This is a genomic window from Croceicoccus sp., assembly GCF_983967925.1.
In genome coordinates, this window is sequence record NZ_CFETID010000003.1 from 1 (window position 1) to 56289 (window position 56289).

The window sequence follows — 56289 nt, forward strand, 5'->3', positions numbered from 1 at the left end:
TGCTAGATCATTGATCTGGTGTTGTCAAAAGCCTTACGCGAACAGTCTGCCTTGCCCTTGGAGAATGTCGGCTTTCGAAATCTGGATCTGTATCTTCAATTTCCGGAATGAGGGCGCGTAGCTGCCGGGGCTTGCTACTTGCCTCGACGGCGGCTTTCGCGGCTTAGCCTCCTGAAAGCGGACCGGAAGCTTTCCACCCCGTTGCGGACATTCGCCTGGGCAGAATTCCTTACCGCAAGCTGCCGTCAATTAGGCTCATCCTGATCGAATTCGCTGGCATCCGAGCTCGAGTAGACTTCCTTGGCGGCTTGCATCCCGTTCAACGCTGCTGGAAATCCGGCATACACGCTCATCTGGATGATAATTTCCTCGATCTCGCTCTTCGTAAGACCGACATTGAGTCCGGCTTGGATGTGGACCTTCAACTGGGGCTGTGCCGTGCCCATCGCCGTAAGGGCTGCGATCGTCGCGATCTCTCGTTCGCGGAGGCCAAGACCGGGCCGTGCGTAGATATCGGCGAACGGGTATTCGATGGTGTAGCGGGCAAGATCCGGCGATATGTCCTTTAAGCTTTCAACCACCTTCTCTCCGGCTTCACCGTCGATTCTGCGAAGATTCTCGAGGCCTCTTTCGAACCTGTCAGTCATGACCATTCCTTCATTAAGCGAGTTGCCAGCGAATGCATCGCTGGAGCAAGCAGCAGACTGATGAGGGGAACAAGGATTGCCGTCAGAATGAGTGTCTGAAATCCAAGCGCCATATCGCTCGCGATGAACCTCAGCAGCTTGAGCATCCCGGTCACAAGCGGCCATACGACGAGCCAGACGAGCATGGTCCGCAATATAACGATCCGGAATGTCATTTGTCGGCTGCTGGATCGGGACGGTGAAGGATGGCGAAGTATCCCGGCAGAACCTCGTCGAGCTTGGCTTTCCCCGAGAGAGTAAGGGTCACGTTCCGGGAGCGAGCATCTTCTGAGTTTTCCGAAATCGCGATCAGGCCAGCCCGTTCCAAGCCCTGCAAGGTGCGCGTGACGACGGGCCGCGATACGTCCAGCCTTTCGGCAATTTCACTTGCAGCGAGGCAGTTTCGCTCGGGTTCGCGGTCGATAAGGATCATCATCAAAAAGCGAAGCTGCGAGAGGTCATGGCGCGCGAAGTATGCTTCCAGCTCGCGGATCAGCAGGCTCGCGCGTCGCATCAACCGAAGCGCGTCGAGCACTCTGTCGACATCGACATCGGCGAATTGGTCGGCATAACCGTCGACCATTTGTCGGCTGGGAAGTTCTTTAAGAAAGAACATCAGCCTTACCGAACCGGACGGAGATGAAGGATTTGCGGCTCTTCTGCCAGCCAGTCCCGGTAGGCTTCAAAGACGGCCCGGGTGTATGGTTGATCGTGGTGCGATGCCAGTGCCGCCTCGTCTCGCCATTCCTCATAGAGATACAGTGTTCCGTCCTGTGCATTTTCGCTGAGACGAAACTCCATGCAGCCGGGTTCGGCGCGCGTCTGTTCGATGATCTCGCAGATGGCCTCGCGCGCCTTGTTGTAGTGCGTTGGATGCGGCGCGATCCGTGCGATGATGTTCAACTGATGGATCATGACATTCCTTTAGTTATCATGCTAACTATATAATTCAGGGTGATGGCTGGTCAAGTCCAGAACTTCCTGAAAGCAGACCGTCCGCTAACACCCAATTCACGACATTAAAGCGTCACGATTATTGACCCAAAAGCTGACACAAAGGCCGTCCACGAGCGTGGCTGCAACCAATCGTCGAACATCCAGTGTGCGCTCGCAATGCGAATATCTGGCTCTTGGTGTGCGATGACCGCGTCGTTTTGCTGCCATGGCGTTGCATCATTCAGCGACGCTCTTAGACACTGCCGCTCCAGAAATTTTGCCGCTTGGTTGCAGATCAGAAGCACACCCGCGACCCTATCACGGCAGGTCGCTGGCAGCGCCGGATGCAGTCGCGATGCATTCCGCTTGCAGGCGTAATCGGAGTAATTATTCGTCCGTAAGCGTCTGATTTGAAGCGAGAAAATGAGGGCGAGATAAAAGCGCCGCCGTCGGTCGGGGCGCAGGTGGTTGGTTTCGTTCAGTAATATGCGACGGCACCCGTAGTGCTCCTGCGGCGCTCCTTTCGAAAAGTTCTTTTTTATCAAACAGATTGGCGACGGCGCTTGGCGTTCTGTGCTGTTTTCGTTCGGAAACCCGCTTTCGCCCGGACGTCCTTTGCCGTCCAGATGAGCATCGGTGCATTTGACTGGAGTGCTTGCCCCAGGCCTCTGCGCTGCGGCGAAAGAACGGCAGCTGCAGCGTAGGAACGTCATGTGGCCCAGGGTGCCCTAATCGGCCGATACTCGGTGCCGATGGCGGGCCGGCCTGTCCCCTCCATGCTCCCCAAGGTCGGTCCGTCATCACCCGACAGATGAAAGGATCGACCGCTATGCCATCTGCAAGCACGACAGAGCATCTTCGCGAGCAATGCGGGCCCCAGGCCATCGAACCGATCGCCATGCGCGTACCCGAAGCCTGTCGCTATCTCGGGATCGGACGCAGCACACTCTATGTGCTCATTTCCAGAGACGAGATCGAGATCATCAAGATGGGGAGCGCAACCCTCGTGCTCACCGCCAGCCTGCGCTCGCTGGTTGAGCGGCTGCGTCGTCCTGCCGATCAGGTAACGGGGACCACTTTATGATTACGGCGCATCCTGACTTGCTGAAAGCTGTGGTGCTTGCCGCAATCGTGAGCATGCCAGATCATTCCAAACGTCAGCTGGTCTCGAAGATGAAAGAGCGGCGTGCAAACGCAGAAGAAACACTGGCCGCCAGATTGGTGATTGCGCTTTCGCAGCGGTCCTAGGCTTTCTGACTATGGCAGCTACGCGCCCCATCTCGGTCATTCAACGTTCTGTGATCGCTGCCCGATAGCTGCCTTTCGAACGCGCGGACGATGCCACTGCACCCTTCGCACTTGCAACATTTTTGCTTAGCCGCTAAGTGCCCGCAATCCACCGGACCCGGCCGCGCCGGGTGGCTCGGCCCGGCGCCTATCCCCGGGACAACCTTTCAGACCGGCATTCTGGCCGCACAAAGTGTTCGCAGCTGAGCGATGCTTCCGCGCATCGTGCCGGTCGTGTGAGTCGTGTTAGGGTTCACATGTTCGATATTCCCACGCTTAGGCGTGAATGGCTTTCCAATCCCCGGCGCGACATTCTCGCCGGCATCGTCGTCGCGCTTGCGCTCATTCCCGAGGCAATCGGCTTCTCCATCATTGCCGGGGTCGATCCGAGGGTCGGCCTTTACGCGTCGTTCTCGATCGCGGTCATCATCTCGCTCGTAGGCGGGCGACCGGGCATGATCTCGGCAGCCACCGCAGCTATCGCCGTTCTCGTTCTGCCGCTCATCCAACAATACGGCGTCGAATACCTCTTCGCAGCAACGATCCTGATGGGCGTCATTCAGGTCATCGCAGGTTTCCTACGGCTGCACCTGCTGATGCAATATGTGTCGCGCTCGGTCATCACAGGGTTTGTCAACGCATTGGCGATCCTGATCTTCATCGCACAGCTGCCGGAACTCACCGGCGTGCCGATGCTGACCTACGTGCTGGTCGCCGCGGGACTGGCGGTCATCTACATCCTTCCGCGCCTCACGAAGGCCATTCCCTCGCCGCTGGTCGCGATCATCATCCTGACGACGGTAGTCTACTACATGGGCATGGATGTGCGCACGGTGGGCGATATGGGTGAGTTGCCCTCGTCGCTGCCTTCGTGGCTCATTCCCGACGTTCCGTTCACGCTTGAGACGTTGCAGATCATCCTGCCCTACTCGGCAACGATGGCGGCGGTCGGCCTGCTCGAGTCCATGCTGACCGCGCAGATCGTCGACGACCTGACCGATACGGGGTCCGACAAGCGGCAGGAGATGAAGGGCCAGGGCATCGCAAACTTCTTCACCGGCTTCCTCGGCGGGATGGGCGGCTGCGCCATGATCGGCCAGTCGGTCATCAACGTGAAGTCGGGCGGCGAAACGAGACTTTCGACCTTCGTATCGGGCGTCTTCCTGCTGTTTCTTCTCCTGGTGCTCGGCCCGCTGGTCGCGATCATTCCGATGGCATCACTGGTTGCGGTCATGATTATGGTATCGATCGGCACCTTCTCGTGGCGCTCGATCAAGGACATCCGCACCAATCCCTGGCAGTCGTCGGTGGTCATGATCGTCACGGTAGTCGTGGTCGTGTGGACGCATGACCTGGCGCAGGGCGTGCTCGCTGGTGTGATCCTTTCGGGCCTGTTCTTCGCCAGCAAGGTGAAGCGGTTGTTCACGGTCGATACCGACCTGTCCGCCGACGGCACGACGCGGACCTATCGCATTGGGGGCCAGGTCTTCTTCGCTTCTTCCGATCGCTTCGTCGAAGCGTTCGACTACAAGGAAGTGCTCGACCGGGTGGTGATCGACGTCAGCCGCGCGCACTTCTGGGACATCTCGGCGGTGGGCACGCTCGACAAGGCGATCCTCAAGTTCCGCCGCGAGGGCACCGCGGTAGAGGTCCGCGGCCTGAACGAGGAGAGCGCCGGGATGATCGAGCGCTATGCTATCCATGACAAGCCCGGCGCCGATGCGCAGCTGGGAGGACACTGATGGGAGATACAGCAATGGAAAACGTCCTCGCGGCGATAGATGCCTCGGCCTACGCCACCAGCGTTTGCGGTTATGCCGGGTGGGCGGCAAAGCGGCTGTCGCTTCCGGTCGAACTGCTCCACGTCGTCCAGAGACAGGACGCCATCACGGCGCGCAAGGACCTGTCCGGTGCCATTGGCTTGGGCGTCAAGAGCGACCTCATGGAAGAGCTTGTCCGCCTTTCCGAAGAAGGCAGTCGGACCGAGATCGAGAAAGGCCGCGTCATGCTAAAAGCGGGCGAACAGTTGCTGCGTGAATCGGGCATTACGGACATCTCGACGCTTCATCGCCACGGCGGGGTGGTCGAGACCATTCTCGAGCGCGAAGATCACGCCCGCGTGGTTGTCATGGGCAAGCGCGGCGTCGGCCACGAATATGCCTCGGACCATATCGGCTCGATGATCGAGCGCGTGGTGAGGTCGAGTGAAAAGCCGGTGCTGGTCGCATCGCGCGAATATGCAGAACCGGAGCACGTCGTCTTCGCCTATGATGCCAGTCCCGCCGCGGAACGCGCGCTGGAGCGTCTGGCCAACTCACCGCTGTTCGACGGTCTGCCGGTCACCATCGTCATGGCAGAGGCGGATGGCGAAGCGCAGCGTGAGATGCTGACCAGGGCAGAAGCGGGATTCGCTTCCGACCACCCCGTTACCGTCGTGATGGAGCGGGACAAGGCCGAAAAGGTCATTCCCGGCGTCGTTGCCGCCACCGAGCATTCGCTGCTGCTTATGGGTGCCTATGGGCATTCGCCAATACGTCGCATGATTGTGGGCAGCACGACCACTGAAATGGTTCGCACCGTCAAGGCTCCGGTGCTGATGGTGCGCTGACGTGTCGATCGATCCTGCAACGTTCCGCAATCCTTTGCTGCAAAGGCTCGCCGAACTGGACGAGCAGGATCGCATCTCCGCGAAGGATCGCGATCCGGTGACGCTGGACCAGGAGAGCGTGGGCCGACTTTCTCGCATCGATGCGATGCAGGTGCAGGCAATGGCGCTGGCGCAGAAGCGGCGGCGGAAGGCCGAACGTGCAGGCATCGCGGCAGCTCTCCAGCGGATCGAGGAAGGGGAGTTCGGCTATTGCATCGAATGCGGCGACCAGATTGCCGAGGGTCGGCTGCGGAATAATCCGACGGTGATAAAGTGTCTGGAGTGCGCTGCCGGGAGTGCCTGAGACGAGCGGTTTACGGTAGGTTTACCCGAGCCTGTCAGGTTCTCCAACCATGACAGCCTATATCGAAAGCGACGGATTACGGCTGCGCCGCAAGGTGCGGGCCCTTGTATTGAACGAGAACGACGAGGTGCTCCTCGTGCGGCCGCATGGATATCGCGATGGGGAATGGACCCTTGCGGGCGGCGGCGTGGAAGAGGGCGAATCTCCCGTCGAGGCTATGCGCCGAGAGCTAGCGGAAGAATTAGGCGTCGGGCTGGAGGCCGAGTTATCGGAACTGCCGGTAACCAACCGGTTCATTTACTCGGCAGAGCACAAGGTGAAACGCAACCTTGACCATGACGGGCAGGACGCGGTGATGTTCGCGTGCCGTATTGATCGCAGCCACCCGCTCCACTTGCAGGCTGAAGAGATAGCCGACGCCCGCTGGTTTCCCGCAGATGATGCTCTTGCAGCGTTTCCCGTGCAAAAGCAGCGCGACATTTACATCCGCTGCCTCAGCGAGCTTTCTCGCTCTGCTTAACGGTCGGTCGGCTTAATCTTCGGACTGTGAATGTGGAGCGCATGCTCGCCGCGGATACTGGTCCTGATCTCCGAGCAACTCTTGAGCCGGAGCAATTCCTTCATCGCCGTCAGATTGGCTGCTTCCACAGGCGTGGCGCGAAGGTCTTGAAAACCAGCCCCGCGCCAATCAATCCGAGGCCCAGCACCCAGATATCGACCGGAACCCAGAAGGCGAGAAAAAGGCACGAAGCGAGGCCCAGGACGGAGATCCATCTCGGATATAGCCGCTGATCGTCGGGCAGGCGCAGCGCCGCGAGGTTGGAGATCGCGTAATAGATCAGGACCGTGAAGGCGCTGAACGCCCAGACCGTCTCGACGCTGCCAATTGCTGCCAGCCCGGTTACGAGCACACCAACCAGTATGACTGCAGAAGCTGGTTCCTTTTCCGCTTCGGTCAATCGGCCGAAGACTGGCGGAATATCGCCTCGTCGCCCCATGGCGAGCACCACGCGCGACAGTCCGAGGATCAGGTTCAGCAACACGCCAAGCATCGCAGTGATAGCGCCTATTGCCACCAACAAGGCAAGCGAACGCGACCCCATGGCGGTGGCGGCGGTCTGGAGGGTAGTTGCCTGCCGGTCCGGCGCGTCCGCAAAAACGGCAGTTCCAACGATGCCCACGACCACCGCCGCCACGCATATGTAGAGGGCCGCCGTCACCGCAACCGTGACGATGATGGCCCGGGGGATCGTCCGATGCGGCTCCCGCACCTCCTCGCCAAGAGTGGCAATGCGACCGTAGCCCGTGAAGGCAACGAACATTAGCGCTGACGCATAGAGGAACGCCGATGCTGGAGATTCTTCACGGTCCGAGAAAAAGGGCGTCCAATTTGAACTACCGGTTGCGAACGCACTCGGAGAACCGAAGAGGATGAAGCCGCCCAGCGCCGCGAGCGTCACCGAAACGATTGCGATATTCACCCAGCTTGAGCGCTTGATTCCAGCGAGCACCAAAAGCGTGAAAAACAAGACCGAACCCATCGCGACCCAAGGCATTGCCGCCGCACCTCCGCCTGCCATCGGCAGCGCATAGCCTGCGAAACCCAGCGCTGCGGTGGCGGCGGAAGCCGATTTCGCACAGAGGAACATCCAGCCTGCGGTGAGCCCGAGGCGCGGGTTGAGGTAGCGATAACCGTATTCATAAGTGCCACCACTCACGGGGTGACTGGCGGCGAGCTGCGCGCTCGACAGGGCGTTGCAGGTCGCAACCAGCGCGGCAAGCGCGATCGCCAGGAGGACCGATGGGCCAGCAACCCCAGCGGCGATACCGATGCTGACGAATACGCCGGTTCCGACCATCGAGCCGAGGCCCATCATGATCGCGCCTCCTATGCCGAGGTCACGCGATAGTCGGTGGCTCGATTCGTTCATCTATATAACCTTGGTATCGTGTGCGAACTCCCAACGGGAGCCCGCGCAGAGAGCGTTGGGTAACTGAAATGGGCGGCGGGATTTCGGTAAACCGCCGGGCCTATGTTACATGATGTCTAGCGGTATTGGCAGCGCACCACTCATCGAACTCCATCAAGATGAGGGGTTCAAGGCAATCGCCGATATGTCCTTTTGTGGATCGATGGCGCGACCTGCTTCCTTGCGTTCCGAGTAGCGGTCGACCAACTGTTCGGCGTGCGGCCGCAGCAGCACCGTGAAGCGGACGAGCTCCTCCATGACGTCCACGATGCGGTCGTAGAGCGGCGAGGGTTTCATCCTGCCCGCCCCGTCGAACTCCTCGTATGCCTTAGGCACGCTGGACTGGTTTGGAATGGTGAACATCCGCATCCAGCGGCCGAGCAGACGCAGCGTGTTGACGGTGTTGAAGGACTGTGAGCCCGCCGACACCTGCATGACTGCCAGCGTCCGCCCTTGGGTAGGGCGCATTCCCCCGATGCTGAGCGGCAGGTGATCGATCTGGGTCTTCATGATGCCGGTGATCTGGCCGTGCCGCTCCGGGCTGCACCACACCATGCCGTCGGACCAGAAGGCGTGCTCGCGCAGTTCGTGGACGGCAGGATGGTCGTCACCGCCGATCTGGTCAGGCAGCGGCAGATCGGAGGGATCGAAGATGCGCGTCTCAGCGCCAAACAGCTGGAGCAGTCGCGCGGCTTCCTCGACCGCGAGACGCGAATACGAGCGCTCCCGCAGGGAGCCGTAGAGCAGCAGGATTCGCGGCGGCGGCTGGTCGGCGCCAAGACCAACGGCAGGGCGGGCATGGATGAAGGCGGGGTCGAGCGACGGGAAGGTGTCGGGATCGGTGAGTGGGCGTAAACGGGACATGAGCGAGCTCCGTAGATCAGGCCAGCGTCAGGCGAAGAGCTAGCGCGGCCAAGGTCACCAGCAGGATCGGCGTGGTCAGCGTGATGCCGACGCGGAAGTAATAGCCCCAGCCGATTTTCACGCCCTTCTGTCCCAGCACATGCAGCCATAGCAGGGTCGCGAGCGAACCGATCGGGGTGATCTTCGGCCCGAGGTCGCAGCCGATTACGTTGGCGTAGATCATCGCGTCGCGAACGGGGCCGGTGGCGCCCGTAGCGTCGATCGACAGCGCGCCGACGAGGACGGTTGGCATGTTGTTCATCCCTGAGGAAAGCACGGCCGCCAGGATGCCCGTCCCGAAGGTAGCGCCCCACACACCGCCCTCTGCCGAGCGTTCGAGCAGTTCCGCTATAGCGGCGGCGAGCCCGGCGTTGCTCATGCCGTAAACGACCAGATACATGCCGAGTGAGAAGATCACGACCTGCCAGGGGGCCTCGCGGATCACCTGGCCGGTCGGAATGACTCGTCCGCGCGCGGCGATCGCGATCAGCGCCAGCGCGCCGACGGCGGCGACCGCGCTGATCGGAACGCCGAGCGGATCGAGGACGAAGAAGCCGACCAGCAGCAATGCCAGCACCACCCATCCGGCGCGGAAGGTCGCTCGGTCGCGGATCGCCTCTGCAGGAAGGCGAAGCTGGGCGACATGGTAGCTGGCGGGAATGTCCTTCCGGAAGAACAGCATCAAAGCCACTAGCGTGGCCGCGATGGCGGCAAGATCGACCGGCACCATGACCAGCGCATACTCGCCGAACCCAATGTCGAAGAAGTCGGCCGACACGATATTGACAAGGTTCGAGACGACCAACGGTAGGCTGGCAGTATCGGAGATGAATCCCGCTGCCATGACGAAGGCCAATGTCGCCTTGGCATTGTAGCCCAGCGCCCGGAGCATCGCGATCACGATGGGGGTTAGAATCAGCGCGGCCCCATCGTTGGCGAAGATGGACGCAACGCCTGCACCGAGCAGCACCACGAGCACGAACAGCATGCGCCCGTTTCCGCGGCCCCATCGTGCGACATGGAGCGCGGCCCACTCGAAGAATCCCGCCCGGTCGAGGATGAGGCTGATGAGGATGATCGCAACGAAGGCGCCGGTCGCATTCCAGATGATGTTCCACACCACTGGAATGTCGGCGAGTGAGATGACGCCGGTGGCAAGCGCCAGCAGTGCTCCGCCGATCGCGCTCCACCCGATGCCGAGCCCACGCGGCTGCCAGATCACCAGCGTGATGGTGGCAATGAAGATCGCGATCGCGAGCAGCATCAGGCGATACGCTTGCCCGCTACGTCCGCGACCTGCTCGCCGTCCTCCTTGGTGAAGGCGCCCTGCTGTGGGCTTGGCAAAATGTCGAGCACCGCCTCGGACGGACGGCACAGGCGGACGCCGAGCGGGGAGACGACGAGTGGTCTGTTGATGAGGATCGGGTGCTCCATCATCGCGTCCACCAGCGCTGTATCGCCCAGGCTCTCATCGCCGAGCCCCAGTTCGGCAAAAGGCGTGCCCTTTTCGCGCAGCACCTCCCTCGGACTTAGCCCGGCGCGCTCCATCAGGCTTTCCAGCATCGCTCGCGATGGCGGTGTCTTCACATAATCGACCACATGCGGCTCGATTCCGGCATTGCGGATCATCGCCAGCGTGTTGCGCGAGGTGCCGCAGTCGGGATTATGATAGACGACGATGTCGGTGGTCATTCAGGATTCCTTGGCCTTGGCGCTCGCGCCTTCTTCGCGGCCGATGGCGGCCAATTTGCTGCGCACAGACATTTCGTCGATGCTCGGGAGCGGCAGCATCAGGAACAGCTCGATCCGGCGTTTGAGATAGCTGAGCGCATCGACGAAAGCCTGCCGCTGGCCATCGCCCTCGACCGTGGCGGGATCTTCTACGCCCCAATGCGCGGTGAGCGGCTTGCCTGGCCATATCGGACAGCTCTCGCCCGCTGCGTTGTCGCAGACGGTGAAGATGAAATCGAACTCGGGTGCGCCGGGCTTGGTGAACTCGCTCCAGTTCTTCGAGTGCAGGCCATCGGTCGGATAGCCGAAGCTCTCCAGCACATCGAGCGACATCGGATGCACCTCGCCCTTGGGTTGGCTACCCGCGCTGTAGGCACGAAAACGACCTCCGCCCATTTTGTTCATCAACGCTTCGCCCAGGATCGAGCGGGCTGAGTTGCCCGTGCACAGGAACAGGACATTGTAAGGTTGGTCAGGCACTGTCGGCTCCATCAGCAGCAATGGGAGAGTTCGGCCACGAGCGGCTCGCAAAGCTCTGCGCGGCCCTCACAACAATCCTTGGCGAGGAACAGCATCAGGTCGCGCAGGACCTCGATGTTCGCGCGCTGGATCATCTGCCGCCCCCGCTTTTCCGGCAAGACGAGACCAGCGCCGACGAGGATCGCGAGGTGACTTGAGAAGGTGCTCTGGGTCAGACCCGAGGCGTCTACGAGCTGGCCTGTGGAGAGCCCGTCGGGCTCGCTGCGCACGAGACGGCGGAACGCATCAAGCCGCGTTGGGTGCGCCAGAGCAGAGAGTACATCGAGTGCCGAGGTCGACTTCATACATCGGCAATTATCGATGGATTGATCGGCCGTCAATTCCCATCGATATTTGCCGATGAATAGAGGGTGGATTCGACGGAACTGCGCAATGACACTTCGCGGTCCGGACGACCGGATGCGGCTTTCTAAATCCCATAACCAGACTGTCTGCTGCCGGCCCCGTTCCAGCCATTTCGCGTATCGACGTTGCACCGAGAAACAAACCTGTTCGAAGCTTGCTCATCCTTGCAATCGACGACGGATAGCGGTGGAAAATTCTGGACATTCAGTGCCGCAATGAGGCATTGTTTAACCGTCGAACATCAATGACGACTTGGACGTGTGGTAACGACTGTGGGTACGGGCTAGGCGGCTGAAGGATAAGAAAAAGATTTCAATTCATTAGGTTGAGACCTAAGAAATCCTCCGTCTCCGCCATCGCGCCTTGATTTGATTGAAAGTTTTTCAAGATCGGCGCGGCGTTCCTCTAAACCTCCCCCGTAGTGCATGGCATAACGAGCGTTTCACCCGCCGCTTCCTCTCTTCAAAACTGCTTCAAAGCGGCAGAAAAACGCTGGTCACACGAGAGAAGTGGTCGCTCATCCGGCACCGCTTCCGCCCCTTCACCGCTGGCGCTTGGCATCTCGACCCATTGCGCGTTTTCGCTAGGCCGCGAGGCGCTTGGGCCAGCCGCAGCGCTTGCATGGGACTGTCCGCCGCCTTTATCGTTTCGGCGTCGATCGGCATCAAAGCGGAATTGACCCGCATGGAAATGGCCCTATGGCCCGTTGCAGCTACTCTCGCTCAGCGACACTAAAATGGCATGGGGTAATTTGATGGATTGCGCTGATCGGGCATTCCGCATGGCGGCATCCTTCATCATCGATGCCGACCCGGTTTTTGCATACACTGGCTGGAACCTTGTCCATTCGATCCTGAAGCACACCGCGCTCGCGCCTTCGGATATTCACGTCCAGTGTACGCCTGAGGTCGCAGATCGAGTTTTGGAACGGTTCCAAAGCCTGGGTTGTCAAACCCATCGGCTCACCCGTTTCGGAGATGGCAGGTACTGCAACAAGCTGGCCGCATGGGAGAATCTGCGGGATCAGGACATAGATCATGTCGTATTCTTGGATACCGACATGATTTGCATCTCTGACTTCACTGCTTTCCTCCCGAAAGATGCGATTGGCGGCAAGGTTGTGGATCATCCCAACCCTGAGCTGGACCTGCTTGATGATCTCTTCAATCGCGCGGGTTTCGCTGACCGGCCTCCCATCATTCAGGTGGAAGCGTCAGAAGGCACGACTTACCAGGGCAACTGCAATGGCGGCTTCTATTCCGTCCCATCACGATTTGCCGACACGCTCTTCGATGTTTGGCGAAAGCGGGCTGAGCAACTGCTTGCAGACATCGAGCCGCTTCGCGCAGTCGGCAAGGAAAAGCATGTAGACCAGATCTCGTTCTGCATGGCCTTGCATGAAACCGCGCTGCCGTATGTGAGCCTGCCGTCGAACGTGAATTACTATCTGCATTTCCCTGGCCCGCATACCCAGTTCGACCCCGGTCGCCCCCTCGCGCTCATTCATTATCACAACCAATCGTTGAACGTCCTCGGCTTGCTTGAGCCTCTCGGCGCGGTCGAACCCCATGAGGTCGAAGGGACGCGGCTGGCAAACGCGCTGATCAGAGAGCATTTCGATACCCAGCTGTTCTGGGACCTCAGATATGATCTATTCCCTGAACGGGGTTCCGGCATAGGCTCTCGCGGCGACAATCTTGCTTACAAGCGAGATCTCCTGGTCGCGGAAGGCATTGAAAATGCTTCCTCGGTTCTGGACGTCGGTTGTGGCGACCTCGAGGTGGTCGGCAGCCTGGATCTGCATGACTACCTGGGTCTCGACCAATCCCGGCAGAGCCTCGACGTCGCTCGGACGAAACGCCCGGACTGGCAATTCATGCTGGCCCCTTGTGACGCGCCCGCTGCCGAGTTTGTGATTTGTTTCGAGGTCTTGATCCACCAGCGTTCACTGGACGAGTACCGGCAGCTGGTCGAGTACGTGGCCCAAAGGACCCTGAAGCGCCTGATAATCTCTGGGTACGATGCCCAGGACGATCATGTTGCAGCGAACCATATGATCTACTTCCACGAGCCTTTGCGCCTGAGCCTTGAAGCGACCGGGCGCTTCTCCTCGATCCAGCAGATCGGCGGCCATTCCGATGTCGTCATATATCGCTGCGATGTAGGCTGATCGCGAAGTTACCATCGGCATTGCTGGACGTGATTGCTCGTCCTTCCCGATCCAAAGGACAATCCCGAGCGGATTGCGCCGGCTCCTTGGCACTATGGCTCCCTGCGGGGCATCGAACTGGCCAGAGCCTTGGCCGGTTTGTCCGCCATTCCCTGAAACATTCCCGGCTCTTCCCGCACGCCTAGGCGAACAGGCGCGCCAGAAACAGCGCCGCGCAGATCAGGCAGCCCAGCGCGGGTATGACCGCGGGATAGGTGCGAACGCCCGGCGGCACAGGATCGCCCCGCGCCTTCATGGCCAGAAGTGCCCCGCAAGCGGCGGTGAAGATCAACAGCATCAGCAGGCTGGTGCCGGCGGCAAGCTGTTCGGTGGGAAACGCGGCGGCCAGCAGAGCGACGACCGTTCCGCCCAGCATGGTGGCGGCCACCGGCGTGGCGGTGCGCGGATGGACCCTGGCCAGCCACAGGGGCGCCGACCCGCGCCTGCTGCCCAGATCGTGGATCACCCGCGCCGCCATGACGATCTGCGCCAATGCGCCGTTCAGGATCGTGAGGAGCCCGATCATCGCGATTATGTCGGCGGGGCCGCCATGCCTTGCAAGAACATCGCTGAGCGGCGCGCCGCTTTGCGCCAGCCTTTCGGCGGGCATCGCCGATACCGCCACCGCCGCGACCAGAAGGTAGAGGATCGATGCTCCCGTCAGCGAAGCGATGATCGCAAAGGGGATGGATCGCCTGGTGTCCCTCGCCTCTTCGGAAAGGGTGGCGAGGTCCTCGAAACCGACGAAAGCGTAGAACGATAGCACGGCGCCCGAAAGGACGCCTGCTGCCAGCGGCCATCCCGGCCCGCTCGACAAAGCGGCCGAGAAAGCGGGTGGGAAATGAATCAGCTGGGGGCCAAGATACACGATGACCAGCAACAGCCCGGCAATCTGAAGCGCAGTGGTCAGCATCATGAACCATGCCGCCTGCCGCACGCCAATCGCGGCCACCGCAGTCAAAAGCGCCGCCGCAAGCACGATAGCCACTGTCCTCGGCACCGGCAGGAACACGCCCAGATAGCCGACGAACCCGGTGGTGATCGTTGCCGCCGATACCAGGCCTGTCGCGATCAGGGCCCATCCGGCAATGCCGGTGAGCCAGCGCCGGTCGAAACCGCGCGCGATGAAGGCAGCAGAGCCGCCGCTTTCCGGAACCCGCGCGCTGAGTTCGGCATAGGAAAGGCCCGTCATGGCCGCTGCGATCGCCGCCGCCAGAAAGGACAGCGGCGTCAGCGCGCCGGCTTCGCCCGCGACCTTGCCGATGACGACATAGATGCCTGCGCCCACGATGGTCCCAAGGCCATAGGTGGCCAGTACCCAGCGGGAAAGGGCGGGCTGCAGACCGGTTTCGTGATCGTTCATGGCGTCCCCCTGCCTTTGCCCCTGTTCACCGATGGAGGAGTATGGCACCCACCCCGGTATAACAGAACAAACCAAAGGCCGATCGCATGAAACTTGCATCCATCGACAATGGCAGCCGTGACGGACAGCTTGTCGTCGTCTCCAGCGATCTGACCCGCTATTGCGCGGCGGACAATATCGTACCGACGCTTCAGGCGGCGCTCGACGACTGGGACCGCATCGCGCCGCGGCTGGAGCTGCTCTATACCGATGTGCAGCACGAGGCGGTGCCCTGCCTGCGCTTTCGCGAGCATGATGCGCTGCCCCCCCTGCCCCGCGCCTATCAATGGGCCGACGGATCGGCCTATCTGAACCATGTCGAACTGGTGCGAAAGGCGCGCGGGGCCGAAGTGCCGGACAGCTTCTACAGCGATCCGCTGATGTATCAGGGCGGGTCCGACGATTTTCTGCCCCCGCGCGCCGATATCCCCCTGGGCCATCCCGATTGGGGCTGCGACATGGAGGGCGAGATTGCCTGCATTACGGACGACGTGCCGATGGGCACCACAGCGCAGCAGGCCGCCGGGCATATCAAGCTGCTGATGCTGGTGAACGACGTGTCGCTGCGCGGGCTGATCCCCGGCGAACTGGCCAAGGGGTTCGGATTCTACCAGTCCAAGCCCGCCACCGCCTTTTCCCCCGTCGCGGTAACGCCTGACGAGCTCGGCGACGCGTGGCAGGACAATGTGATCAGGCGTCCCCTGATGGTCGACTTCAATGGCGAGCCATTCGGCAGGGCCGATGTGGCGACCGATGCGACCTTTACGCTGGCAGATCTGGTTTCGCATGCCGCGCGGACGCGCAATCTGGGGGCCGGGGCGATCATCGGGTCGGGAACGATCAGCAACAAGGACGAAGGCGGCGGTCCGGGGCGCCCCGTCGATCAGGGCGGCGTCGGCTATTCCTGCATCGCTGAACTGCGCACGATCGAAACGATCCGCGACGGCAACCCCTCGACCCCGTTCCTGAAACCGGGCGATGTCGTGCGGATCGAAATGCGTGACGAGGCAGGGCATTCGATCTTCGGCGCGATCGAACAGACGGTGACCGCACCTGCCGAGGGGCTTCGATAAGGCCCGGCGGATATAACGATACGTAATTGGGGGGAATGCTGACGATGTCCGATGACGATGCCGAGGCCGCGGGCGGCCACGAAGGCGCCTATTGGAAGGCGAATATCCGGCTGCTGCTGACGCTGATGACGATCTGGTTCACCGTGTCTTTCGGCTTTGGCATTCTTCTGCGCGATTTTCTCGACCAATTCATGCTCGGCGGCTTCCCGCTGGGTTTCTGGTTTGCGCAGCAGGGATCGATCTATGTCTTCATCGCGCTGGTGTTCTTCTACGCCTGGCGGATGAAGAAGATCGAACAGCGCTACGACCTCGACGATTGAGCGGGTGGCGGACATGTCGACACAGACGCTGATCTATATCTTCGTCGCGGCCAGCTTCGCGCTCTATATCGGCATCGCCGTCTGGACGCGTGCAGGCTCGACCAAGGAATTCTATGTCGCGGGCGGCGGCGTGCACCCTGTCGTCAACGGAATGGCCACCGCCGCCGACTGGATGAGCGCGGCCAGCTTCATCTCCATGGCGGGGCTGATCGCTTTCATGGGCTATGACGGATCGGTCTATCTGATGGGCTGGACCGGCGGCTATGTGGTGCTGGCGCTGCTGCTGGCGCCCTATCTGCGCAAGTTCGGGCAGTTCACCGTGCCGGATTTCATCGGCACGCGTTACTATTCCAAAGTCGCGCGCACCGTCGCGGTGATCTGCCTGATCTTCATCTCGTTCACCTATATCGCCGGGCAGATGCGCGGGGTGGGGATCGTATTCAGCCGGTTCCTCGACGTGTCGGTCGAACTGGGGGTCATCATCGGCATGGGCATCGTGTTCTTCTACGCGGTGCTGGGGGGGATGAAGGGCATTACCTATACGCAGGTGGCGCAGTATTGCGTGCTGATCTTTGCCTATATGGTGCCGGCCTTCTTCATCTCGATGCTGGTCACCGGCAATCCGATCCCGCAGATCGGGCTGGGTTCGACGGTCAATGACGGGTCTGGGATGTATGTGCTCGAAAAGCTCGACCAGTCGCTGCAGATGATGGGTTTCGGCCCCTATACCGACGGCAGTAAGTCGATGATCGACGTGTTCTGCATCACCGCCGCTCTGATGATCGGCACGGCGGGTCTGCCGCATGTCATCGTGCGATTTTTCACCGTGCCCAAGGCATCCGACGCGCGCAAATCGGCGGGCTGGGCGTTGGTCTTCATCGCGCTGCTTTACACGACGGCCCCCGCGGTCGCGGCCTTTGCGCGTTTGAACTTCAACGAGACGGTAAACGGCACCGCCTACGCCGAAGCTCCGGGCTGGTTCACCAACTGGGAGGCCAACAATCTCATCGCCTTTGACGACAAGAACGGCGACGGGGTGATGACCGTGGCGGCCGGCGATCCGTTCAAGGGCGCGCCCGAATACACGGGTGAGCGCGGGCCTGCAGGCAACCGGCTGGTCAGCAATGAAAGCGTTACGACCAATCCCAACGAGGTCTATCTCGACCGCGACATCATCGTGCTGGCCAATCCGGAAATCGCCAACCTGCCGGGCTGGGTCATCGCGCTGGTCGCGGCAGGCGGACTGGCGGCGGCGCTGTCGACGGCGGCGGGGCTGCTGCTGGTGATCTCGACCGCGGTCAGCCACGATCTGCTGAAATCGACCTTCCGGCCCGATATCTCGGAAAAGGGTGAGCTGCTGGCAGCGCGGCTGGCGGCCACGGCGGCCATCGTGGTGGCGGGCGTGCTGGGGATCTATCCGCCGGGATGGGTGGCGCAGGTCGTCGCGTTCGCCTTCGGCCTTGCGGCGGCATCGCTGTTTCCGGCGATTTTCATGGGCATCTTTACCAAGTCCATGAACAAGGAAGGCGCGATCTGCGGCATGGTGTCGGGGCTTGTCTTCACCTTCCTGTACATTGCCTATTTCAAGCTGTGGAATCCCGACGCCAATATGGCCGAGAACTGGCTGCTGGGCATTTCGCCCGAAGGGATCGGGGTGATCGGCATGGTGATCAATTTCGCCGTGGCGGTCGCGGTCATGAAGCTGACCGCAAGCCCCCCGGCGGAGATCGCCCGGCTCGTCGATTCGATCCGCGTGCCGCGCGGCGCGGCATCGGCGCAGGATCACTGATCCAGCAGATCAAGATGGCGGATTGCCAGACGGCCCGCGTCGGCGCAGGATAAAGCGGGCCGCGAAAATTGGAGGGATGCTGGAATGTCGGCAACACGATCCTTTTCGCTTGCAGCCGCGGCGATTGCCGCCTGCGGTCTATGGCCATCCGCCCATGCACTGGCGCAGGACGCGGCCGAAACGGCAATCATCCTGTCGGGCACGGCGCAGACCGGTGCGGCCCAGCGCTCGCTGGGCCGGGCGGTCGGCGGCAGCGTCGGCAATGCCGCCAATGCCGTCGGCGGCGTGCGGTCCACCAGCCGGCAACCCAGCACCGCACCCGCGCGCCGTCACTCCGCGCAGCGCAGCCAGGGCGCGATCCCGGCGGGCGTCGATCCGCTCGCGAATACGGATGCGGCGACCTATGCACTGGACAATGGGGCGACCATCAAGGTCAGCGGGCGGTTCAATCCCGCGACATCCGCGCAGTGCGAGCGCAATTGCCCCGCCCCGCAGGGAAAACGTGCCCCTCAGGGAAAGCCCGCCCCGCCGCAGGATTGATACGCCCGGCGGCGCGACGTCAGCGGTTCTGCCGCCCCTCGATCAGCCCGTCGACCAGTGACGGATCGGCCAGCGTGGAGGTATCGCCCAGCGAACCGAAATCGTTTTCGGCGATCTTGCGCAATATGCGGCGCATGATCTTGCCCGAACGGGTCTTGGGTAGCGCGGGGGTGAACTGCAGATGGTTGGGGGTCGCGATGGGCCCGATCTCGGTCCGCACCCATTGGCGCAATTCGGCCTTCAGCGCGTCGCTGTCCTCGACCCCTGCGTTCAGCGTGACATAGCAATAGATGCCCTGCCCCTTGATGTCGTGCGGATAGCCCACGACCGCGGCCTCGGCGACCTTTTCGTGCAGCACCAACGCGCTCTCGACCTCGGCGGTGCCCATGCGGTGGCCCGAGACATTGATGACGTCGTCGACCCGGCCTGTGATCCAGTAATAGCCATCCTCGTCGCGGCGGCAGCCGTCGCCGGTGAAATACTTGCCGCGATAGGTGGTGAAATAGGTCTGGATGAAGCGGTCGTGATCGCCATAGACGGTGCGCGCCTGCCCCGGCCAGCTATGGGTGATGCACAAGTTCCCCTCTGCCGCGCCGCCGGTGTCTTCATCGGCCAGCACCGCGCCTTCATTGTCGACCAGCTGCGGCGCGATGCCGAAGAACGGGCGCCCCGCGCTGCCCGGCTTCATCGCATGCGCGCCCGGCAGGGTGGTGATCATCACGCCGCCGGTTTCGGTCTGCCACCATGTGTCGACGATCGGCGCGTCGCCGTGTCCGACATGATCGTGATACCAGCGCCACGCCTCGGGATTGATCGGCTCGCCCACGCTGCCCAGCAGGCGCAGCGAGGACAGATCGTGGTCGTCGACATATTTGTCGCCCTCGCGCATCAGGGCACGGATCGCGGTGGGCGCGGTGTAGAAGATATTGACCTTGTGCTTGTCGATGATCTGCCAGAACCGGCTGTGATCGGGATAGTTCGGCACGCCCTCGAACATCAGCGCCGTCGCTCCGGCCTGCAGCGGGCCATAGACGATGTAGGAATGGCCGGTGACCCAGCCGATATCGGCGGTGCACCAGTATATCTCGCCCTCGCGGTAATCGAAGACATAGCGGAAGGTCGTCTCGGTCCAGACCGCATAGCCGCCGACCGTGTGCACCACGCCCTTGGGCTTGCCGGTGGAGCCGGAGGTGTAGAGGATGAACAGCGGATCTTCCGCCTTCATCACCTCACACGCGCATTCGTCGGACACGCCTTCGCTCAGCTCGTGATACCAGCGGTCGCGGCCTTCGGTCATGTCGACCTTGCCGCCGGTGTGGCGGATGACGAGGACCTGCTTGACGGACAACTTCTTCAAGGCGGCATCGACATTGGCCTTCAGCGGAATGGTCTTAGACCCGCGCAGGCCTTCGTCGGCGCAGATCACGAAGTCGGAGCGGCAATCCTCGATGCGTCCGGCGATAGCGTCGGGCGAGAAGCCGCCGAACACCACCGAATGCACCGCACCGATGCGCGCGCAGGCCAGCATGGCGAAGGCGCCTTCGGGGATCATCGGCATGTAGATCGTGACGCGGTCGCCCTTGGCCACGCCCATTTTCCTGAGCGTGTTCGCCATGCGCACGACTTCGCGCTGCAATTCGGCATAGGTAAAGCGCCGGACCGGATCGTCGGGGCTGTCGGGCTCGAAGATCAGCGCGGTGCGATCGCCGCGCCCCGCCTCGACATGACGGTCCACGGCATTGTGGCAGATATTGATCTCGCCATCCTCGAACCATTTTATGTCGACCGGGTCGAAGCTCCAGCCAGCGATCTTGGAGGGATTTGTGAACCAGTCGAGCCGCTTGGCCTGTTCAAGCCAGAAGCCGTCCGGATCGTCCATGCTGCGGGCGTAAAGATCGCGGTACTGGTCCAGCGTGCAGCGCGTTCCCTGCGCGGCCTGTTCGGGCACGGGGATCGTCGAATTCGCGGACTGGCTGGTCTGTGGCATGCTGTCTCCCGTATCGCCTTATCGGCCGCGCCCTGCCTGCCGGTGGGCAGGCGGCGCGCCGTCACGATGCGGGCATAGAAAGCCCGACGCGGCATGCCAAGCCCTTACGCTGTACGCGCATCGGACAGGCTGCGGCGGGGATGCATGCGGCTAGTGGCGGCCAGACAATCATCATGCCGGCCTGGCGGTATGTCGCGGTTTTTGGGGGGCCGGTGTTCGCCATGAACACCGGTGAAAGGCGTTACCGGCCTTCGTCGCCGGAAGACTGCATTTCCAGCTCGGCGGCTTCCGCCTCTGCCTCGGCTTCGGCTTCCGCCTCGGCCAGGCGGCGGTCGGCGCGTTGCTGTTCGGCCTTGTTGCGTTCGGCCACGACCCGGCGGGCCTGGTCGGCAAGGCCGCGCCATGTCTTGGCGGCGCGCAGATTGCGATCGCGGACGTTGTCGAGGGTGGCCTTTTCGGCTTCGGCTGCGGCCTCGCGGGCGCGCGCATCATAGAATTCGAAAGTCTGGCTCACGAAGCCTCCCGTCCAGTGGGTGGGTAAAGTAATCGCCCCGCGCCAGCCATCGGGCGGCGCGGGGCAATTCGAAAATCAGTCGGCAGCCGACAGATTGACGGCGCTGGCCTTGCCATTGCGGCCCATTTCGACTTCGTAGTTCAGGCGCTGTTCCTTATCGAGCGTCTGCATGCCAGCCGCCTGAACGGCCGAGATGTGAACGAAGCTGTCAGCCGAGCCATCGTCGGGCTGGATGAAACCATAACCCTTGTCGGAATTGAAGAATTTCACGGTGCCGGTCTTCGACATAAGATGTTCCTTTCAAGAACGTAGTAAGTGCTGCCGCGAAATGCAGCAGCGGTCGTGCGTAAAGTCGTCCAAGAAGAGGAAGTCGCCGTCTAATTTGCGCCAGGCTGCGATGGCAGTTTCTGGCGGTCGTCAAATGCCGAAGTCCGTCGCAATTTTCGACGTCAGCGCAGCGGCAATAGCAGAGATTGCCGCGATGCCCTAATTTATAATGCCCCAATCATCGGCGTGCCCGGATCATTCATCGGCAAAGGCGAACGGCACACCCGATTGGCGGTAATGGTCAAAGCGCAATTCGCGCCCCATCGGCGGGGCGGAGCGCGCGATGCATTGCGGGCGGTGGCAAAAGCGGCAGGCGATGCCGATGGGGGTCGCCTCCGCCGGATCGAACCGGTCCGCATAGGTAAGCTCGCCCGCGCGCGAATCGGCGCAGCACAGCGCCACCGCGCGGGTGATGCGCGGCGCGTCGAAGCTGCCCCCGCCCGAGATCACCGTGCGCGCAACCGAGACATAGCGTTCGCCGTCCGGCAGCTCGATGCGCTGGACCAGCACGTCGCCGGGGCGGTCGAACGCCTTGTGCACGTTCCACAGCGGACAGGCCCCGCCATGGCGGGCGAAGGGGAAACCCGCCCCGTCCAGCCGCTTCGACACATTGCCCGCGCGGTCGACACGGATGAAGAAGAAGGGCACGCCCTCCGCCCCCGGTTTCTGCAGCGTGGTCAGCCGGTGCGCGACCTGCTCATAGCTGACCTGAAATTCATAGGTCAGCGCATCGATGTCATAGCGCAGCCTTTTTGCGGCATCGAGGAACGGGCGATAGGGCATCAGCAGCGCGGCGGCCCAATACGATTCGAGCGCGCGGCGGGCCAGCACCTTGCCATTGTCGGTCTCGAACCGGCCCTCGGCAATGGCGGCCTCGATCTCCTTGCCGCATTCCAGCAGCGCGATCTGCAGCGCGAGCTGATAGCGCCGCGCCTTGTGGTCAAGCTGGCGCGAGAACAGCACGCGGCGGCGGTGATAATCGTACCAGCGGGTCGCGCCCATCAGCGTCTCGGGCGGCGCGAAGGATACCTCGATGCGGTGACGCTCGCGGATTCGCTCGATCATCGACGATACGTTGGGCAGATCCTGCGCGGCCAGCGCGGCGCTGTCGTCGAGCGCGGGGAAACAATTGCGCCGGGCGGCGAGGAAATTGCGGGCTTCCGCCACCGGGTCGGGCGCGGCGGCTCCGCCCTCACCGCCGCCCTCCCTGCGAGCCGCCAGCGCCAGTTGCTCCTCGCCATAGGCGGTGTGCAGCCGCAGCAGCGCCTCGGCGAAACCGGGGAAGCTGGTGGCGACATCGGCGACGTCGAGCGCGGGCAGGTCGATGTCGGCAAAGATCGGATCGCGCAGCACCGCCTGTAACCGCGTCGTCGTCTCCTCGCTGTCGTCATTGGCAAGGTCGGCGATGTCGATACGGTAGGTGGTCGCGATATTGAGCAGCAACTCGGCCGTGACGGGACGCTGGTTGCGCTCCATCAGCGCGATATAGCTGGGCGAGATGTCAAGATCGGCGGCCATGTTGGCCTGCGTCAGCCCCAGTTCGCGCCGCATGCGCTTGAGCCTGGGGCCGAGATAGATCGCCTTGCGCGCCATATGTTCCGATCCGCGTGTGTACAGCTTTACAACTATACAAGCAAATCCAGTAAAGTTTGACAAGGGCACACCGTGCGCGGTGTCCGGCATGCGTTTGGCATTTCACAACACTGGTCATGCCCCCGGACGATTCGGGGCCGACGAACAAATTGCATGAGGGCCAAGAACGCATGACCTACGCCGCCGAAATTCAGCGCCAGCGCGCCACCATCGCCAGCCTTGGCGAGAAATGGGCCGCGATCGATCCCGACATGGCCGCGCGCATGGCGGTGCAGAACCGCTTCCGCACCGGGCTCGACATCGCGCGTTACACTGCAAAGATCATGCGCGAGGACATGGCCGCCTATGACGCCGATCCCGCCAACTACACCCAGTCGCTGGGCTGCTGGCACGGGTTCATCGGGCAGCAGAAGATGATCTCGATCAAGAAGCATTTCGGCACCACCAAGGGGCGGTATCTGTACCTGTCCGGCTGGATGGTCGCGGCGCTTCGCAGCGAGTTCGGCCCCCTGCCCGACCAGTCGATGCACGAGAAGACCAGCGTTCCCGCGCTGATCGAGGAACTCTACACCTTCCTGCGGCAGGCCGATGCGCGCGAGCTGGGCATGATGTTCCGCGATCTGGACGCCGCCAAGGATGCGGGCGATGCGGTCACCACTCACCGCCTGCTGCGCGAGATCGACGAGCACCAGACCCATGTCGTGCCGATCATCGCCGACATCGACGCAGGCTTCGGCAATGCCGAAGCGACCTATCTGCTCGCCAAGAAGATGATCGAGGCCGGCGCCTGCGCCCTGCAGATCGAGAACCAGGTGTCGGACGAGAAGCAGTGCGGCCATCAGGACGGCAAGGTCACCGTTCCGCACGAGGACTTCTTGCAGAAGATCCGCGCGATCCGTTACGCGTTTCTTGAACTGGGGGTCGAGGACGGCATCATCGTCGCCCGCACCGACTCGCTGGGCGCGGGGCTGACCAAGCAGATCGCCTTCAGCAAGGAACCGGGCGATCTGGGCGACCAGTACAACGCGTTCCTCGATTGCGAGGAAGTCGATCCCTCGGACATCACCAACGGACAGGTCTTCATCAGCCGCGACGGCAAGCTGCTGGCGCCCAAGCGCCTGCCCTCGAACCTCTATCAGTTCCGCGCCGGGACCGGCGAGGATCGCTGCGTGCTCGACTGCATCACCGCGCTGGAGAACGGGGCGGACCTGCTGTGGATCGAGACCGAGAAGCCGCATATCGGCCAGATCGGCGGCATGGTGAACCGCATCCGCGAGGTCATTCCGAACGCCAAGCTGGTCTATAACAACTCGCCCAGCTTCAACTGGACGCTGAACTTCCGCCAGCAGGTGTTCGATGCCTGGGAGGCCGAGGGACGCGACGTGTCCGCCTATGACAGGGCAAGGCTGATGAGCGTGGATTACGACGGCACCGATCTGGCGGACGAAGCCGACGAGCGCATCCGAACCTTCCAGAAGGACGCGGCGCGGGAAGCCGGGATCTTCCACCACCTCATCACCCTGCCGACCTATCACACGGCAGCCTTGTCGACCGACAATCTCGCCCGCGAATATTTCGGCGAGGCCGGGATGCTGGGCTACGTCAAAGGCGTCCAGCGCAAGGAAATCCGCGAAGGCATCGCCTGCGTGAAGCACCAGAACATGGCCGGATCCGACATCGGTGACGACCACAAGGAAGCCTTTGCCGGTGAGGCTGCTCTGAAAGCCGGCGGCAAGGACAACACGATGAACCAGTTCGCGGCGGCCTGAACCCGCCACGCGTTACGAAGAAAGGAGACTACCAATGCCCGCACCCGCACTTGCCCGTCCGGTCTTCTCGACCGAGGATTCGCGCCTGATCCGCCGCGCCGTGGTGGAGTTCATCAAGAACAACCAGGACGATATCGAAACGCCCAAGTTCGTGAATCTGCACCACCGCCTTGGCCGGATGGGCTGAACCACGACATAAATAGAAGACGTACCGCGCCCCGGTGCCGACGCACCGGGGCCGCGCACAGGAAGGACGAATTATGCTGACCGATTTGCACCACGACGACGCGACGTCCGGCGGGGAGGCCGGGACCGTTACGCGAGCCGGGCTGCAAGTCGACCGGTCCCTGGCGAGCTTCGTGGAAAATGAAGCCATGCCGGGGACCGGCATTACCGCCGACGCCTTCTGGAAAGGTCTGGCGGACATCGCCGCCCGGTTCGAGCCGCGCAATCGCGACCTGCTGGTCACGCGCGACCGGTTGCAGGCCGAAATCGACGGGTGGCACCGCGAGAACCCCGGCGCCGCCAGCGGCGCGCCCGAGGCGTTCCTGCGCGAAATCGGCTATCTGGTGCCAGAGCCCGCGCCCTTCACCATCGGCACGACAGGCGTCGATCCCGAGATCGCCGAGGTCGCGGGCGCGCAGCTGGTCGTGCCGGTGCTGAACGCGCGGTTCCTGCTCAACGCCGCCAATGCGCGCTGGGGCAGCCTGTACGATGCGCTCTATGGCACCGATGCGCTGGATGGCACGCTGCCGCAGGGCAAGGCCTATGACGAGGCGCGCGGCGCGCAGGTCATCGCATGGGCCAAGGCTTTTCTGGACGAGGCGGTTCCGCTGGCCGAAGGGTCGTGGGACGCGTGGACCGGCGGCACACCGCAACTGGCCGATCCCGCACAATATGTCGGCATGTGCGGCGACAACATCCTGCTGCGCCACAACGGCCTGCATATCGAGCTGGTGATCGACCCCGGCCATTCGATCGGCCGGAACGACCCCGCCGGCATCGCGGATATCGAGCTGGAATCGGCACTGACCACAATCGTCGATCTGGAAGATTCGGTCGCCGCCGTCGATGCGTCCGACAAGACCGCGGCCTATCGCAACTGGCTGGGGATCGTCCGGTCCGACCTGACCGCCGAGTTCAGCAAGAACGGCGAGACGATGATCCGCCGCGCCAGCCCAGACCGGACCTATACCACCGACACAGGCGAGCTGACGCTGCCCGGGCGCAGCCTGCTGCTGGTCCGCAATGTCGGCCACCTGATGCGCAATCCCGCGATCCGCCTGCCGAACGGCAGCGAGATTCCCGAGGGCATCATGGACGCGGCGATCACCAGCCTGATCGCCCTGCATGATCTGAAGGGTCTGGGCCAGAACACCAACAGCCGCGCCGGATCGGTGTATATCGTGAAGCCCAAGATGCACGGGCCCGAGGAATGCGCGTTCACCAACGACCTGTTCAACGCGGTGGAGGACATGCTGGGCCTGACTCGCCACACCATCAAGGTCGGCGTCATGGACGAGGAGCGCCGCACCAGCGCCAATCTGGCGGCCTGCATCCATGCGGTGAAGGACCGCGTGTTCTTCATCAACACCGGCTTCCTCGACCGGACGGGGGACGAGATCCACACCTCGATGCTGGCAGGGCCGATGCTGCGCAAGGGCGCGATCAAGCAGGCGGAATGGATCAGGGCGTATGAGGATCGCAACGTCCAGATCGGGCTTGCCTGCGGCTTTTCGGGCCGCGCGCAGATCGGCAAGGGCATGTGGGCCGCGCCCGACCGGATGCAGGCGATGCTGGCCGAGAAGATCGGCCATCCGCAAAGCGGCGCGACGACCGCCTGGGTGCCCTCGCCCACGGCGGCCACGCTGCATGCCACCCATTACCACCGCTGCGACGTCGCCGCGCGGCAGGCCGAGCGCGCGAAGGAAAGCATCGCGCCGCTGTCCGCCCTGCTGACCGTGCCGCTGGCGGGCGGCGCAAACTGGTCGGAGGATGAGATTCGCGAGGAAGTCGACAACAACAGCCAGGGCATATTGGGTTATGTCGTGCGCTGGATCGATCAGGGCGTCGGCTGTTCCAAGGTGCCCGACATCCACGACGTCGGGCTTATGGAAGACCGCGCCACGCTACGCATTTCCAGCCAGCACCTTGCCAACTGGCTGGAGCATGGCGTGATCGACCGCGACATGGTCGAGGCCGCGCTGTGGCGCATGGCCGAGGTGGTGGACCGCCAGAACGCGGGCGATCCGTCCTATCAGCCGATGACGGCGCGCGGGCGCGACTGCCTGCCGATCAGGGCCTCGCGCGCGCTGATCCTCGAAGGGCGCGAGCAGCCCAGCGGCTATACCGAACCGGTTCTGCACCGCCTGCGCGCAGAGGCCAAGCACGGCTGAGATTTGCTTCGGAAGGAGAGCCCGAAGCATCCCGCCCGCGCTGGACCCGGACATCATCCGGCGACCGGCGCGGGCGGATTTTCATGATCGTTCGAAGGCGGCGGGGCAAAAGCCTGTCCGCCGCCCTTGGGCCTTCGCCCGCCAGCCGCTAACCCGCTGTCAGTGGATTCGCATATTGTCATAGGTCAGGACGCGCACGGGGCAGATGTGCGCGTCGATATGGAGGAGCTGCTCGCCACGCGCCTGCTGGTGCAAGGCAATTCCGGCTCGGGCAAGTCGCACCTGCTGCGCCGCCTGCTGGAAGAGAGCGCGGGCATGGTGCAGCAGATCATCATCGACCCTGAGGGCGACTTCGCCTCGCTGTCCGATCATTTCGGCCATGTGGTGATCGATGCCAGCGCGCATTCGGCGGCGGAGATCGTGGCGCTGGCCGCCCGGGTGCGCGAGCACCGGGCCTCGGTCGTGCTGGGGCTGGACGGGCTGGACGTCGAATTGCAGATCCGCTGTTCGGCGCAGTTCCTGAATGCCTTGTTCGATGCTCCGCGCGAACACTGGTTTCCCGCGCTGGTCGTGGTGGACGAGGCGCAGATGTTCGCCCCCTCCGCCAGCGGCGAGATGGCCGAGGATACGCGCCGCCTGTCGCTGGGCGCGATGACGAATCTGATGTGCCGGGGCCGCAAGCGCGGCCTTGCGGGCATCGTCGCGACGCAGCGGCTGGCCAAGCTGGCCAAGAACGTCGCGGCGGAGGCGTCGAACTTTCTGATGGGGCGCACATTCCTCGACATCGACATGCAGCGCGCCGCCGATTTGCTGGGCATGGAACGCAGGCAGGCCGAGCAGATCCGCGATCTTGAGCGCGGGCGATTCCTGGGCCTTGGTCCCGCGATCACCCGCCGCCCGGTGGCGATCAGGATCGGGCCGGTGAAATCGGGATCGCGGGTCAATGCCAGCGCGCTGGTCCCGCTGCCCTCCGCCGCGCCCGAGGAGATGGAAGCGCTGCTGCACAAGGAGCTGGACAAGGCTCTTCCCCCGCCGCCCCCTCCCCCGCCGCCGCGGCAGGATCCGGAGGAACTGGCTCGCCGCATGCAGCCTGCCGCCGCCCAGCCGCGCGCCGTTTCGGGCGGGCCTGCCGCGCCAGCCGCACCTGCCGCGAACGACGAGATGCTGGAAGAGATCCTGGCCGATCTGGCGAGCGATGCGACCATCACCTTCCAGCCCGCCGCCAGCCAGTTCCAGAGCTTCATGATGGCCTGCCGCCGCAGGGGCGCGACCGCCGCGCTGCTGGACATGGCGGCGTTCCGGCGGCGCTTCGCCATCGCGGTCGCAGGGCTGGACGGGCTGGACGAGGACATGCGCGAGCGTGTGCTGGAACTGGGCACGCAGGTCGACGACGATCTGCTCGCGCCCTTCCTGCTGATCGCGCGATCGGCGGCGCAGGGCATGGAATCGCCTGACGAAGAGGAATTGTCGCGCGCCTATGGCACCAGCTCTCCGGGCCGCATCCGGCGGCTGCTGGAGCATCTGGAACGCAAGGGCCTTATCGTCACGCGCGAGGATTACGGCGGCGGGCGCACGATCAACGTGCCCGGCTTAGAGCTGGCCTAGGCCTCTTCGACCCAGCCCTTGCGCAGGCCCGGCCCCGCAAGTAGCATCAGCACGCCCGCCAGCAGGTAGAGCGACAGGCCGAACAGCATCGAATAGCGCAGCGCCTCGTCCCCATAGACCGGCACCAGCAGGGTCGAGACCTGACCCAGCGCATAGATGCCTCCGCCGAGGCCAATGAGATTGTTGATCAGCAGGAACAGCGCCGAAGCGGTCGCCCGCGCGGGCGGAGGGACGAGGTGCTGCACCGCCGACAGCACCGGCCCCAGCCACACATAGACCAGCGCCTGCGGCACGATGAACAGCGCAAAGGCGAGCAGCACGCTGCCGCTCATGATGCCGAGCGCGAACAAGGGTGCGCCGATCAGGAACGCGCCCGCCGGCACCCATGCGAACCACGCCCGGTCGCGTCCGCCCAGCCGGTCGCTGATCCAGCCGCCCAGCAACATGCCCGCCACGCCGCCGATCAGCAGGACGAGGCCGAAGAACCACGCCGATTGCATCAGGTCGAGCCCGAAGCTTCTCTGCAGCAGGCTGGGCAGCCAGAAGGCGAGGCCATAGCCGCACATCGAGCTGGATGCCGCGCCAAAGGACAGGAACCAGAACGCGGGCTTCCTGGCCAGCAGGCGGGCGGTGTCGGCAAGGCGGGGCTTGGCCATCACCGGCTCGCCCGGTGCGACCTGCGGGCGGTTGTCGCGTACCAGCAGGCGGAAGACGGGGGCAATGATGATGCCAAGCACGCCGACCACCAGAAACGCCATGCGCCAGTCGACCCGCGCCGCGATATAGCCGCCCGCCAGCACGCCCGCCGCCGATCCCAGCGGGATGCCCAGCGAATAGACCGACAGCGCGAAGGCCCGCCGGTTCGACGGGAAGTAATCCCCAATCAGCGCATAGGAAGGCGCGACGCCCCCCGCCTCTCCGATGCCGACGCCCAGCCGCGCGAGGAAGATGTGCCAGAACCCCTGCGCCAGCGCGCAGGCCGCGGTAAAGCCGCTCCACAGCACCAGCGACACGGTGATGACCCAGCTGCGGCTGGTTCGGTCGGCCAGCGCGGCCAGCGGCACCGCCAGCGTGGAATAGAGCAGCGCGAAGGCCAGCCCGCCGAGGATGCCCATCTGCGCATCCGACAGGTCGAGATCCGCCTGAATCGGTGCGGCGAGGATCGCCAGGATCTGCCGGTCGATGAAGTTGAAGATATAGACGACCAGCAGCATCGCCAGCACCACGTTCGGGCGCGACTTGCGGGCGGCGCTCGTGGGTGCAGTCATGGGGGCGGCTGCGGTCATGCGCGGAAACCCATTATGCGTAATGCTCCGTGAGGAAGGCCTGAATTGCCGTGCGCGCCGCCGGTTCGTCCAGCAAGGGGGTGTGACCGCGCTCGGGCACTTCGGCCGAGGCGTAGGGACCTTCGTGGCGTTCGCCCATCTTTGACACCGTCTCGCCGGTGATCAGATCGCTGGTCGCCCCGCGCACCACCAGCACCGGCAGCCCGTCCATCGCCTGCCATAAAGGCCACAGATCGACCTGTTCGCTCTCACCCTGAAGCGGGACCGCGATGGCGGGGTCATAGTCGAATTCGACCCCCGCGGCGCTCTCGCGGCAGGTGCGCCTGGCGAATGCCATCCAGTCCTCATCGGTGAAGCCGGGAAACACCCGCCCGTTCACCGCGCGGCAGGCCGCCGCCGCCTCGTCCCAGTCGGCGAAGGGGCCGGACTTGCCGACATAGCTTCCGATCCGGTCCAGCGCATCAGGCTCAAGATGCGCGCCGACATCGTTGAGGATGACGGGGCCGATGCGGCTGGGCAATTCGCGCGATCGTCCGCGGTTCATCGCCGCCATCGCCATCGCCACCAGCCCGCCCATCGACGTGCCGATCAGGCCCGCGCTCTCGATACCCAGCCCGTCCATCAGCGCGAACATGTCCTGCGCATAGACGGCGGGGCTGTAATGCGCGGGTTCGGGATCGCGGTCCGACAGGCCGCGCCCCCGCACGTCGGGCACGATCAGCCGGTATCCGCCCCCCTTCCGGCTGGCCGCCCAGGGCAGCAGCCATTCGATCAGCGGTTCGAAATCCGCGCTGTTGCGGGTCAGCGCATGCATCAGCAGCAGGGGGCGGGCGTCGGGGCTGCCGCCGGGATAGTCCCGCGCAAACAGCTCCAGCCGCCCGTCCGCGCTGCGGAAGCGGTGGGAACGATAGGCCGTCATCCGATCCTCGCCGTCAGAGGATCAGAAGCGCACTTCGCCGGTGACGAACACGCGGCGCGGATCGCCGTAAAAGCCCGTCACATTTCGCTCGAACCCAAGCTGGGTGTTGTAGACGAAGTCATAGCCCGCCACGACATAGCGCTTGTCGAACAGGTTCTTGCCGTGCAGCCCGATCGAGAACCGGTCGGAATCGTCGGTATAGACGATGCTGGCATTGGCCAGGGCAAAGCCGTCCTGGTCGAGGAAGGGCGTCGGCAGTTCGAACTGCTGCGCGTCGCTGCGCATCGAGACCGAGCCGATCAGATCGAGCATGCCCGAGGCCACCGGCAGGCCAAGGTCAAAGCCCCAGTTGGCAGTGAATTCGGGCGTGTTCTGGATCTCCGCCGTGTCGGAGAAATCGATGCCCGACACGATGAATTCATTGTACTTGCCGTCGATGTAACCCAGCGCCCAGTTGATGTTCAGGCGGCTGCCCAACCCTGCGAAATCGCGGCCCAGCAGGGCATTGCCCTCGAACTCGATACCGTTGATATCGGCCCCGCCCGCATTGGTGGTGATGCCCGCGAACGTATCGGCGATGCCGTCGCCATTGGTGTCGACGCCGGCCGATCCCGGCACCTGCACGTCCTTGTAGTTCGAGATGAACCCGGCAAGGCTGACGTTCAGGCGGTTGTCCAGCAGCGATGCCTTCCAGCCCAGTTCGAAGCTGTCGACCGTTTCCGGATCGAATAGCATGTACTGGTAGATCTCGTCATAGCTGACGGTGCCATTGCCATCGAGGTCGGTGGCATTGCTGGTCTGGCCGCGCGGGTCGAAGCCGCCGCCCTTGAAGCCGCGCGAATAGGTGAAGTAGAAATTCTGGTCGGGCGTCGGCTGAAAGCTGATCGACGCGCGCGGCGTGAATTCCTTGAATGTCGCGCTGTCGTCGAAATCCGACGTGACCGCGATGGGGATGGAGCCGTCGGCGAACAGGTCGGAATAGCCGCCGATGAAGGTCGTGCGCAGCACGCGCGAGGACCGCTTGTCATAGGTATAGCGACCGCCCAGCGACAGGCTGAGCCGGTCGGTCAGCTCGTAGGTGAAGTCGCCGAAGATCGACCATGTCTCGGTATTCACATCGCCAAAGGTCTGCGCCGTCAGGCCCGGCAGACCGATCGCCTGCCCGGTCTGCCAGACCGCCGCGTCAAATGCGGTGAGCGCATTGGCGTTGAGGTAATAGGCCCCCAGCACGCCCGACAGACGGTCGCTTTCGTACAGGAATTGCAATTCCTGGCTGAACTGGTCGTTCTCGTAGATCGCGGGCACGTCGAGATCGACGACCGGCAGGCTGTCGAAGTCGATCGGCGTGGTCGACTTGTCTTCGCGGTAGCCGGTGATCGACTTCAGCGTAATGGTGTCCGACAGTTCGAACGCCATGTTGAGCGCGCCGCCATAGGCCTCGACCTCCTGCTCCACGACATTCAGCCCGGCGCGGGTGTCATAGACATCGTCCAGCACCGGCGCATTGCTGAAGGCCGGGTTGCCGGGCAGGAAGCGGTGGCCCTGCCGGGGGTCGGAATTGTCCTTCACATAGTCGCCCGACAGGCGCGCGAAAAAGGCGCCGCTTTCGAACTCCATCGTGCCGCGCGCGGCCCAGACGTCCTTGTTGTAGTTCTCCACCCCGTCGAGCACGAGATTGTCGCCGTAACCGCCGCGCGACAGGCGCGCCCCGCTGGCGCCGATGCGCAGATTGTCGCCGATCGGCGTGGAGGCGGTGACGATCACGTCGGCCTGGTCGTAATTGCCATAGGTGCCGCGGACCTTGACCTGGGTCTGGTCGGGCAGGCGCGCGGTCACATATTTGATCGCGCCGCCGATGGTGTTGCGGCCATAGAGCGTGCCCTGCGGACCGCGCAGCACCTCGATCCGTTCGACGTCATAGACATCGAGCACGGCAGCCTGCGGACGGTTGAGATAGACATCGTCGACATAGAGGCCGACGCCCGCCTCGAACCCGGCGACCGGATCCTGCTGACCCACGCCGCGGATAAAGGCGCTGAGCGTGGTGTTGGTGCCGCGCGATACTTCCAGCGTCAGGTTGGGGACCTGCTCGCCGAGCTGCTCGATGGTCTGCGTGCCCTGCTTGGCCAGCGCCTCTCCGCTGATCGCGGTGACCGAGATCGGAACGTCGATCAGACGCTCCTCGCGCCGGCGGGCGGTGACGACGATCATGCCGTTGTCATCGGCCGGTCCCTCTACCACGCTGGGTTCCGCGACGGCGTCGGCATCCATGTCCTGCGCATGGGCGGCAGGCGCGGCAAGCGTGGCGGCGATGATGAAAGCGCAAGCGGTCGTGTGGCGCAGAGTCGTGCGGCGCGGATTGGCCCTAAGCATCCGGTAATCTCCCAAGAAACCTTTGTTATTGACGCCTTCAATATTGAAACTTGAACCACCTTTCAACTTAATATTTTTGCCAAGCGCGTTTTTGCGCGTTAGCCACGGTGTCGATGGACATCGAAAGCCCTTCCGATCCGGACGCCCTGCCCGGCGGCAAACAGCCACGGACCGAACGCGGACGAAAGACGCTGCGCAAGCTGCTCGACGCCGCCGCGCTGGAGTTCGGAGAGAAGGGTTTTCACGAAGCCTCGATCAGCGGCATCACCAGCCGCGCAGGGATGGCGCTGGGCAGTTTCTACACCTATTTCGACAGCAAGGATTCGCTGTTCCGCGCGCTTGTGAACGATCTGTCGGGCCGCGTCGGGATAGAGGCGGGCAAGGCATTGGCCGAGAGCCGGGACGCGCTGGGATCGGAACGCGCGGCCTTCAGCGCATTCTTCGATTTCGCGCGCGAGCATCAGGAAATCTACCGCATCATCGACGAGGCGGAGTTCGTCGATCCGGCCAGCTTTCGCCAGCATTACGAATCGGCCGCGCAGCGCATCCACGAACGGCTGCGGCGGGGCATGGCATCGGGGGAACTGCGCGACGATCTGGATGAGGCGAGCGCGTGGGCGATCATGGGGATGAACGTGTTCCTGGGCCTGAAATACGCGATCTGGTCGGGCGACCGGTCCACCGCCGACATCGCCGCCGTGGCGAACGCGCTGCTGGAAAAGGGCATCGTGAAGCGCTGAGGCGCGGGATCCGCGGCTTCACGATATATTCGCATTCAGGCGCGATTTATATTCGCCTTGGCAGCCTTGGCAGCCTTGGCAGCCTTGGCAATCGGAAGCGCTGCGCATGATCCGGCGGGGCGGGCCGAAGGGGGGAATCGATGAAGCACTGGGGCGTTTTCGCAAGTCTGGTCGCGCTGTCCGCAGGTCTGGCCGCCGCACCCCCAATCGAAACCGCCCGCGCGCAGGATGCCAGCGATCCGACGGGCGAGAGCCAGCAGGGCGATGTCGCGGTCACCATCTACAACGGCGATATCGCTCTGGTGCAGGACGTGCGCGATCTGTCGTTTCCCCGCGGCCGCACCCGCATCGAATTTCCCGACGTCTCCAGCCGCATCCGTCCCGAAACGCTGAGTTTTTCGGCCGAAAACACCGGCATCGTGGAGCAGAACTTCGATTTCGACCTGCTGACCCCGTCCAAGCTGATGGAAAAGGCGGTGGGCGAGACGATCACGCTGATCCGCACCAATCCCGCCACCGGCGCCGAAACGCGCGAGCGGGCCAAGGTGCTGTCGGTCGCGGGCGGCGTGGTGGTGCAGATCGGCGACCGGATCGAGGTGCTGCGCGACGACGGCCTGCCGGTGCGCGCCGTGTTCGACCGCGTGCCCGACGGGCTGCGCGCGCGGCCCACCCTGTCGGTGTCGGTCGATTCGGGCGCGTCGGGCCGCCGCCCGGCCTCGATCCGCTATCTGACCACCGGGCTCGGCTGGAACGCCGATTACGTGTCGCTCTATGACGAAGCATCGGGCGCGCTCGACATGCAGGGCTGGGTCACGCTGACCAACAACACCGGCACGACTTTCGAGGATGCGAAGACCGTGCTGGTCGCGGGCGATCCGTCGACCGGGCGGAACAACAACATACGCGGCGGCTATGCGCCCCCGCCTCCGCCGCGTCCGCCGCAGGGCACGGTGCGCTCCATCGGCACCGAGACCGCCGACCGCGAGCGGCTGGCCGATTACTACCTCTATCCGCTGGATGCGCGCACCACGATTGCCAATGCGCAGACCAAGCAGGTCAGCTTCATGGACGTGCAGGGCGTGCCCGCGCGCAAGATCTATGCCCGCACGCTGGACTGGCTGGCGAGCGACAGCGACCCGGTGCAGGTGGAAAGCCGGCTGGCGTTCTCCTCCTCGCGCGAAGGCGGTCTCGGCGATGCGCTGCCCGCCGGGACCGTGCGCTTTTATCAGCGCGACGCGCAGGGCACGCCGCAATTCATCGGCGAGGACCGCATCGGCCACACCCCGATGGGCAGCGAGATGAGCCTGAAGCTGGGCGATGCGTTCGACATCGCGGTGCAGGCGGCGGTCACGGAGCGCACCCGCATCGCTTCGGACGAATATGCCCGCTCCGCCCGGTACCGCGTGATTACGGACGGCGAGATACGCGAGATCGAGGTCCAGCGCGCGCAGACCTTCTATCGCACCGCGATGCAATACCGCGTCACCAACGCCAAGCCGCAGCCCGTCACGGTCGAGGTCGCGCAGGCAGGGCTGGATCGCGGCTGGTGGAGCCACGACTTCCGCGTGGTGAGCGAGAGCATCGAGGGCGAGCAGGTCAATCTCGACAAGAGGCAATGGTCGGTGCCCGTCCCCGCCAATGGCGAGACGGTGCTGACCGTGGTGTACGAGACGCGCTACTAGGCGGCGCGGGTGCTGCGCTTTCTCCCCCTTGCGGCGCTGCTGCTGCCGGCCGCCGCTTCGGCGCAAGCCACTGCGCGCGCCGATGTCAGCGGGCGCACCGCGGTCGACGCCTCGCAGCCTTCCGACATCGCCGTCACCATCTACCGCGACGAGGACCGCGGCGGCGCTCCGATCGATCCGAAATGGGCAGGCGGCTTCGCGATGATCTCCGAAGTGCGGCAGGTTACGCTGCCCCCCGGCCATTCGCGCATCCGCTTTACCGGCGTGTCCGAGAGCATGGTCGCAGTCAGCGCCATCGTCACCGGCCTGCCCGGCGGCACCATCGAGAAGAACCGCAACGCCGACCTTCTCTCGCCCGCCGCGCTGGTCGATGGGACACTGGGTAACCGCGTCCGCATCACCCGCACCAATCCAGCGACCGGCAACGCCGAAACCGAGACCGCGATCATCCGCACCCGCGCCGACGGCGGGCTCGTGCTGCAGACCCGGGAGGGGTTCGAGGCGGTGCGCTGCTCGGGCCTGCCCGAAAGGCTCAGCTTCGACCGCGTGCCTGCGGGTTTGTCGCCGCAGCCGGTGTTTACCATCGACACATTCAGCGCCGAGGGCGGCACCCACACTGTCACGCTGACCTATCTGGCGACGGGCTTCGACTGGCAGGCCAATTATGTCGCGAGTTTCGCGGAGGCCAGCCGCGACAAGGACCGGACGCTCGAGCTGATGGCATGGCTGACAGTGGCGAACGCCAACGGGCAAAGCTTTCCCGATGCCGAACTGATGACGGTCGCGGGCCGGATCAACGTCACCAGCGATTACGAGGAACTGACCGACCCTCCGCGCGCGCGGCGTCTGCGGCTGACCTGTTTTCCGCTGGGCAGCACGTCTAGCGGTATCTCCTCGCCGCCGCCGCCTGCTCCGCCGCCGCCGCCACCGCCGCCTGCCATGATGGCAGACCAGATCGTGGTGACAGGCCTGAGCGTGGCGAGGGTGCAGATGGAATCGGCGATGAAGGTGGCCGATGTCGAGGCGGGCGAGGAGGCGCTGGGCGATCTGAAGCTCTACCGTGTGCCGGTGCCGGTCACCGTCGCAGCCCGGTCGCAGAAGCAGGTGAAGTTTCTCGGCCTGAGCTCGGTGAAGGGCCAGCTGGTGCACACCGGCCTGTGCTCTGCGGCGATGGAACCGGCCGCCGCCGATGTCGAACTCCGCAGCCGGAACACCGAACGCAATGGCCTCGGCCGCTCGCTCCCACAGGGTAATATCGCGCTGTTCGAGCCCAGCGGCCATGGGCCGCTGCTCGTTGCCGAAGACGAAATGCGCGACCGCGCGGTCGGAGAGGACATCGACATCACTCTTTCGCGTGGGCACGGCGCGATATTCACATGCCGCCCGGCGGGGTGGGCCGATGCGAAGGATCGGGATGGCGCGTTGGAGTCGTTCGAAGCAGCCATGGCGGCAGGTCGATGGGCCGCGATGGAAGCGGAAATCACCAATCCCGGCAGCGAGCCGATCCGGTTCGAACTGGCCATCGGTCCCGCGACCAACATCGCTCTGCGCCAAGCGTCGGTCAAACCGGCCATTCACCGCGGGGATCAGGTGCTGCTGATCGATCTTGCTCCCGGTGAGACGCGGCGCCTGCGATGGCAGATGCGCGATCCGAATGCTGTTCTTCCATAAGAACCTATAAGGTTATTTTATTTTCCTACTTATCTCCATTCAGGCACGCCGCCCCTGCTCTCTCACCGGAACAGGACGAACCGCATGGCAATCCTCGAATCGCTTATCGGACCGCTGTCGAAGATTATCGACCGCGTCATTCCCGACAAGGAAGCGCGCGAACGCGCAAAGCTGGAACTGCTGCAGCTTGAAAACAGCCAGGAACTGAAGATGGTCGAAGCGCGCCTGTCCGCCATCGTGGCCGAGGCGCAATCCGCCGATCCGTGGACCAGCCGGGCACGGCCGGGCTTTCTCTATGTGATGTACACGCTGATCCTGTTCGCCATTCCCATGGGGCTGATCGCCGCGTTCCGGCCCGAGGCGGCGGATGCGATCGGGCGCGGCATGACCGGCTATCTCGGCGCACTGCCCGAACCGCTCTACGCGCTCTTCGGCACGGGATATCTGGGCTATACCGCCGCGCGCCAGTGGGGAAAAATCAAGGGTACCGACCGCTAAGGGACACCGACCGCTAAGGACATGGCGCCAGAATCATGATCCTTTACTTGTGAACCGCGATGGCCCAGATTTCACCGCGGTTCGGGGGAGCCGGTCCGCTGGCCCAATGGCCGCGGATCGCTCCAGGGAGGGGCCGCCACACCGGATGCCCGCGTCGGCGACGACGACGGCATCCGGTGTGGATCGGCTTCCCCGCCCACCCCAAACTTACTGGCGGGCATGCCGACGGCTCGCAGATATCACGCCCAATTTCGCGCAGCTTTCCGGGCAAAGGCCCCGCTGCCCCTTGCCCTTGGCCGAGAGCAAGCGCATAGGCCCCTCCCATTGTGCAACGTCAAAGTGAGCATATGGATGAGCGACGGAAAATCCGCTCCCGGCCATAAGAATTCGGGAATGAATGTTGATGGCGCCCTCGTGCGCGAACTGGCCGAGCTGCTCGGCGAAACCGGCCTGACCGAGATCGAGGTCGAGGACGGCGACCGCAAGATCCGCGTTTCGCGCGCAGGCGGCGTGGCGCAATATGCCGCCGCCCCCGCGCCCATGATGGCCGCCCCTGCCGCCCCGGCCCCCGCCGCCGCCCCGGCCGAGGCCGGCGCATCCGCTCCTGCCGCCGCCAATGGCGATGCGGTAAAGAGCCCGATGGTCGGCACCGCCTATCTCGCCCCCGAACCGGGCGCGGCCGATTTCATCAAGGTCGGCCAGCAGGTAAAGGCCGGCGACACGCTGGTCATCGTCGAGGCGATGAAGGTGATGAACGCCATCCCCGCCCCGCGCGCAGGCACGGTCACGGCCATTCTGATCAGCAATGCGGACCCGGTCGAGTTCGACCAGCCGCTTGTCGTGATCGAGTGACGGCGAGCCGCTGATTATGGCCATCAAGCGTATCCTGATCGCCAACCGGGGCGAAATCGCGCTGCGCGTGCACCGCGCCGCGCATGAAATGGGCATCGAGACGGTGGCGGTGCATTCCACCGCCGACGCCGATGCGATGCATGTCCGGCTGGCCGACCATTCGGTCTGCATCGGCCCCGCGCCCGCCAGCGAGAGCTATCTCAATATCGCCGCGATCATCTCCGCGGCAGAGATCTCGGGCGCGGACGCGATCCACCCCGGTTACGGCTTCCTGTCCGAAAACGCCCGCTTCGCCGAAATCGTCGAGGCGCATGACATCAAGTGGATTGGGCCCAAGCCCGAGCATATCCGCACGATGGGCGACAAGGTCGAGGCGAAACGCACCGCGGGCGCGCTGGGCCTGCCGCTGGTACCCGGCTCCGAAGGCGCGGTCGAAAGCGCCGAGGAAGCGCTGAAGCTGGCCGAAGAGATCGGCTATCCGGTGCTGGTCAAGGCGGCCAGCGGCGGCGGCGGGCGCGGCATGAAGGTCGTCAACAATGCCGACGAGCTGCCCGCGCTGATGAGCGCGGCGCGATCGGAAGCCAAGTCGGCCTTTGGCGACGACACCGTCTATATCGAGAAATATCTCGGCAATCCGCGCCACATCGAATTCCAGGTGTTCGGCGACGGCAAGGGCAATGCGATCCATCTGGGCGAACGCGATTGCTCGCTGCAGCGCCGCCACCAGAAGGTGCTGGAGGAAGCCCCCTCGCCGGTCATCAGCGCCGAGGACCGCGAACGCATGGGCATGACCTGCGTCAAGGCGATGGCCGACATGGGCTATCGCGGTGCGGGCACGATCGAGTTTCTGTGGGAAGACGGCAAGTTCTACTTCATCGAGATGAACACCCGCCTGCAGGTCGAGCATCCGGTGACCGAGGCGATCACCGGCCTCGACCTCGTGCGCGAGCAGATTCGCGTCGCCGACGGCAAGCCGCTGTCGGTCAAGCAGGACGAGCTGGTCTTCACCGGCCACGCGATCGAATGCCGGATCAATGCGGAAGACCCGTTCAACTTCACCCCCTCGCCGGGGCAGGTGACGAGCTATCACGCGGCGGGCGGCATGCATGTGCGCGTCGATAGCGGGCTATACGCGGGCTATCGCATTCCGCCTTATTACGATTCGATGATCGCCAAGCTGATCGTCTATGGCCGCACGCGCGAAGGCTGCATCATGCGGCTGAAGCGCGCGCTTGAGGAAATGGTGATCGAAGGCGTGAAAACCTCGATCCCGCTGCATCAGGAACTGATCCGGCAGGACGATTTCCTGAACGGCGACTATTCAATCAAATGGCTTGAGGAATGGCTGGCCGAGCGCGGTTCCTGATCGATAAGGGTCGGCTAGTCCCTACCAGGCCCAGCTGACCCTGATATGCGCGAGACGGCCAGCTTTCTTCTTTCCGCCGCCCAGCGCCGCAACTTCCAGCGCCGGACCATCCGCAACCGGCTGGATCGACCATTCGCGCTTCAGCCCGTCATCAACCCACGGCTGGCGCGGGTTCGCCGGGGCACCCAGCGCGCCTTTTTCCTCGTCAAGCTCGATTGTGCCGGAACCGGCAAGATCGGCTTCCCGGTCGAGCCGCTTTACCGAGAGATCGAAATTCACGGGAAGCAACTGGGCGGCGGCCGGTACGACGGGTGCAATCGAATCGCGCGCGCAGGCCGGGAAGGCGGCGACCGCAAGCCCCATGCAACAGCCGGACCCGATCAGGACCCGTGCCTGCCGCCGCGACAAGGCGGGCATTTTCCGTTGGGCGATCCGCTTGGCCAAGATGTGCATGGAGTGTCTCAAAGCTCCGCAACGCGCATATTGTTTACGCCATATCGCATGCAATTGCGAAGATGGCATGACACCAACTCCGACGAAGCGAGATGGTTGCACGCGGGATTGAGCGCAGCCTGTGGGAAACATACGCATTCGCCGGAAGGCGACGCTTCCTGATTGCGCACGCGGCCCGCTCGCCATAAGCAGCGGGGCCTATGGACAGATCGCCGCTCGCCCGCCCGTTTCCCGCTCTCCCCGCCATCGCAGGGGCCGTGCCGCGCATCGCGCGCGCCGGTTACAAGAATTGGGGCCGCTGCGACCTCACCTTCGTGACATTGGATGAGGGAACCTCGGTCGCGGGCGTGTTCACGAAGAACGTGTGCTGTTCGTCCGAGGTCGAACTGGGCCGCGATCAGGTGACCTTGGGCCGCGCGCGGGCGCTGGTGGTAAACGCCGGCAATTCCAACGCTTTCACCGGCTATCGCGGGCGCGAGGCGGTGGAGACGATCATGGCCGAAGTCGCCGCCCATCTGGACTGCGAGCCGAGCGACGTGTTCGTCTCCTCCACCGGCGTGATCGGCGTGCCGCTGCCCCAAGACAAGGCGCGCGAAGGTCTGGCACGCGTGTTCGCGGCAGAGCCCTGCGGCTGGGAGCAGGCCGCCGAGACCATCGGCACCACCGACACCTTTACCAAGGGCGCGCATGCCAGCGCGATGGTGGGCGGCAAAAGGGTGGAGTTCAGCGCGATCATCAAGGGCAGCGGCATGATCGCGCCCGACATGGCGACGATGCTGGGCTATATCTTCACCGACGCAAATGTCTCGCCCGCCTTCCTGCAGCAATGCCTGTCCGCCGCGAACGAGGCGACGTTTTCGTGCATCACGGTCGATGGCGACACCTCGACCAGCGACACGGTGCTGGCCTTCGCCACCGGCAAGGCGGGGAACGAGGAGATCACCGGCCCCGACAGCCCCGGCGCGGACGCCTTTGCCGCGGCTCTGCACGACGTCTGCCGGCAGCTGGCACATCTGGTGGTGCGCGACGGCGAAGGCGCGCAGAAATTCATCGAGATCGCGGTGACGGGCGCCAAGTCGGACGACAGCGCGCGGCGCGTGGGCCTTGCCATCGCCAATTCGCCCCTGGTCAAGACCGCCATCGCCGGCGAGGATGCGAACTGGGGCCGCGTCGTCATGGCGGTGGGCAAGGCAGGCGAACCGGCGAACCGCGACCGCCTCTCGATCGGCTTCGGCGGGGTATGGACTGCGCGCGACGGCCAGCCGCTCGCCGATTATGACGAAGCGCCCGTGGCCGCGCATCTGAAGGGTCAGGACATTCGCATCGATGTCGATCTGGGCATTGGCGAAGGGCGCGCGACCGTCTGGACCTGCGACCTCACCCACGGATATATCACCATCAACGCGGATTACCGGACATGAACGCTCCCATCGATGCCGTCGCCGCGCTGATGCGCGAAGTCGCGGAAAAGACCATCCTGCCGCGCTACCAGTCGCTGGCCGACAGCGAGATCGTCGAAAAGGCGCATGACGATGTCGTCACCATCGCCGACCGCGAGAGCGAGGCCATGCTGGCCGAGGGGCTGGCGAAGATCCTGCCCGAGGCCGCCATCGTGGGCGAGGAAGCCGCCCATGCCGACGACGCGGTGATGGACCGGCGCGGCGCGGATCTGTGCTGGATCATCGATCCGCTCGACGGCACCAATAATTTCGCGCGCGGCAAGCCGCCCTTTGGCATGATCATCGCGCTGGCCGCGAACGGCGAGACGCAGGCGGGCTGGCTATGGGATCCGCTGAACGAGCGGCTGTGCCATGCCGAGATCGGCAAGGGCGCCTTCATCGATGGCACACGCATCACCGCGCGCCCGACCGGCGAGGACAAGCCCGTCGCCGCGATCAGCACCGTCTTCCTGAACGAGGAGCAGCGCCATCAGGTGCAGCGCAATGTCGCGCCGCATTTCCGGCTGGTCGACATCCCGCGCTGCGCGGCGGAGCAATATCCGCGGCTGGCGCTGGGGGTGAACGATGTGTCGGTGTTCAATCGCACGCTGGCATGGGACCATGCGGCGGGCGTGTTGTGGCTGAACGAGGCGGGCGGCAGGGCCGCGCGGCTGGACGGTTCGCCCTATCGGCCGGACCAGGACGGCACCGGCCTGCTGGCAGCGGCGAGCCCGGCCCTGTGGGACAGGCTCGCCGACTGCATTCCCTGATTACAGTTCGGATTCCAGCCAGCCCTTGAGCTGGCTCTTCGGCGCGGCGCCCAGCTTCTGCGCGACCGCTTCGCCGTTCTTGAACAGGACCATCAGCGGGATCGACTGCACGCCGATCTGGCCGGGCACGCCGGTGTTTTCCATGATGTCCATCTTGGCGATGGTCACCTTCTCGCCCAGTTCCTCGCTGATTTCCTCGAGCGCGGGGGCGATCATTTTACAGGGGCCGCACCAGTCGGCCCAGAAATCGACCAGAACGGGCTTGTCGGACTTGAGGACGTCATCTTCGAAGCTGGCGTCGGTGACGGCGATGGTCGGCATGGAAATCTCCTTGAAAGTCGCAGGTCTGTCTTGATCGTATAGATAGGACGGCGGCGGCCGGACGCAAACCGCGCGGCGGCAATGGATTCTACCCCCCCCTTAACGCGGCCTTCTCGCGCGCCATGATGTCGGCGGGAATGGCGAAGATGCGCGGGGCATGGGTATAGAGCAGCAGCGCCTCGACCTCGCGGCCCGGATGGATCGCCTCCAGCGCGCAGGCATAGGCGGCCATCTGGCGCAGATAGGCGGGCGGAATGTCCGCGAAATCCTCGGGCGGGCGGCGCGCGGTCTTGAAATCGACGATGCGGATCGGGTCGCCCGCCGCCGCATCGCCCAGATGCAGCCGGTCGACCGTGCCCGCCACCACGCGCGCGCCGACCGTGGCGGAGAACGACACCTCGGCCAGCGCGTCGGGCGCGAACAGATCGGCGCATTCCGGGTCCATCAGCACGCGGATCGCGGCCTGCGCCATTTCGGCGCGGGTTTCTTCCGACAGATCCGCCGCCTGCCGTTCCAGCCAGCGCATCGCGGCGTCGATGCGGCGTTCGGGCGGCAGTTCGGGCAGGCGTTCCAGCAGCCGGTGGATCAGCACGCCGCGCCGCGCGGCGTCGACGCCGATCCCGCCCATCGGCGCATGCGGCGGCTCGGCGGCTTCGTGCGGATCGCCCAAGGACGATGGCGCGAGCGGGCGCGGCGGCGCGGGCTCGGCGCCCGCGGGGGCCAGCGCCCAGCCGGGCAGCAGCGCGAAACCGGTCTGCCGCGCGCCCGCGGGCATGCCGGGCGTGCGTTCCGCGCCCTGCCCCAGTTGCTTCATCCCGCCCCAGATCGGATCGGCCAGCCAGTCGCCGGCTTCTCCGAACAGGGGTGAGAGCCGCGCATACCAGCTGTTCGCCGGAGGCTCGGTCTTCTTGGCCCGAAGCGCCCCTGCCAGGAACAGCGCTTCCTCCGCCCGCGTCATCGCGACGTAAAGCAGCCGCCAGTGCTCCTCGCGCTCTTCCTTCGCGGCGATCTCTTCGGCGTCGGCGATGGGCCCCAGCTTCTCCGCCTTTTTCAGCGACGGCAGCGGCAGGGTGCGCGGCGCGAAACCCGGTGCATCGGGCAGCGGTTCGGTCAGTTCCAGCGTGCGCGGCGGCGACAGATCGGGATCGTCCGCCGCATCGGCCAGGATCACGATGGGCGCCTGCAAGCCTTTCGATCCGTGCACCGTCATCACCCGCACCAGCCCGCCCTGCTGGTCCGCCTCGCGCTTCAGCTCGCCGTCGCCAGCCTCGAACCAGCGGATGAAGCCCGTCAGGCTGGGGGTCTGGCTGGCGCTGAAGGCCATGGCGGCGATCAGCATTTCGTCGATGGGGTCGTTGACCTCGCCCCCCAGCCGCGCCGCCAGCCTGCGGCGCGCCTGCCAGGGGCCGACCAGCATCCAGTGCAGCAGCGCCTGCGGCGTGTCGTAATCGGCAAGGCGCAGCAGATCGTTGAGCATGGCCAGCGCCTCGCGCGGGCGGCTGGCGGTGCTTTCGCGCAGCCGGTTGTAGAGCCGCACGCCCTTCTCGCGCCAGCCATGTTCCAGCAGCTCTTCCTGCGTCCATCCGAAGATGGGCGAGACCAGCAGGCAGGCGAGCGACAGATCGTCCTCGGGCTGGGCGGCGAAGCGCATCGCCGCCATCAGGTCGCGTACGCCCAAAGGCGCGCCCAGCCGCAGCCGGTCCACGCCCGCGACCGGCACGCCCTTGGCATGCAGCCGCGCGACGATCAGCCCCGCCAGCTCCTTGCGCTTGCGGACCAGGACCATCACGTCGCCGGGGCCCGCCAGCCTCTCGCCGCCCTTGACCAGCGGAAAGCCCGCGTCGATCCAGTGGCGGATCTGGGTCGCGATATTCTCCGCCACGCGGCGGTCGGGGCGCGAGAGCCAGCCCTCGGTCCCCTCGTCGGCGTCCTCGTCCTCGCCGCCGGGATCGCCCACCGTGCGCCACAGCACGACCTGTCCGGGTCGCTTCTCGCCCAGATGCACGCCGGGATCGTCGGCAAGGCCCAGCTGCTCCGGCCCGATCTCGGCAATCGCGGCATCGACGAAATCCAGCACGGGCTGTGCGGTGCGATAGCTGCGGGCAAGGCCGTATTCGCGGAACGGGCGCTGCTCTTTCGCGCCGCGCGTGAAGGACAGGTTCTCGATCGCGCCGGCCATGCGGGCCTTCACACGGTCGCGGGCGCGCTGGAAATTTTCCGGACTGGTGCCCTGAAAGCGGAAGATCGCCTGCTTGTAGTCGCCCACCACGAACAATGTGCGCATCCGGTCGCCGCGCGCGCCTTCGCCGGTGAAGAACTCCTCGGTCAGCGCGTCGATCACGTCCCATTGCGCGCTGTTCGTATCCTGCGCCTCGTCGACAAGGATGTGGTCGAACTGGCGGTCAAGCTTGTAGCGGATCCACGCCGACATGTCGGAGCGTTTGAGCAGCCGCGCGGCCTCGGCGATCTGGTCGTCGAAATCGATCAGCCCCGCGCGCGCCTTGGCCTCGCCCCATTTCAGCGCGAAGGCGCGGCCCAGGGTGAGCGCGGGGGCGAGCCACTGGGCGAGCGCGCCCAGGTTCTTCACCTCCTCCACCTTGTCGAGGCAAGTGATCGCCCGATACGCGTATTCACCGTAGTCGGGTTCGATCTTGGACAGGTTTGCCAGATATTTCGGCTCACCCTTGTCGTTCATGAGCGCCTTGCGGAGATCGGTACTGGCAGCCAGTCGCGCTGTCCCATCGCTTGCCAGCCACGCTCCGATCGGACCCGCCATCTTGCCTGCGGTCGCCGTGCCCCATGCCAGCAAGGCGTCATGGCATCGACGCAGCGATTGGGTGTCGAACGCTGAATCTTCGCATAAGGACGCGACCGCTGCCGGATCGTGATCGGGCTTCAGCCCCAACAGCCGATAGACACGCGGCAATAGCGGGGGCTTCCAGCTTCCGGTGCCTTCCCATGCGGCGCGCGCTTCGGCGCAGGCCATCAGGAAACGCTCGATCGCACCCTGGTCGGCGCGCAGCGACATGGTGGCCAGCGCGTCGGTCAGCGAAGTGTCGCCCTGCTCCTCCGCCGCGATCAGCAATTCGGCCAGCGTGTCGCGCAGCAGCAATTCGCGGTCGCGGTCCTCCATCGGGCGAGTGCCGGGGACCAGCCCCGCCTCGAGCGGAAAGGCCGACAGCAGCCACTGCGAGAAGGCGTGGATCGTCTCGATCCGAAGGCCGCCGCCGGGGCAATCGAGCACGGCGGCAAAGCGCGTGCGGGCGCGGGCGATGTCGTCGGGGCCGAACTCCGCGCCGATGGCCTGAAGGTCGCGGGCCAGCGCAATCTCGTCCGCGCGCACCCAGCTGGCGAGCACGTCGTTGACGCGGTTCGCCATTTCCGCCGCGCCCGCCTTGGTAAAGGTCAGGCACAATATCTGCGAGGGTTCGACATCAGCCTGCAGCAAGAGGCGCAGCACGCGGGCGGACAGCACCTGCGTCTTGCCGGTGCCCGCGCTGGCCGAGAGCCATACGGTGTCGGCGGGGTTCACCGCCTCGCGCTGGCTGCCGGCAAGCGGATAGACCTTGGCGGGGCCGCTCACTGGTCGCCCCCTTCAGGCCCGCGTCCCTGCCATTCGTCCAGCCGCATCAGCTGATCGTAATCGTTATAGCCGGGCAGATCGGGATTGAGCCGCGCGGTGAACGGCTCCTCGCCCACGATCCAGCGGTCGAGCGCATCGTGGAGCAGGTGTTCGCTTGTCGTGAGGAAATCCTCGCGCGGGATTCCGCTTTTCTTGCGGCCTTCCAGTATGGGTTCGTCGCGGTAGCCGAACTCGCCCGACTTGCGGTCGCGGGCGAGCGACCAGTATTCGAAATGCGTCGGTTCGCCGCGCAGCTCCGCAAACCCCTCATGCGCCGCGATCACCCCGGTTGTGCCCAACTGCAGCGCGAAGCCCGCCGCGACTTCGGAGGCGCGGGGCGGGTGGCCGGTCTTGTAATCGACAATCGCCAGTTCGCCATTCGGCAGCCGGTCGATGCGGTCGGCGCGGGCGCTGATCTCGACGCCCTTGACCGTGATGCGGCCCTTTTCCTCGACCGCCGCGATTGCACGCCCCTCGGCGCGCAGGGCCTGCGTTTCCGCATCCAGCCATTCGAGCGCGGCCAGCAGGCGCGGCTGCCACAGCCCGCGCATGAATGGATGGCCGGAGAGTTCGCGCAGCCGCTCCTCCGCCAGCGGGATCAGCGCGCCGGGGGCGGCATCGTGCTTTTTGTACCAGTCTTCCAGAATCTTGTGCACCGCGCTGCCGCGCCAGGCGGGCGTCGGCTCCTCGTCGATGCTTTCAAGCCGCTTCAGCCGCAAGATGTGTGAGGCATAGAACTGGTACGGGTCCGAACGCAGCCGGTCCAATGCGGTCGCGCTGATGTCGACCTTGCGCTGCGCCGCGCCGGGCATGGGCGCGGGCTGCGGGTGCGGATCGACCGGCTGCGCGAAATCGAGCTGTTCGGCCAGCGCCGGGATCTCGGTCTCCATGTGCCGGTCCAGCAATTCGCCAAGCATGGCGCGCACGCGCAGCACGAAGCGGCTGGCGATGGCGGGGCCGCTGGCATCCTTGCGCGCATAGGACAGCACCACCTCGGGCGCGCCTAGCGCGGCGGCAAGGTCGTGCGCCGACAGCCCGATGCGGAAATCGCCGCCCAGCACGCCCAGTGCGCGCATCACGGCGGGCGCGACCAGCGGATCGCGGGCGGGCGGCTGGGGCCAGCTGTTCTCGGTCAATCCGCCGCAGATGACGAGGTCGGCACGGCTCATCCGCGCCTCGATCAGGCCGTAGATCGCGATGCGCGGGTGCCCGCCATATGGGGGCCGGACCGAGATCGTGTCGATCGCATCGCGCAGCACCAGCGGCACTTCGGCAGGAGCCAGCGCAGTCGGCACCTCGCGCGCGCCTTCGCGCAATGTCTCCATCGCGGCGGACAGCGCGCGCCCGTCCGCCTCGGCCCAGATGCGGGTCGCGCACAGCGCCTCGCCCGCAGTCTCGATGGCGGAGAGCGCCTCGGCCATGTCCACGGTTTCGTGTTCGCCCAGCGCCACCAGCGGTTCGACGATGGGTTCGACCTGCGTTTCCCACCAGTCGAGCAGGGTGCTGCTGCCCCGCTCCTTCGCATGGCTCTTCAGCATCGCGCGGATCGGTTCTAGGCCGACATCGATGCGCGGGCCGCGCAGCCGCTTTTCGAACCGGCGCAGGCGGCGCAGCCATGCGGCGCGCTCGTCGCCCGTGCCGCCCGCCAGCGGATGCGACAGCGCGGAGACCAGCGGCACCGGCGCAGCGCGGGTGGCCAGAATTTCCGCCAGCAGCAGCGCCATGCGCCCCGCCGTGGTGTGCGGCATCGGGCGGCCCGCCGAATCGTCGGCCTGAATGTTCCAGCGCTTGAGATGCGCGATAACGCGTCCTGCCAACCCGCGATCGGGCGTGACCAAAGCGACGCGGCGTTCGGGCACTTCCAGCGCCTCGCGGATCAGCAGGGCGATGGACTGCGCCTCGTGCTCCGGCCTTGCGGTTTCCATCAGGCGCACGCCCGACAGGCGGCGGCGTTCGGGCGGCAGGTCGACCCAGCTGGCGCTTTCCTTCGGCGGCAGGAACAGGCTGGAGAGCGCCCGGCTGCGCTCGGGCGGCGCGGCGGAGGCGCCCCGGCGGTGCCACGCCCGCACTTCGCCACGCGCCACGCCCATGCGGTTCAGCAGCAGCTTCAGGTGATATTGCGGATGCGTCACCGCATCGTTCGGCCCCAGCGGCGCATCGCCCGGTTCCGCGCCAATGCCTGCGCGGCCCAGCGAATCCCAAACCTCGTCTTCCAGCGAGAGGTCGAGGTCGGGCAGAACCACCGCGCCTTTGGGCAGTCCCGCGATCGCGCGCAGCAGGCCGGCGATGGCGGGGCTGGCGCTGGTGATACCCGCGGCGACGATGGGCATTTGCGGCGGGCTTTCGCACCAACGCTGTGCCGCGTGATCGAACAGCGCGTTGCGCCGCGCAGGCACGTCGGTCTCGCCGCGCTGCTGCAATTCGGCCAGCCACATGGCCTGCACCGTCGCGAACAGGTGGAGGTTCTGCTTCCAGTGCTCCGACAGCTCGCCCACGATGTCCAGCACCCGCTCGCCCAGCAATTCCTCCGGCCCGATGCCCTCGACCAGCAGTCGGTCCATCGCGCGTCCGATCTCGCGTGCCTGCCGCAGCAGGGCAGAGGCGACGGGGATCTGCATGCCCGCGCGCTCCATCGCCTGTTTAAGCAATTGCGCCAGCCGCAGCCAGCGCCGCGTGGGGTCGGCGGCAGGCGGTATATCCGCGCCTTCTCCAATAGGATCGAGCAGCGGCCCCAAGGTCTCGTCCAGCTCGATATCGCCGATCACCGCCATGCGCGGCAGCAGCAGGCCGGTTCGGTCCTCCTCACCCATCAGCCGGGTGAACGCCTCGGTCATGGTGCGGATCGCGCGGCGACCGGGCAGCAGCAATGTCAGCCGCGCGAGCCCATAGCCATCCTCGTGGTAACGGGGCACCAGCCCCGCCGCCAGCGCATCGGCAAAACCGCGATGGGCCGCGATGGAATAGATCGAGAGCTGCTGCGAGGCCACGCTTACAGCACGTCGGCGAACAGGGCCTCTGCAGGCGCGATATGCTGCGGTTCGCCGATCTCGATCCAGTCGCCCTGATGGACCACGCCGTAAAGCCGCCCTTCCTCTATCGCGCGGCTCCAGAACACATTGGTCGAAAACTTGGCCTCGTCCGGCGGATCGCGCAGCAATGCCTTGGAAACCAGCTGGATGCCGGTGAACACATAGGGCGCGACCCGGCCCGACTTGCGCCGCGAGATCCGGCCATAAGGGTCGAGGTGAAAGTCGCCCTTGCCGCGGTAGTTATGCGCCCGCTTGTGCGGCACCAGCAGCAGCAGCGCGTCCATCTTCGCCGCGTCCCATGCGCCCGACAGCTCGTGAAACACGTCGACCGGCCCGTCGAGCCACATCGCATCGGAATTGAGGCAGAAGAACGGGTCCGCGTCGATCAGCGGCCATGCCCGCACCAGCCCGCCGCCGGTTTCCAGCAATTGCTCGCGCTCGTCCGAGATGGCGATCTGCGGACTCGTGCGCAGCTTCATATGCCCTTCGATATGGTCGGGCAGGTAATGCACATTGACCACCGCGCGCGCGATTCCCGCCTCGGCAATCTTGTCGAGCGCATGGTCGAGCAGCGGCTTGCCCGCGACCTTGACCATGGGTTTGGGGCGGCTGGTGGTGAGCGGGCGCATGCGCTTGCCCAGCCCCGCGGCCATGACCATCGCGACATCGCTGGCAAGCGGGGGGACGGTGCGCAGCATGGGTTCAGCCCTCTTCCGTCGCGCCGCCGGACGCGCGAAGCTCGCCGGGGATATTGGCATCCATCCAGCGCGCCACCGGTTCCAGCGCGGGATGCGCCAGATCGCGCTCCATCAGGTCCCAGACGCGCGGGATCAGCGACAGATAATGATGCTTGCCATCGCGCCGCGACAGGCGGACGAAGATGCCCACGATCTTCGCATTCCGCTGCGCCCCCAGAATGGCGTAATGCGACAGGAAATCCTCCCCCGCGCCGGTGTGCGCGCGGTAATGATCCAGCATCGCGGCCTCCAGTTCGGGCGCAACATCGCGCCGCGCATCCTGAAGCAGCGAGACGAGATCATAGGCCGGATGCCCGACCAGCGCGTCCTGAAAATCCAGCAACCCCTGCTCGGTGATATCATCCAGCAGCATCACGTTCTCGGCATGATAGTCGCGCAGCACCGTGACGCCGCCTTCGGGCAGGGCGGCCTGCGCGTCCAGAACCGGCTGCATGACTTCGCGCCACGCCGCTTCGAACCCGTCGTCGTCGACCGCCAGCCCGTGCGCGACGCAGAACCATTCGGTGAATAGCTTCGCCTCGCGCAGATAGGTGTTGAGGTCGTAGGGATCGAACGGACCCGCGGGCGCCTCGGCCAGCTTTGCCAGCACCTCGACCGCGGCGGCATAGACGGGATGTTCGTCGTCCGCCGCCCGGTCCAGGTGATCGCGCATGCGGCGATGACCGAAATCCTCCAGCAGGACGAGGCCCTGCGCCGCATCCTCGGCAAGGATTTTAGGCGCACGAAAACCGTGATCGGCCAGATAATGCGCCGCCTTCAGGAACGGGCGCGGATCCTCGTGCGGCGGCGGCGCGTCCATCAGCATAGCGCTTTCATCGCCCCTCACGATCCGGAAATAGCGGCGGAAGGAGGCGTCGCCCGGCAGCGGCTGGATCTCCGCCCCGCCCCAACCCGCCGCGTCCAGAAAGGCGCGTGCGTGGGGCGGGAACGGGCGGGATGCGGATGCGGGCGTGTTCATCCCCACCGCTCTAGCCAATCCGCCCCCGCGCGGGCAATGGCGATCCGTTCGCTGCCACCTGTTTCGATGTGGATTTCAAGACAGGCCGGATCATGCGCGAACCCGCCCGCCATCTCGGGCCATTCGGCGATCAGCGCGGCATCCTCGAGATAATCGTCCAGCCCCAGCTCCTCGACCTCCATCGGGTCTTCCAGCCGGTAGAAATCGGCATGGACCAGCGGCAGGCTGACATCGGGGGGGCCATAGGTCTGGATGATCGCAAAGGTTGGGCTGGGCACCTCCCCCACATGGCCCAGCGCGGCGATGATCGCGCGGGCCAGCGTGGTCTTGCCCGCCCCCAGTCCGCCGCGCAGCGCCACGATGTCGCCGGGGCGCAGCAGCGCGGCGATGCGCCGGCCCAGCGCCTCGGTCGCGGACAGATCGGCAAGCGGGTGGCGGGTCTCGTCCGTCATCGTACTAGGGAAGCGTCACCGTCACGACCACGCGCCCGCGCGGGTCCTGCGCATAGTCCAGCGTTCCCTTGTGCGCCGCGATCAGCTCGCGCGCCAATGGCAGGTTCAGGCCCGCGGCGGTGTCCGCGCTGCCCGACACGCCTTCCTGCGCATTGTCATGGGTGATCAGCACCGCCACGCCCTCGCGGCGGCGGCGCAGGTCCATGTTGATCCGCCCGCCCCGCGGCGATCCGGCGATCGCATTATCGACCAGATTGCCGATGGCCCGGCCCAATTGCCGCTCATCGCCCCTGACCATGCCCGAAGCCCGGTCGCCGCGCAGGTTGAAGGTGATGTTCGCCGCCTCGATCGCCTGCGCGCGGTCCTGCACCAGCCGGGTGACCAGCGGCATCAGCTCGACATCCTCCTCGGCCAGCGGCATCAGCCCCGCCTCGCTCTGCGTCAGGTCCAGCACCGCCTCGATCTGCTGCGACAGGCGCGCGGTGGAATCGAGGATCGCGGTGACATATTCACGCCCGGTCTCGGTCATCTCGCCCGCCACGCCTTCCTTCAGCATCTCGGCGAAACCGGCGATCGAGGTCAGCGGCGTGCGGAACTCGTAACTCATATTGGCAAGGAAGCGGGTCTTGACCGCGTCCGCCTCGACCAGCGCCTCGTTGCGTTCGATCAGCGCGGCCTCGGCCTTTTGCGAATCGGTGATGTCGAGGCTGGTCAGCATGCCGTTCCCGTCGGGCAGCGGCACGCCCATCAGCGACAGCACCCGCCCGTCGGCCAATGTCACGCGGCCCGTCGACTGCTCGCGCTGCAACGTCGCCGCCTCGACCAGCAGGCGGATGCGGCGCGTGTCTGCCCGGTCCTGCAGCAGGGGAGCCATGCCTTCCAACAAGGCGTCGATATGCGGATGATCCGCCAGCATTTCCTCGTGTAGGCTCCATTCGGCGGCAAAGCGCCGGTTCCAGATCTGCAGCCGCCCGTCGGGGGCCAGCACCACCAGCCCCTCGAACAGATTGTCGAACGTGGCGGTGCGCGTGCGCAGCAGCGTGTCGCGCGCGCTGGCCAGCTTCAATTGCTCGGTCCGGTCCTCGAAGATCATGACCAGCCCGCCATCGGGCATCGGCTGCGCCACGACGCGCAGATGGGTGCCGTCGGCAAGCACCCATTCCTCGTCCTTGACGTCATTGGCGGTGAACCAGCCCTCGCGCTCGGCACGCCACGCGGGGAAATCGCGCACTTCGGGCAGGCGTCCGGCATTGCGCATCATGTCGAAGATGCGGCCCACCGGCAGCGCCTCCTGCCCGATATTGGGCGGCAGGCGAAAGATGCGCTGCATCGGCAGGTTGGTGAAGACCAGCTGGCGCAGATGGTCGAACTGCGCGACCCCGCTGCTCATCTGGTCGAGCAGAGCGCGTTGCGCATTGCGGAACGCGCGATATTCGCGTTCCAGCAATTGCAGGTCCTCGACATCGACCGCATAGCCCGCGACGCCTTCGTCCCCAACCGGCAGGTCGGAGATGCGAAAGGCGCGGCGTTCGCCGTCGATGGTGATCATCGCCTGCCGCTCGACCGCCTGCTGAGAGGTCTTGGCGCGCTCGGCCACTTCGTTCGCGGTCAGCCCGTCGACCGTCTCGACCAGCTCGATCCCGCCCGACACCACATCCTCGGCGCTTTCCGCCCCGACCGCGGCGACATAGGCCGAATTGACCAGCCGCAGCCGCCCGTCGGTGTCGCGGAACCACATCGGCACCGGCGCCGCCTCGATCAGCCCGACCAGCGCGTGGAAATCGTGGCGCGATCGATCGAGTTCGGCGGTCAGCCGGGCGATTTCCTCGGCGCTGTCGCTGGCGTCGAACACCCACAGCATCACCGATCCGCCGCCCGCCACCTGCGGGTCGGCCAGATGGCCGATGACCGACAGCGCATGGTTGTTGCCGCCGGGATGCAGCATCATGCGCAAGGGCGCGGCAGAGGACCGGGTCTTCTCGACCGCATCCCACAATGCCTCCGCCTCCTCGACCGGCAGGCCCGATTCGGGTCCGGCCAGCCCGTGCAGATGCTGCGGCAGGGTCCGGCAGCCGAACCATGCGGCCAGCCGTTCCGACGCCTCGATCCTGCCATTGGCCCGCACCAGCAGAGGCAGCGCGGGCGATTCGTCGATCATGCGCGACAGGCGCAGATTGGTCTTGCGGTCGCGGTGCGCGCGGCGCAGCTTGCGGCGCGCCACCACCAGCGCCCAGCCCGCCGCCGCCGTCCACGCGGCCAGCAGCAGGCCGATCAGCAGCAGGGCGGGAAGCCCCAGCGTAAACCCCTGTGCAGCGGTCGATCCGTTCATGCTGACGGGCTAGGCGACCCGGCGCGCAAGGGCAATCGCGTTAAGCGCGCTTATGCGCCGCCGCGCCGATTATGCAGCTTGCGATCATGCCTCCGGCGAATTTGCCAGATCCCCAAATAAGCTTGCCAACCCGCCGGGCATTCCCGAAAAGGTTAACGGCCCGAACGATCGGGGCGTGGCGCCAAGGATCTTGCAACCGCAAGGGGGCAAATAATGATCGCGAATATTCAGGCGCTTCGTGCGCTGGCCGCGCTTCTGGTCGTGGTGGTTCATCTCGAACAATTGCTGGCGCCGCTTGGGGTTACCCCCAGCAACGTGTTTTTCGGCGGCGGCGGGGTCGACCTGTTCTTCGTGATCAGCGGCTTCATCATGGTCTATACCACGGCGCAAAGCTGGCCGGGGACGGGCAATTTCCTGCTGAACCGCGTGATCCGCATCGTGCCGCTCTACTGGCTAATGACGCTGGCGGTGTTCGCCCTTGCCATGATCGCCCCCTCGCTGCTGGGCAGCACCGAGGCCCGGCCCGAATATCTGGCGAAATCGCTGGCCTTCATCCCCTTCGAAAAGTCGAACGGCAGGATGGAGCCGATCCTGTTCCTCGGCTGGACGCTCAATTACGAGATGTTCTTCTACCTGATCCTCGGCCTCGGGCTGGCGTGGAAGGCGCGCGGGCTGGCCGCGGTCGCGCTGTTCTTCGTCGCGCTGGTCGCGGCGGGGCTGATCGCGGCAGGGTCGGCGGGAGAATTTTCCGATCCGCTGCTGCGCTTCTACACCCATCCGATCCTGCTGGAATTCGTGATCGGCATGGCCATCGGGGCGGCCTATCTCCATCCGGGCTGGGACGCATTATGGTCGCGCTCCTCGCCGTGGATCGGCGCGGCGATGGTCGCGGGCGGGCTGGCGGCGCTCGTGTTCCTGCCGCTGGTGGAATTGCCGACCGACCGCATCGTCCAGATCGGTCTGGCATCGGCCTGCATCGTGTTCGGCGCGCTCTGGCTGGAACGGCTGGGCCATGTGGTCCGGTCGAACACCGTGCTGCTGCTCGGCAATGCCAGCTATGCGATCTATCTGACGCATCCCTTCGTGACGCAGGCGGTCAGCAAGGTCGCGGACATGCTTTCGCTCGATTCGGTGTTGGTGCGCTGCCTGCTGGTGCCGGTGACCTATGCGCTGGTGATGCTGGCCGGGGTGATCGTGCACCTGATGTTGGAAAAGCCGATGACCCGCGCGATCCGCGCCGCGATGGGCGTCCGCCGCAAGAGCGCGCCGGCAGGCGGAATGTAAGGCCCAAAAAGCAAAACGACCGTCTTCGGGTGTAGGCGGCCCCGCGCCTGAACTGCCGGGCCAGCGTCCTGCTGGTCGCAGAAGCGCTGGCCTGACAGCGCTCGTCGCCGACGGTTCCCGGCTAGCCGAGCGAATCGCGGGAGCATCCGGGGTAGCCGCCGTCTCTTGTCTGGCAAATCGGGCTAAGTCCTTGTTTTGCGCTGGTTGTGTCACCGCAAGACACTAGCATCCATGTGGCTCGCCTTTGCATGGGCACGCTGCGCCCATGCCATGCGGGTTTGACAATTCGATCGTGACAGCGCCGCCGGCGCGCGAATTCGGGGCCAGACCGCATGGACATGATAAGCAGGAAGACGCCCCTTCGCCGCCGCCGGAAAGCCCGCGTGGCGCGGCCGCTGCGGGTCGGCATTCTTACCCTGCCGCTGCACATCAATTACGGCGGCATCATCCAGGCCGCCGCGCTCTATCGCATGATCGAGGACATGGGACACCACCCGGTCTTCCTTGACAAGAAGCCCAAGCGGTCGCTGCCGCACCGGCTGAGCAAGCGGCTGCTGGCTTCGATCCCCGGCCAGAACATCGGCAATGTGCGCGAGGCGGTGCGCAACATGAAC

At 64.9% G+C, this 56289-nt stretch carries 51 protein-coding genes and 1 other annotated feature (1 of these 52 only partly in view); of the genes, 25 read left to right on the top strand and 26 right to left on the bottom strand.

Translation table 11 applies throughout. The features are described 5' to 3' along the window. Nucleotides 1–245 precede the first annotated feature (245 nt). Genes AC4FIJ_RS02450 through AC4FIJ_RS02465 form a run of 4 tightly spaced genes read right to left on the bottom strand, consistent with a single transcriptional unit; the run spans nucleotide 246 to nucleotide 1601 of the window. On the bottom strand, nucleotides 246–647 hold the full coding sequence (locus AC4FIJ_RS02450) for a carboxymuconolactone decarboxylase family protein (protein WP_081096823.1): 402 nt from the start codon (nucleotides 645–647) through the stop codon (nucleotides 246–248). Continuing rightward, the gene (locus AC4FIJ_RS02455; RefSeq protein ID WP_063505802.1) at nucleotides 644–862 is read right to left on the bottom strand and encodes a putative antibiotic biosynthesis monooxygenase; all 219 of its coding nucleotides are present in this window, start codon (nucleotides 860–862) and stop codon (nucleotides 644–646) included. Before AC4FIJ_RS02455 ends, AC4FIJ_RS02450 begins: the two co-directional genes overlap by 4 nt. Next, the gene (locus AC4FIJ_RS02460) at nucleotides 859–1302 is read right to left on the bottom strand and encodes a MarR family winged helix-turn-helix transcriptional regulator (RefSeq protein WP_062342972.1); all 444 of its coding nucleotides are present in this window, start codon (nucleotides 1300–1302) and stop codon (nucleotides 859–861) included. The genes AC4FIJ_RS02455 and AC4FIJ_RS02460 overlap by 4 nt, the downstream gene beginning before the upstream one ends. 5 nt (nucleotides 1303–1307) lie before the next feature. Continuing rightward, the gene (locus AC4FIJ_RS02465; protein ID WP_062342971.1) at nucleotides 1308–1601 is read right to left on the bottom strand and encodes a putative quinol monooxygenase; all 294 of its coding nucleotides are present in this window, start codon (nucleotides 1599–1601) and stop codon (nucleotides 1308–1310) included. Nucleotides 1602–2433: 832 nt separating this feature from the next. Here AC4FIJ_RS02465 and AC4FIJ_RS02470 point away from each other — a divergent pair. From AC4FIJ_RS02470 to AC4FIJ_RS02495, 6 genes are all read left to right on the top strand, one after another. Next, a complete protein-coding gene (locus AC4FIJ_RS02470; RefSeq protein WP_490335147.1) occupies nucleotides 2434–2706 on the top strand; it encodes a helix-turn-helix domain-containing protein in 273 nt (90 codons plus the stop codon). After that, a complete protein-coding gene (locus AC4FIJ_RS02475) occupies nucleotides 2703–2870 on the top strand; it encodes a hypothetical protein (RefSeq protein ID WP_156488970.1) in 168 nt (55 codons plus the stop codon). Before AC4FIJ_RS02470 ends, AC4FIJ_RS02475 begins: the two co-directional genes overlap by 4 nt. Nucleotides 2871–3020: 150 nt before the next feature. Beyond that, nucleotides 3021–3074, top strand: a sequence feature (sul1 is cis-regulatory element that is thought to sense ions involved in sulfur or methionine metabolism; They are found in Alphaproteobacteria). A 92-nt stretch (nucleotides 3075–3166) separates the two neighbouring features. Next, a complete protein-coding gene (locus tag AC4FIJ_RS02480) occupies nucleotides 3167–4651 on the top strand; it encodes a SulP family inorganic anion transporter (RefSeq protein ID WP_103024581.1) in 1485 nt (494 codons plus the stop codon). Next, nucleotides 4651–5517, top strand: a complete 867-nt coding sequence (locus AC4FIJ_RS02485; RefSeq protein ID WP_233457382.1) for a universal stress protein — start codon at nucleotides 4651–4653, stop codon at nucleotides 5515–5517. Before AC4FIJ_RS02480 ends, AC4FIJ_RS02485 begins: the two co-directional genes overlap by 1 nt. Before the next feature lies 1 nt (nucleotide 5518). After that, nucleotides 5519–5860 carry a TraR/DksA family transcriptional regulator gene (locus tag AC4FIJ_RS02490; RefSeq protein WP_103024580.1) on the top strand — a complete coding sequence of 114 codons (342 nt, stop codon included), beginning with the start codon at nucleotides 5519–5521 and terminating at the stop codon, nucleotides 5858–5860. Nucleotides 5861–5909: 49 nt separating this feature from the next. Continuing rightward, the gene (locus AC4FIJ_RS02495) at nucleotides 5910–6380 is read left to right on the top strand and encodes an NUDIX domain-containing protein (RefSeq protein WP_103024579.1); all 471 of its coding nucleotides are present in this window, start codon (nucleotides 5910–5912) and stop codon (nucleotides 6378–6380) included. A 109-nt stretch (nucleotides 6381–6489) separates the two neighbouring features. On the opposite strand, the gene AC4FIJ_RS02500 is transcribed toward AC4FIJ_RS02495, so the two are convergent. The 6 genes from AC4FIJ_RS02500 to AC4FIJ_RS02525 all read right to left on the bottom strand — a co-directional run bounded on the left by AC4FIJ_RS02500 (nucleotide 6490) and on the right by AC4FIJ_RS02525 (nucleotide 11288). Continuing rightward, entirely contained in the window at nucleotides 6490–7791 is a 1302-nt protein-coding gene (locus AC4FIJ_RS02500) for an APC family permease (RefSeq protein WP_103024578.1), read from the bottom strand. Nucleotides 7792–7944: 153 nt separating this feature from the next. After that, nucleotides 7945–8694, bottom strand: a complete 750-nt coding sequence (arsH, locus tag AC4FIJ_RS02505) for an arsenical resistance protein ArsH (RefSeq protein WP_119593915.1) — start codon at nucleotides 8692–8694, stop codon at nucleotides 7945–7947. 16 nt (nucleotides 8695–8710) lie between these two features. Further along, nucleotides 8711–9997: an arsenic transporter gene (locus tag AC4FIJ_RS02510; RefSeq protein ID WP_103024576.1), complete on the bottom strand. Its 1287-nt coding sequence runs from the start codon at nucleotides 9995–9997 to the stop codon at nucleotides 8711–8713. Next, nucleotides 9997–10425 carry an arsenate reductase (glutaredoxin) gene (gene arsC, locus AC4FIJ_RS02515; RefSeq protein ID WP_103024575.1) on the bottom strand — a complete coding sequence of 143 codons (429 nt, stop codon included), beginning with the start codon at nucleotides 10423–10425 and terminating at the stop codon, nucleotides 9997–9999. Before arsC ends, AC4FIJ_RS02510 begins: the two co-directional genes overlap by 1 nt. Further along, nucleotides 10426–10956: an arsenate reductase ArsC gene (locus tag AC4FIJ_RS02520; protein WP_103024607.1), complete on the bottom strand. Its 531-nt coding sequence runs from the start codon at nucleotides 10954–10956 to the stop codon at nucleotides 10426–10428. It lies immediately after the preceding gene. Further along, nucleotides 10956–11288, bottom strand: a complete 333-nt coding sequence (locus AC4FIJ_RS02525) for an ArsR/SmtB family transcription factor (protein WP_103024574.1) — start codon at nucleotides 11286–11288, stop codon at nucleotides 10956–10958. Before AC4FIJ_RS02525 ends, AC4FIJ_RS02520 begins: the two co-directional genes overlap by 1 nt. A gap of 797 nt (nucleotides 11289–12085) precedes the next feature. Here AC4FIJ_RS02525 and AC4FIJ_RS02530 point away from each other — a divergent pair. Continuing rightward, the gene (locus tag AC4FIJ_RS02530; RefSeq protein ID WP_490335148.1) at nucleotides 12086–13519 is read left to right on the top strand and encodes a class I SAM-dependent methyltransferase; all 1434 of its coding nucleotides are present in this window, start codon (nucleotides 12086–12088) and stop codon (nucleotides 13517–13519) included. 181 nt (nucleotides 13520–13700) lie between these two features. On the opposite strand, the gene AC4FIJ_RS02535 is transcribed toward AC4FIJ_RS02530, so the two are convergent. Continuing rightward, on the bottom strand, nucleotides 13701–14921 hold the full coding sequence (locus AC4FIJ_RS02535; RefSeq protein WP_490335149.1) for an APC family permease: 1221 nt from the start codon (nucleotides 14919–14921) through the stop codon (nucleotides 13701–13703). Nucleotides 14922–15007: 86 nt separating this feature from the next. Here AC4FIJ_RS02535 and AC4FIJ_RS02540 point away from each other — a divergent pair, with 86 nt between their 5' ends. The 4 genes from AC4FIJ_RS02540 to AC4FIJ_RS02555 all read left to right on the top strand — a co-directional run bounded on the left by AC4FIJ_RS02540 (nucleotide 15008) and on the right by AC4FIJ_RS02555 (nucleotide 18682). Then, on the top strand, nucleotides 15008–16033 hold the full coding sequence (locus AC4FIJ_RS02540; protein WP_490335150.1) for a fumarylacetoacetate hydrolase family protein: 1026 nt from the start codon (nucleotides 15008–15010) through the stop codon (nucleotides 16031–16033). 44 nt (nucleotides 16034–16077) lie between these two features. Further along, nucleotides 16078–16353: a DUF4212 domain-containing protein gene (locus AC4FIJ_RS02545; protein ID WP_490335151.1), complete on the top strand. Its 276-nt coding sequence runs from the start codon at nucleotides 16078–16080 to the stop codon at nucleotides 16351–16353. Between the two features lie 13 nt (nucleotides 16354–16366). Then, nucleotides 16367–18142, top strand: a complete 1776-nt coding sequence (locus AC4FIJ_RS02550) for a sodium:solute symporter family protein (RefSeq protein ID WP_490335152.1) — start codon at nucleotides 16367–16369, stop codon at nucleotides 18140–18142. Nucleotides 18143–18226: 84 nt separating this feature from the next. Continuing rightward, entirely contained in the window at nucleotides 18227–18682 is a 456-nt protein-coding gene (locus AC4FIJ_RS02555; RefSeq protein WP_490335153.1) for a hypothetical protein, read from the top strand. A gap of 19 nt (nucleotides 18683–18701) precedes the next feature. On the opposite strand, the gene acs is transcribed toward AC4FIJ_RS02555, so the two are convergent. From acs to AC4FIJ_RS02575, 4 genes are all read right to left on the bottom strand, one after another. Further along, entirely contained in the window at nucleotides 18702–20669 is a 1968-nt protein-coding gene (gene acs, locus AC4FIJ_RS02560; protein WP_490335154.1) for an acetate--CoA ligase, read from the bottom strand. Nucleotides 20670–20910: 241 nt separating this feature from the next. Next, nucleotides 20911–21183, bottom strand: a complete 273-nt coding sequence (locus AC4FIJ_RS02565; RefSeq protein ID WP_490335155.1) for a hypothetical protein — start codon at nucleotides 21181–21183, stop codon at nucleotides 20911–20913. Between the two features lie 75 nt (nucleotides 21184–21258). Further along, nucleotides 21259–21471 (bottom strand): cold-shock protein, encoded by a 213-nt coding sequence (locus tag AC4FIJ_RS02570; RefSeq protein WP_066842888.1) that lies wholly within the window; start codon nucleotides 21469–21471, stop codon nucleotides 21259–21261. Between the two features lie 234 nt (nucleotides 21472–21705). Then, a complete protein-coding gene (locus AC4FIJ_RS02575; protein WP_490335156.1) occupies nucleotides 21706–23103 on the bottom strand; it encodes a helix-turn-helix domain-containing protein in 1398 nt (465 codons plus the stop codon). 170 nt (nucleotides 23104–23273) lie between these two features. On the opposite strand from AC4FIJ_RS02575, the gene AC4FIJ_RS02580 reads away from it, so the two are divergent. From AC4FIJ_RS02580 to AC4FIJ_RS02595, 4 genes are all read left to right on the top strand, one after another. Continuing rightward, a complete protein-coding gene (locus AC4FIJ_RS02580; RefSeq protein WP_490335157.1) occupies nucleotides 23274–24872 on the top strand; it encodes an isocitrate lyase in 1599 nt (532 codons plus the stop codon). Nucleotides 24873–24906: 34 nt separating this feature from the next. Next, nucleotides 24907–25059 (top strand): hypothetical protein, encoded by a 153-nt coding sequence (locus tag AC4FIJ_RS02585; protein WP_185884015.1) that lies wholly within the window; start codon nucleotides 24907–24909, stop codon nucleotides 25057–25059. A 73-nt stretch (nucleotides 25060–25132) separates the two neighbouring features. Beyond that, nucleotides 25133–27268 carry a malate synthase G gene (locus tag AC4FIJ_RS02590; protein ID WP_490335158.1) on the top strand — a complete coding sequence of 712 codons (2136 nt, stop codon included), beginning with the start codon at nucleotides 25133–25135 and terminating at the stop codon, nucleotides 27266–27268. 162 nt (nucleotides 27269–27430) lie between these two features. Beyond that, the gene (locus AC4FIJ_RS02595) at nucleotides 27431–28873 is read left to right on the top strand and encodes a helicase HerA domain-containing protein (protein WP_490335159.1); all 1443 of its coding nucleotides are present in this window, start codon (nucleotides 27431–27433) and stop codon (nucleotides 28871–28873) included. On the opposite strand, the gene AC4FIJ_RS02600 is transcribed toward AC4FIJ_RS02595, so the two are convergent. Genes AC4FIJ_RS02600 through AC4FIJ_RS02610 form a run of 3 tightly spaced genes read right to left on the bottom strand, consistent with a single transcriptional unit; the run spans nucleotide 28870 to nucleotide 33451 of the window. Beyond that, on the bottom strand, nucleotides 28870–30159 hold the full coding sequence (locus AC4FIJ_RS02600) for a spinster family MFS transporter (RefSeq protein ID WP_490335160.1): 1290 nt from the start codon (nucleotides 30157–30159) through the stop codon (nucleotides 28870–28872). The genes AC4FIJ_RS02595 and AC4FIJ_RS02600 overlap by 4 nt on opposite strands. A gap of 13 nt (nucleotides 30160–30172) precedes the next feature. Continuing rightward, nucleotides 30173–31078, bottom strand: coding sequence for an alpha/beta fold hydrolase (locus tag AC4FIJ_RS02605; protein WP_490335161.1), 906 nt, complete (start codon nucleotides 31076–31078; stop codon nucleotides 30173–30175). A gap of 21 nt (nucleotides 31079–31099) precedes the next feature. Continuing rightward, nucleotides 31100–33451: a TonB-dependent receptor gene (locus tag AC4FIJ_RS02610; RefSeq protein WP_490335162.1), complete on the bottom strand. Its 2352-nt coding sequence runs from the start codon at nucleotides 33449–33451 to the stop codon at nucleotides 31100–31102. Between the two features lie 113 nt (nucleotides 33452–33564). On the opposite strand from AC4FIJ_RS02610, the gene AC4FIJ_RS02615 reads away from it, so the two are divergent. The 6 genes from AC4FIJ_RS02615 to accC all read left to right on the top strand — a co-directional run bounded on the left by AC4FIJ_RS02615 (nucleotide 33565) and on the right by accC (nucleotide 40260). Further along, nucleotides 33565–34191, top strand: coding sequence for a TetR/AcrR family transcriptional regulator (locus tag AC4FIJ_RS02615; protein WP_490335163.1), 627 nt, complete (start codon nucleotides 33565–33567; stop codon nucleotides 34189–34191). A gap of 140 nt (nucleotides 34192–34331) precedes the next feature. Then, nucleotides 34332–35873 carry a DUF4139 domain-containing protein gene (locus AC4FIJ_RS02620; RefSeq protein WP_490335164.1) on the top strand — a complete coding sequence of 514 codons (1542 nt, stop codon included), beginning with the start codon at nucleotides 34332–34334 and terminating at the stop codon, nucleotides 35871–35873. Nucleotides 35874–35882: 9 nt separating this feature from the next. Next, on the top strand, nucleotides 35883–37544 hold the full coding sequence (locus AC4FIJ_RS02625) for a DUF4139 domain-containing protein (protein ID WP_490335165.1): 1662 nt from the start codon (nucleotides 35883–35885) through the stop codon (nucleotides 37542–37544). 84 nt (nucleotides 37545–37628) lie between these two features. Next, the gene (locus AC4FIJ_RS02630; RefSeq protein ID WP_490335166.1) at nucleotides 37629–38042 is read left to right on the top strand and encodes a holin family protein; all 414 of its coding nucleotides are present in this window, start codon (nucleotides 37629–37631) and stop codon (nucleotides 38040–38042) included. Nucleotides 38043–38435: 393 nt separating this feature from the next. Next, the gene (gene accB / locus AC4FIJ_RS02635) at nucleotides 38436–38894 is read left to right on the top strand and encodes an acetyl-CoA carboxylase biotin carboxyl carrier protein (protein ID WP_490335167.1); all 459 of its coding nucleotides are present in this window, start codon (nucleotides 38436–38438) and stop codon (nucleotides 38892–38894) included. A 16-nt stretch (nucleotides 38895–38910) separates the two neighbouring features. Further along, entirely contained in the window at nucleotides 38911–40260 is a 1350-nt protein-coding gene (gene accC, locus AC4FIJ_RS02640; RefSeq protein ID WP_490335168.1) for an acetyl-CoA carboxylase biotin carboxylase subunit, read from the top strand. 21 nt (nucleotides 40261–40281) lie between these two features. Here the strand turns inward: accC and AC4FIJ_RS02645 are convergent, their stop codons facing one another. After that, nucleotides 40282–40713, bottom strand: coding sequence for a hypothetical protein (locus tag AC4FIJ_RS02645; protein ID WP_490335169.1), 432 nt, complete (start codon nucleotides 40711–40713; stop codon nucleotides 40282–40284). A gap of 200 nt (nucleotides 40714–40913) precedes the next feature. Here AC4FIJ_RS02645 and argJ point away from each other — a divergent pair, with 200 nt between their 5' ends. Both argJ and AC4FIJ_RS02655 read left to right on the top strand, forming a co-directional pair. Next, nucleotides 40914–42134, top strand: a complete 1221-nt coding sequence (gene argJ / locus AC4FIJ_RS02650; protein WP_490335170.1) for a bifunctional glutamate N-acetyltransferase/amino-acid acetyltransferase ArgJ — start codon at nucleotides 40914–40916, stop codon at nucleotides 42132–42134. After that, nucleotides 42131–42922: an inositol monophosphatase family protein gene (locus tag AC4FIJ_RS02655; protein ID WP_490335171.1), complete on the top strand. Its 792-nt coding sequence runs from the start codon at nucleotides 42131–42133 to the stop codon at nucleotides 42920–42922. Before argJ ends, AC4FIJ_RS02655 begins: the two co-directional genes overlap by 4 nt. Here the strand turns inward: AC4FIJ_RS02655 and trxA are convergent, their stop codons facing one another. From trxA to AC4FIJ_RS02690, 7 genes are all read right to left on the bottom strand, one after another. Then, entirely contained in the window at nucleotides 42923–43243 is a 321-nt protein-coding gene (trxA, locus tag AC4FIJ_RS02660; protein WP_490335172.1) for a thioredoxin, read from the bottom strand. 88 nt (nucleotides 43244–43331) lie between these two features. After that, nucleotides 43332–46826 (bottom strand): double-strand break repair helicase AddA, encoded by a 3495-nt coding sequence (gene addA / locus AC4FIJ_RS02665; protein WP_490335173.1) that lies wholly within the window; start codon nucleotides 46824–46826, stop codon nucleotides 43332–43334. Continuing rightward, nucleotides 46823–49852 carry a double-strand break repair protein AddB gene (addB, locus tag AC4FIJ_RS02670; RefSeq protein ID WP_490335174.1) on the bottom strand — a complete coding sequence of 1010 codons (3030 nt, stop codon included), beginning with the start codon at nucleotides 49850–49852 and terminating at the stop codon, nucleotides 46823–46825. Before addB ends, addA begins: the two co-directional genes overlap by 4 nt. A gap of 2 nt (nucleotides 49853–49854) precedes the next feature. Then, complete coding sequence (locus AC4FIJ_RS02675; RefSeq protein WP_490335175.1) at nucleotides 49855–50592, bottom strand: nucleotidyltransferase family protein; 738 nt, start codon at nucleotides 50590–50592, stop codon at nucleotides 49855–49857. A gap of 4 nt (nucleotides 50593–50596) precedes the next feature. Then, a complete protein-coding gene (locus tag AC4FIJ_RS02680; RefSeq protein WP_490335176.1) occupies nucleotides 50597–51610 on the bottom strand; it encodes an aminoglycoside phosphotransferase family protein in 1014 nt (337 codons plus the stop codon). After that, nucleotides 51607–52062 carry a tRNA (adenosine(37)-N6)-threonylcarbamoyltransferase complex ATPase subunit type 1 TsaE gene (gene tsaE, locus AC4FIJ_RS02685; protein ID WP_490335177.1) on the bottom strand — a complete coding sequence of 152 codons (456 nt, stop codon included), beginning with the start codon at nucleotides 52060–52062 and terminating at the stop codon, nucleotides 51607–51609. The genes AC4FIJ_RS02680 and tsaE overlap by 4 nt, the downstream gene beginning before the upstream one ends. Before the next feature lie 4 nt (nucleotides 52063–52066). Further along, nucleotides 52067–54391, bottom strand: coding sequence for a PAS domain-containing sensor histidine kinase (locus AC4FIJ_RS02690; RefSeq protein ID WP_490335178.1), 2325 nt, complete (start codon nucleotides 54389–54391; stop codon nucleotides 52067–52069). A 213-nt stretch (nucleotides 54392–54604) separates the two neighbouring features. Here AC4FIJ_RS02690 and AC4FIJ_RS02695 point away from each other — a divergent pair, with 213 nt between their 5' ends. Together AC4FIJ_RS02695 and AC4FIJ_RS02700 are read left to right on the top strand one after the other, a co-directional pair. Next, entirely contained in the window at nucleotides 54605–55675 is a 1071-nt protein-coding gene (locus AC4FIJ_RS02695) for an acyltransferase family protein (RefSeq protein ID WP_490335179.1), read from the top strand. A gap of 383 nt (nucleotides 55676–56058) precedes the next feature. Next, on the top strand, nucleotides 56059–56289 hold the 5' portion of the coding sequence (locus AC4FIJ_RS02700) for a polysaccharide pyruvyl transferase family protein (RefSeq protein ID WP_490335180.1). Its footprint extends 891 nt past the window's final position; 231 of the gene's 1122 nt are visible here — the first part of the coding sequence; it begins with the start codon at nucleotides 56059–56061; its stop codon lies beyond the right edge, outside the window.

What these genes read in the sequence shown, in the direction of transcription:
- AC4FIJ_RS02545 (WP_490335151.1), top strand. Translation starts at nt 16,078, where the DNA reads ATGTCCGATGACGATGCCGAGGCCGCGGGCGGCCACGAAGGCGCCTAT.
- AC4FIJ_RS02465 (WP_062342971.1), bottom strand. Translation starts at nt 1,601, where the DNA reads ATGATCCATCAGTTGAACATCATCGCACGGATCGCGCCGCATCCAACG.
- AC4FIJ_RS02585 (WP_185884015.1), top strand. Translation starts at nt 24,907, where the DNA reads ATGCCCGCACCCGCACTTGCCCGTCCGGTCTTCTCGACCGAGGATTCG.
- AC4FIJ_RS02510 (WP_103024576.1), bottom strand. Translation starts at nt 9,997, where the DNA reads ATGCTGCTCGCGATCGCGATCTTCATTGCCACCATCACGCTGGTGATC.
- AC4FIJ_RS02600 (WP_490335160.1), bottom strand. Translation starts at nt 30,159, where the DNA reads ATGACCGCAGCCGCCCCCATGACTGCACCCACGAGCGCCGCCCGCAAG.
- AC4FIJ_RS02695 (WP_490335179.1), top strand. Translation starts at nt 54,605, where the DNA reads ATGATCGCGAATATTCAGGCGCTTCGTGCGCTGGCCGCGCTTCTGGTC.
- AC4FIJ_RS02500 (WP_103024578.1), bottom strand. Translation starts at nt 7,791, where the DNA reads ATGAACGAATCGAGCCACCGACTATCGCGTGACCTCGGCATAGGAGGC.
- AC4FIJ_RS02630 (WP_490335166.1), top strand. Translation starts at nt 37,629, where the DNA reads ATGGCAATCCTCGAATCGCTTATCGGACCGCTGTCGAAGATTATCGAC.
- AC4FIJ_RS02535 (WP_490335149.1), bottom strand. Translation starts at nt 14,921, where the DNA reads ATGAACGATCACGAAACCGGTCTGCAGCCCGCCCTTTCCCGCTGGGTA.
- AC4FIJ_RS02495 (WP_103024579.1), top strand. Translation starts at nt 5,910, where the DNA reads ATGACAGCCTATATCGAAAGCGACGGATTACGGCTGCGCCGCAAGGTG.
- AC4FIJ_RS02610 (WP_490335162.1), bottom strand. Translation starts at nt 33,451, where the DNA reads ATGCTTAGGGCCAATCCGCGCCGCACGACTCTGCGCCACACGACCGCT.
- AC4FIJ_RS02575 (WP_490335156.1), bottom strand. Translation starts at nt 23,103, where the DNA reads ATGGCGCGCAAGGCGATCTATCTCGGCCCCAGGCTCAAGCGCATGCGG.
- AC4FIJ_RS02615 (WP_490335163.1), top strand. Translation starts at nt 33,565, where the DNA reads ATGGACATCGAAAGCCCTTCCGATCCGGACGCCCTGCCCGGCGGCAAA.
- arsH (WP_119593915.1), bottom strand. Translation starts at nt 8,694, where the DNA reads ATGTCCCGTTTACGCCCACTCACCGATCCCGACACCTTCCCGTCGCTC.
- AC4FIJ_RS02680 (WP_490335176.1), bottom strand. Translation starts at nt 51,610, where the DNA reads ATGAACACGCCCGCATCCGCATCCCGCCCGTTCCCGCCCCACGCACGC.
- AC4FIJ_RS02675 (WP_490335175.1), bottom strand. Translation starts at nt 50,592, where the DNA reads ATGCTGCGCACCGTCCCCCCGCTTGCCAGCGATGTCGCGATGGTCATG.
- accB (WP_490335167.1), top strand. Translation starts at nt 38,436, where the DNA reads ATGAATGTTGATGGCGCCCTCGTGCGCGAACTGGCCGAGCTGCTCGGC.
- arsC (WP_103024575.1), bottom strand. Translation starts at nt 10,425, where the DNA reads ATGACCACCGACATCGTCGTCTATCATAATCCCGACTGCGGCACCTCG.
- AC4FIJ_RS02485 (WP_233457382.1), top strand. Translation starts at nt 4,651, where the DNA reads ATGGGAGATACAGCAATGGAAAACGTCCTCGCGGCGATAGATGCCTCG.
- AC4FIJ_RS02645 (WP_490335169.1), bottom strand. Translation starts at nt 40,713, where the DNA reads ATGCACATCTTGGCCAAGCGGATCGCCCAACGGAAAATGCCCGCCTTG.
- AC4FIJ_RS02520 (WP_103024607.1), bottom strand. Translation starts at nt 10,956, where the DNA reads ATGGAGCCGACAGTGCCTGACCAACCTTACAATGTCCTGTTCCTGTGC.
- AC4FIJ_RS02450 (WP_081096823.1), bottom strand. Translation starts at nt 647, where the DNA reads ATGACTGACAGGTTCGAAAGAGGCCTCGAGAATCTTCGCAGAATCGAC.
- AC4FIJ_RS02480 (WP_103024581.1), top strand. Translation starts at nt 3,167, where the DNA reads ATGTTCGATATTCCCACGCTTAGGCGTGAATGGCTTTCCAATCCCCGG.
- AC4FIJ_RS02620 (WP_490335164.1), top strand. Translation starts at nt 34,332, where the DNA reads ATGAAGCACTGGGGCGTTTTCGCAAGTCTGGTCGCGCTGTCCGCAGGT.
- trxA (WP_490335172.1), bottom strand. Translation starts at nt 43,243, where the DNA reads ATGCCGACCATCGCCGTCACCGACGCCAGCTTCGAAGATGACGTCCTC.
- AC4FIJ_RS02530 (WP_490335148.1), top strand. Translation starts at nt 12,086, where the DNA reads ATGGCATGGGGTAATTTGATGGATTGCGCTGATCGGGCATTCCGCATG.
- AC4FIJ_RS02455 (WP_063505802.1), bottom strand. Translation starts at nt 862, where the DNA reads ATGACATTCCGGATCGTTATATTGCGGACCATGCTCGTCTGGCTCGTC.
- AC4FIJ_RS02540 (WP_490335150.1), top strand. Translation starts at nt 15,008, where the DNA reads ATGAAACTTGCATCCATCGACAATGGCAGCCGTGACGGACAGCTTGTC.
- accC (WP_490335168.1), top strand. Translation starts at nt 38,911, where the DNA reads ATGGCCATCAAGCGTATCCTGATCGCCAACCGGGGCGAAATCGCGCTG.
- AC4FIJ_RS02590 (WP_490335158.1), top strand. Translation starts at nt 25,133, where the DNA reads ATGCTGACCGATTTGCACCACGACGACGCGACGTCCGGCGGGGAGGCC.
- AC4FIJ_RS02570 (WP_066842888.1), bottom strand. Translation starts at nt 21,471, where the DNA reads ATGTCGAAGACCGGCACCGTGAAATTCTTCAATTCCGACAAGGGTTAT.
- AC4FIJ_RS02550 (WP_490335152.1), top strand. Translation starts at nt 16,367, where the DNA reads ATGTCGACACAGACGCTGATCTATATCTTCGTCGCGGCCAGCTTCGCG.
- AC4FIJ_RS02525 (WP_103024574.1), bottom strand. Translation starts at nt 11,288, where the DNA reads ATGAAGTCGACCTCGGCACTCGATGTACTCTCTGCTCTGGCGCACCCA.
- acs (WP_490335154.1), bottom strand. Translation starts at nt 20,669, where the DNA reads ATGCCACAGACCAGCCAGTCCGCGAATTCGACGATCCCCGTGCCCGAA.
- AC4FIJ_RS02580 (WP_490335157.1), top strand. Translation starts at nt 23,274, where the DNA reads ATGACCTACGCCGCCGAAATTCAGCGCCAGCGCGCCACCATCGCCAGC.
- argJ (WP_490335170.1), top strand. Translation starts at nt 40,914, where the DNA reads ATGGACAGATCGCCGCTCGCCCGCCCGTTTCCCGCTCTCCCCGCCATC.
- AC4FIJ_RS02690 (WP_490335178.1), bottom strand. Translation starts at nt 54,391, where the DNA reads ATGAACGGATCGACCGCTGCACAGGGGTTTACGCTGGGGCTTCCCGCC.
- tsaE (WP_490335177.1), bottom strand. Translation starts at nt 52,062, where the DNA reads ATGACGGACGAGACCCGCCACCCGCTTGCCGATCTGTCCGCGACCGAG.
- AC4FIJ_RS02475 (WP_156488970.1), top strand. Translation starts at nt 2,703, where the DNA reads ATGATTACGGCGCATCCTGACTTGCTGAAAGCTGTGGTGCTTGCCGCA.
- AC4FIJ_RS02555 (WP_490335153.1), top strand. Translation starts at nt 18,227, where the DNA reads ATGTCGGCAACACGATCCTTTTCGCTTGCAGCCGCGGCGATTGCCGCC.
- AC4FIJ_RS02460 (WP_062342972.1), bottom strand. Translation starts at nt 1,302, where the DNA reads ATGTTCTTTCTTAAAGAACTTCCCAGCCGACAAATGGTCGACGGTTAT.
- AC4FIJ_RS02470 (WP_490335147.1), top strand. Translation starts at nt 2,434, where the DNA reads ATGAAAGGATCGACCGCTATGCCATCTGCAAGCACGACAGAGCATCTT.
- AC4FIJ_RS02605 (WP_490335161.1), bottom strand. Translation starts at nt 31,078, where the DNA reads ATGACGGCCTATCGTTCCCACCGCTTCCGCAGCGCGGACGGGCGGCTG.
- AC4FIJ_RS02655 (WP_490335171.1), top strand. Translation starts at nt 42,131, where the DNA reads ATGAACGCTCCCATCGATGCCGTCGCCGCGCTGATGCGCGAAGTCGCG.